The following is a 57,671-nucleotide window of genomic DNA, read 5'->3' on the forward strand; positions in this document are numbered from 1 at the left end:
TACTGACTAGTTATTTTTTGAATATGCCTTATATCAGACAAGGCGTCAGGTTCTGTTCATAGTGGTGCTATGAGCAAGTTCTGACAACGCAGTATGATGAAAAATAGGATAACATACTGGTCTATTATTTTTTTGAAGATGCCTTATTAACATATCTAACACTAACTGATTATATACAATTTAATGGAATAAGTATAATAGATTTATTTTATAGACGGCACACCTTTAATTGAATTATTAAATGATTAAACTTCATTGTAAAACATACTACTTAAAAACTTAGCGTGTATCTTCTTTATATTTTTAAGATTAATATAGAAAATATTTTTGTATATAACTTTAATTTTAAATACAAATATATAAATTTACTACATTATTCGTTCTTTTTATGCATATATTTTATTATAATAAGTTACTAATTGTAAAGATTTTAAATAATATTAAATTTATTTGTATAATAATTGCAATTTTATGTGTGAAACTAATTAGCTATAAAAAACCTTATAATTATCTTCAATCCAAGTAGCTTATAATATAAAAGGACTAAATGTAAGTATATATTTCGTTGATTCCTATAGTTGATAGTAACATGGTACTAATGAAGTTAATAATTGATTTTTCAACTATAATTTAAGAAGAAGTTATAGCTAAGAAAATATCTTAAATGATAAATCACAAAAATATCTTGAATATGAGACATAGTTATAAGATTTTAATGAAAAACAAGCTAAGTGTACACTTAGCTTGACAGTTTCTCTTTTATAAAATATATGCTCATTAAGTATTATGATTCTCCACATTTATTATTCAAAATATAATTTTGTATTAATAGGTAAATATTCACTTATAAAAAAGGCATAAAATATCCCCTATAGAAAATGGCGCTTTTTGCTGCATGCTAATCATCACCTAATATAAATTATATTGCCCAGTTTTTAGCTTTTTCCATTTCATTATACATATTATAATATCTTTTTTTATTTTCCATTAACTGTTTGTGATTCCCTCTTTCCTCTAAAGAACCTTCATTTAAAACTATAATCTGCTCAGCATCCTTTATAGTATTTAATCTATGAGCTATTACTATAACTGTTTTATTCGTTGTAAGTTTCTTTATGGCTTTTCTTATTTCGAATTCATTATCTGCATCTAAAGATGCTGTAGCCTCATCTAATAATATTATAGGTGCATCCTTTAGTATAGCTCTAGCTATTGATATTCTTTGTTTTTCTCCTCCTGATAGAGTAGATCCACCTTCTCCAACTAAGCTATCATATTTATTATCCAGTTTTTCTATAAACTCATGACAATTTGCAATTTTAGCTGCTCTTATTACATCTTCTTTAGTAGCTTTTGGATTCCCTAATTTTATATTATTGTATATTGTATCATTTAAAAGATAGACCTCTTGAAAAACCATGCTTATATGCTTTAATAATAAATCTGGTTTTATATCCTTTATATCTCTTCCGCCAATTCTTATACTTCCATTATTAACATCCCAAAACCTAGCTATAAGGCTTATAACTGTAGTTTTTCCTGAGCCAGAAGGGCCAATTAAAGCTGTCATAGTCCCTTCCTTCGCTTTAAAACTTAAATTGTCTATAGTATTTTCTCCTTTTTCATATTTAAAGTCTACATTTTCAAATTCAATATCATAATTATCAAAATCTAAATTTTCATATTTATAGCTCATTTCAGGTTGATTATATGTATCTATCAACTTTTGTGATGCTAATTTAAAATATCTAAATACTCCATATTGTGCTCCAAACCCTCGTAATACGTTTGTAAGCGCTATATTTATTATAATAAATGTTAAAAATTCTATTTTTCCAATACTTCCTGCTCCAAATTTTGTTGTTGCCATAAGTAGTAATATTGGAAAGCTTAAATCAACTATGATTTGAAAGATTAGTACAAAAGGTACAATTGCAACCTCTGTTCTTATACTTTCTTTCTTAAAGTCACTAAAAGATTTTTCTAATCTCTGAAATTTTTCTCCTACTAAATTATAGGATTTAAATACTTGTATCCCATTAATATATTCGACTAATCTTGATATAACTTCATTCATTACCTTTTTCTTTTGATTTCCTATAGTTGTAACTTTCTTTCCTCCCACATAAATAATCGGCATAGCAATAAATACTACTATTAATTGAATAAGCCCTAATTGTAAATCGATAAAGAAAGTCATTATAAGAAGATATACACTAAGAAATACTGTTTTTATTAGGTCACTAGTACTGTGGGTTATTACATTCTCAAAATCTTGTAAATCATTGGTCATTATATTAGATAAGCTTCCTATACTATTTTTATTAAAAAATCCTAAATTTATATTTCTAATATGATCCCCCAGTGAAATACGCATATTTTCTATAGCACGAGCTCCTTTTGCTTGTATGCCAGTATATCCTTTTACATTAACTAAAGCTCTAGTAATAAAAGCGACCACCATCATTATTGAATATTTTTTAATTTTTAAGAAGTTTAAATCCTCTTTGATTAAATCAAGCAATACAAAATATAACATTGAATAAAAAAACATATGAAATAAAGTATCTATAGTCAATAGAATTATAGGCTTTCTAAGTTTTTTACTCTCTTCACCTAATAATTTCTTTATATCAGTAAGCATATCAAGCTCCCCTTTCTGATTCTATAGCTTCATAGTCATACATATCCCAGAGATGCCTGTATAGTCCATTTTTCTTCATAAGAGAACTATGAGTTCCTTGCTCTAAAATTTTTCCCTCTTCTAAAACTATAATTTTATCTGCATTCTTTATTGTATATAATCTATGAGCTATTATTATAGCTGTTTTATCTTTTAATAATGTTCTAAGAGCTTCTTGTATTTTCCCCTCATTCTCTACATCTGAATATGAAGTTACTTCATCAAGAACTACAATAGGGCTATCTTTTAATATTGCCCTAGCAATAGATATTCTTTGTTTTTCGCCTCCGCTAAGCTTAACTCCATCTTCTCCAAGAGACGTATTATATCCTTTAGGTAATGTCATTATAAAATCATGAATTTGTGCCTTTTTAGCAGCTTCAACAACTTCTTCATCATTTTTATTTAGCCCCATCTTAATATTTTCTAATATAGTATCTTGTAACATAAAGACATTTTGAAATACAAAAGATATTTTATCCATCAGCTCTTCCATCTTAACTTCTCTTATGTCTATACCATCAATTGTAATACTCCCTTTTTGTATATCCCAAAATCTTCCTAATAATTGAGCTAATGTAGTCTTTCCTGAACCGGAAGGTCCGACCAGTGCAACTACATTTTTAGATTCTATAGTTAAGGATAAGTTCTTTATAATCTCTTTTTTATCATATTTAAATGTAACATTATTAAATTCTATCTTTCCCTTAGAATTTTTATCTATAATCTTACTTCCTGACATCTGAGGTGCTTGTTCAATAATACTTCTTACCCTTCCTGCTCCCTCTAAAAGCATTGAAAAAGTTCCTCCAAATTCTAGTAACTGCTTAAAAGAAGCAAGAAAGTTTGCACTTAAAATTAAGAATAATATATAGGTAGAAGCATTTATACTTCCATTTAAAAACATAATTCCACCTATAGGTATCATAAATAAGAGTCCTGAATCTATAAGAACTAAAAATATTCCGTAGAGTGGAGCACTTTTCATGGTTACATCAATCCAATAATCTGCATATTCCTCTGTAACATCTTTATAATTTTTAAAAGACTTTGCAGATAGATTAAATGCTTTCATTACATTTATTCCATTTATATATTGTATTATGGTAGAATTGAGTTTTTGAAGTAAATGATGATACTTCACCATTCTTTTCTTCATACCTTTAAACATAGCCATTTGACTTATAAAAGCTAGGATAATTGGAATAAATAAAACCAATGCTAATCTCCAATTTAAATACATAAGATAAGAGATGACTATAATTGGCGTAACAATTGCTGAAGCTAAATCTGGAATTTGATGTGCTATGAAATTTTCTAGCTTCTCTATATCTTCATTTATAATTTTTTTTACTTCTCCAATAGTATGTTCTGTAAAGAATCCCATGTTTAATTTTGATATATGATTTACAGCTTTCATTCTAAGTTCGTAAAGTATTGTAAATGCTGCTACATGAGAAAATACTCCTGATGCTAAAAATATTATCATTCTAACCACCACAACAATTCCCACAACTATAGCTAAATATCTAATTTTTTCATAATTCATTTCTACTTTAAAAAATTCTAGTATTATATTATACATTAGAATATACGGTGCTATTGCAAGAAGAGAACTTATTACACTAAATATAGCAGATATATATAGCTTATTTTTTTCTTTGCCAGATACCTCAAGAAGAAATGCAAAGTTTGATTTCTTTCTCATTTTTCCTCCTCCTAAAATATAATTTTATTTTAAATATTGTTTTAAACTTGGCTAAATAATCTCATATACATCCCTTCTTTCTATAAAGTTTTAAAACATATCCAACATATTTACAATATAATTATAATTGATAATCATTATCAATATCTGCTCCAAAAAAATAAAAAATGCTCCAAAAACAAAAATCAAACATATGATTTTTGTTAAACTTGAAACATTTCTACTATATTATTTAAGAAAATACGAGAACTACTTATCTAACGTTTTTATTATAATTTTCTATATTTCGATGGAGTTATATTATTATAGCGTTTAAATAGATTTGCAAATTTACTTGGATTTTCATATCCTACTTCGTTTGCAATTTCTATAATAGACATATTGGTATTTTTTAATAAATATTTTGCTTTTTCAATTTTTAATTTTTGTATATATTCATAAACAGTATACCCTGTAACATTTTTAAATCCTTCTTGCAATTTATATAAGCTTATGTTTAAACTATCAGCTAATTCTTTAACAGATGGTGAATTCTGAAGATTTTTATTTATTATCTCTTTAGCCATAGTTACAATCTCCGTTTCTCGATCTTTTGAATTTTCTAAAACTCTTTTATTAGATTTCTCTTCAAGAACAGTAGCTAAAAACTCTATTGTTTTCAATTTAAGATTCATATAGCTCATTATATCTTTAATTGAAATAAATTCTATTTGTTCTGCTATTTTTTTTATATCATAGCTAGCTTTTTCAATTACTAATATATTTTCTTTAAATATATTATTTATATTCTCTTCCCAATCTATTATTACTTTATCTTCCCATATTGGATTTATAGCACTTTTAATGGTGTTAAAATTCATTTGAATAGATATAATCTTGCACTTATTATGTCTAAACTTAAAATAGTCCACATCATTTAATGCCTTATAAATAAACATATTTCCCGCTTCCAGTGTATACTTTTTATTATCAGGCATTGAAAAAATTTTCATGTTACCATTATAACAATATCCCAATTCTAAAATATCTCCATCAAATTCCCTGTTATTAAAAGCCATCTCCATTTTATAATCAATGTCGATTTTTGATATTTCCAATCCATCTTCTATTCTCATCCTTGAAAAATTTCCTACACCAAATTGTTTTCCTATAACATATTTCTTTCCTAATAATTCATCTGAAGTTTTACAACAATATTTTGCTTCAACATGTTTATAATATATGTCTACTATATCTTTTTTAATCTCCAAAATTATCACCTCCTATTCTCATAAAATATATTGCTATAAAGAAATTTAACAATTAATTAACATTCCTTATAAAATTTCTAAAATACTTAAATTAATTATATATTTTTAAGAATATCTTGTTATTTATTAATAAAATTAAGATTTTCTAATAGTGATATTGTAATTCATTTTCATTTATTTAAATTATATTTCTTTTTATTTTCAGAATCAATTCATTTTAATGAATTCCTTATCTAAAACAATATATTATTTAGTTTAATGTGAGCTTAATAATATATATCAAGCTCCTGTTTTTAAATAATTTATTAACAAATACATAGAAAAATTAAGATTGAAACAAATAAAAACCTAAAAATCTATATAGATTTTTAGGTTTTTATTTGTTTATTTTTCGGAATCAATTATAAATAAGCATTACATGCTTTTTGCCTACATCATTATTTTACATATATTATTTGTAAATTCTACAGGATCAGCTATAGTTAATCCTTCTATAAGTAATGCTTGATTATATAATAAATCTGTATATAATTTAAGCTTGTCTTTATCACTCTCATAAGCTTCTTTTAATGACTTAAACACATCATGATTTGTATTTATTTCTAAAATTTTATCTGCTTTTATATTTTCATTGTTAGGCATAGCATTTAAAATTTTCTCCATTTCAATTGAAAGCTCACCATCGTTTGATAGACATACTGGATGATTCTTTAATCTTTTCGATTCTCTAACATCTTTCACTTTATCTGATAAAATATCTTTCATATGTTCAAAGAGTTCTTTATTGTCCTTATCATCTGAACTAGCTGATTTTTCGTTTTCTTCCATTTCTATACCCAAATCACCACTTGATACAGATTTAAATTCTTTATCATTATATTTCATCAGCATTCTTATAGCAAACTCGTCTACATCCTCTGTAAAGTATAATATTTCATATCCTTTATCTAATACAATTTCTGTTTGTGGTAGTTTCTCAATTCTTTCATTTGATTCACCAGCAGCATAGTAAATATATTTCTGATCTTCTGGCATTCTAGAAACATATTCAGCTAAAGTTACCATCTTTTTCTCTTTTGAAGAATAGAACATTAATAGATCTTGCAGGACATCTTTATTGCTTCCAAAATCACTATAAACGCCATATTTTAATTGTGTTCCAAAAGATTTGTAGAATTCTTCATATTTATCTCTCTCATTTTTTAGTATGTTTTCTAACTCATTTTTTATTTTAGTTTTTATATTTTTAGCAATAAGTTTTAATTGCCTATCATGTTGTAATATCTCTCTAGATATGTTAAGAGATAAATCTTCTGAATCTACTATACCTTTAACAAATCCAAAATAATCAGGTAATAAATCGCCACACTTATTCATGATTAGAACACCATTTGAATATAGCTCTAAACCTTTTTCATATTCTTTTGTATAGAAATCATATGGTGTTTTTTCTGGAATAAACAAAATTGCATTATAACTTACAGCACCATCAACACTGGTATGAATATGTTTTATTGGTTTATCAAACCCGTAGTGCTTTTCAGAATAAAAGTTATCATAATCTTCCTTAGTAAGCTCGTTTTTATTCTTTCTCCATATAGGAACCATACTATTTACAATCTGTTCCTCTAGATACTCTTCATATTCATTCTCAGTACCTTCTTTAAGTTTCTCTCTAGTTATGTCCATTTTTATTGGATATCTAATAAAATCAGAATACTTCTTAATTATAGACTGTAGTTTATATTCCTCTAAATACTCATCAAAGTTCTCATCTTCTGTGTTTTCTTTTATCTTAAGTATGATTTCTGTACCAATAGAATCTTTTTCACATGGTTCAATGGTATATCCATCGATACCTTTAGATTCCCACTTGTAAGCTTCATCGCTACCAAAAGCTTTACTTATAACAGTAACAGTATCAGCTACTAAAAATGCAGAATAGAATCCTACTCCAAACTGCCCGATTATGTCATATCCATCTTTTAATTCATTTTCTTTTTTAAATTGTAAAGACCCACTTTTTGCTATAACCCCAAGATTATCATCAAGTTCTTCTTTTGTCATTCCAATACCAGTATCAGAAATTCTTACTGTTCTAGTTGTTTTATCAGAAGCTACCTTAATATAATAATCATCTTTTTCAAAAGTCAAAGACTCGTCCATTAATGCCTTATAATAAATTTTATCAATTGCATCGCTGGCGTTAGAAATAAGTTCTCTTAAAAAAATTTCCCTATGAGTATAAATTGAGTTAATCATAAGATCTAGAAGTCTCTTAGACTCTGCCTTAAATTGTTTTGTTTCCAAATTTAATCTCTCCCTTCACAATAAAAAATATATACAAATAAAAGTCTTTCATCCCGTTTTTAAAGAATGTGACCTTTCAGCTAACTATTATAAAATTTTGAAAACAAGTTATATTATCATTTAAATTACTTTTTAAAAATTAATTTAACTATTATTAAGCACTCTACTGTTTTCATATAGCATGATTATTAGCACTCTTTTCCCTTGAGTGCTAACAGCTATTATTTTTATAACATATTTTACATGTTATGTCAATATTACTTATAAAACTAATAAATACTTTTCATATAACTAACATCAAATTAATTTATCTAGCCTATCACTACTTATTTAAGTTTTAAAAATCTATATTACATATTCATTTATTTTAAACTAATAGCTATCACTATGCCCCATGCCAGCAATACTAAAAAAAGCGTCACTAATTTGTGACGCTTTTTAAATTTATTTTTGTTAATGATACTTATATTTAATAACTAAAAAGTTTTGCTTTATTATTTTATATCAGTTCCTTTTATAGGCAATTTACCATACTTTGTGTCTACAATAGCATTTAATATATCTCCTTCAACAGAACCTTTTGCTATATATGGTATTTTTTAATAAGTTTTTTGATTTTTCCTGAGAATTCAAATTCATTTCCATTTAATTTTCCATTGGAAAAATCATTTTTTCACCCATAATGTTTAATGAACCACTTAATACGTCACCATCAACTACAAAAGTAGTTGTATCTTTTTCTACTCCATTGGAGTTTGTATTGTGATGTTATAATTTTCATTCATAAAATAATATAAACATATCTTCTTTAGTTGTTATTTGGTAACAAGTGTTAACTATGATGACTAAATGAAAAACATAAAGTCATTATCTTCTCTTTGTTTTTCATATTCATTTGCTAATTCATATAATGTAATTTTTTTTAAACTTGTTTCAATTGCACTATCAAGTGGTTCAAAGACGAATGACTGCATAGCAGATTCTAGTGCTGATACTTTATTCTCAACAGTTTCTTCTGTTTTTTCAAATAAAGAAGTTTCGATCGCTGACAAAACCTCAAATACGCTTATATATCTGGGCATTCGTGTCAATCTATATCCTCCTTGTGCACCCTTGATAGATGTAACTATTTCTGCTCTTTTTAATAATGAAAATGTCTGCTCTAAATAAATTTTTGATAAACCAAGTGCTTCCGATATTTTCACAATTGTAATGTACTCTCCATTTTGATGAAGTTGTGCCATATAAATCACTGCTGCCAAACCATAACGTCCTTTTGCTGATATTCTCACTATATTCACCCATTTCATAGTTGTTTAATATTATTTATATGTTACCTATAAATAATATTAAAGTCAATATCATACTAATCATATATGTATTATAAAAATGAATTTTGAAAACCTATTGACTTTTCATCTTTACAGAGCTACAATCTTATTCATACTAAACATATATGTATTATACATTTTAACCTTAGGAGGTGAGTTATATGGATATTGATTTTATTTTAAAAAACATTCCCCTTTACATAAAAGCTACACAACTAACCCTTACTCTAGCTTTTTGGGGTGTTGCGTTATCAGTACTTATCGGATTTATCTGTAGTTTAATCATTTATTATAAAGTAAAAGTTTTAAGGCATATTGTTAGCGGTTATATTGAACTTTCACGAAATACCCCTCTTTTAATCCAACTGTTCTTCCTTTATTATGGATTGCCTAAGATGGGTATAAAACTTGAAGCCTATACCTGTGCTGTCATTAGCCTTGCCTTTCTAGGGGGAAGCTATATGGCTGAGGCATTTCGCAGTGGATTTGAAGCAGTAAACAAAATTCAAATTGAATCTGGTCTTAGCATTGGACTTACTAAAGCACAACTGATTAGATATGTAATATTACCACAAGCTTTTACAGTTGCAATACCTGCCCTAGGTGCTAATGCAATCTTTATATTAAAAGAAACATCAATTGTCAGTGCTATTGCCCTTGGGGATTTAATGTTTGTAACTAAAGATCTAATTGGAATGTATTATAAAACAACGGAAGCCCTAGTTATGCTTGTAGGAGCTTATTTGATTATTTTATTGCCATTATCACTCCTACTTACCCTAATTGAAAGGAGAGTACGTTATGCAGAGCTTGGGAATTAATGTTTTCTTTCAGGGAACTAATTTATCTAGACTTTTTGGAGGACTATGGGTAACTGCACGAATTGCACTTATTTCTATTTCTATTTCCTTAATACTTGGTGTTATTTTGGGTATTCTTATGACATCTAATAATAAACTCATAAGATTTATACTAAGAATTTATCTAGAAGCAGTAAGAATTATTCCTACACTAGTATGGTTGTTTCTTTTTTACTTTGGACTTACTAAGGCATTGAACATCCATTTAGATGGTGAGCTTGTTTCTATACTTGTGTTCACCCTATGGGGAAGTGCTGAGATGGGTGATATTGTACGTGGGGCCATTACCTCACTTCCAAAACATCAAAAAGAAAGTGGTAAAGCAATTGGGCTTACTGATGCTCAAATTTACTTTTATATTATTATTCCACAAGCATTACGTCGTCTAATTCCTGCAGCTATCAATCTTGCTACCCGTATGATAAAGACAACATCTTTAGTGGTGCTTATTGGAGTTGTTGAAGTCCTAAAAGTAGGTCAGCAAATAATAGAAGCATCAATTATTAAAAATCCATCAGCATCATTTTGGGTTTATGGATTTATATTTTTTCTATATTTTATAATTTGCTATCCTATATCTCTTTTCTCAAAAACATTAGAAAAAAAGTGGCAGAACTAAGGAGGTGTTGTTATGACATCGCAAAATAGATTATTGGAAATCCAGAATTTAAATAAACAATATGATGGTACAAAGGCATTATCTGACATTTCTTTTAATGTCCATAAAGGAGAAGTTGTTGTTATTTTAGGCCCATCTGGTTGTGGTAAGAGTACTCTATTAAGATGCATTAATGGACTAGAAGAAATTCAATCAGGTCAAATTAAATTAGATGGTCAAGTAATTAATAAAGATAGTACAAAATGGCATTCAATTAGGGAGAGAATTGGAATGGTCTTTCAAAATTACGACCTATTCCCTCATATGACTATAATGGAGAATATTTTGCTTGGCCCCTTAAAGGTGCAAAAAAGGGACAAGTCTGAGGTAACTAATCAAGCATTAAAATTATTAGAGAGATTTGGATTGCTAGATAAAAAAGATACATACCCAAGGCAGCTNNTTGTAAGATCTCTTTGTATGAATCCAGAAATCATGCTATTTGATGAAGTAACTGCATCATTAGATCCAGAAATGGTCCGCGAGATACTTGATGTCATGCTAGAACTTGCTGAAGAAGGCATGACAATGATTATCGTTACCCATGAAATGGAGTTTGCAAAAGCTGTAGCTAATCGGATTATATTTATCGATAAAGGAAAAATTACAGAAGAATCCACTGCAGAAGAATTCTTTAATAATCCTAAAACAGAACGTGCAAAAGGATTCTTGAATATATTTAATTTTGAAAGAGGTGCTTTATAATGAAAAAATCTAATAAAATATTATACATATTATCTACTCTTATTCTTGTAATGGGTATATTGGCTGGTTGCTCAAACTCTAATACTGCAACTGGAATTGAGCAAATTAAGAAAAATGATAAAGTCAGAATTGGTGTATTTAGTGACAAACCACCCTTTGGTTATGTAGATTCTAATGGAAAAAATCAAGGTTTTGATGTGTACATTGCAAAACAATTTGCAAAAGATTTACTTGGTGATGAAAATAAAGTTGAATTTGTATTAGTTGAAGCTGCAAGCAGAGTTGAATATCTTGAATCTAACAAAGTTGATATTCTTCTTGCTAACTTTACTGTAACTGATGAAAGAAAAGAAAAAGTTGATTTTGCTAATCCTTACATGAAAGTATCACTAGGTGTTGTTTCTCCTGATGGAGCACCTATAACTAATGTAGATCAATTAAAGGGTAAAAAACTTATTGTAAATAAAGGTACAACTGCTGAAGCATATTTCACAAAAAATTATCCAGATATTGAATTATTAAAATACGAACAAAATACAGAAGCATTCCAAGCTTTAAAAGATGGTCGTGGCGCTGCACTTGCTCATGACAACACACTACTATTTTCTTGGGCAAAAGAAAATAAAGGCTATACAACAAGCATTACTAGCCTTGGAAATCAAGATACAATTGCACCTGCTGTAAAAAAAGGAAATACAGAACTTCTTAATTGGATTAACGATGAATTAACAGAACTTGGTAAAGAAAACTTTATTCAAAAAGCTTATGACGAAACTTTACTTCCTTCCTATGGAAAAGACGTTGATCCTAAAGAAGTTATTATTGAAGGCGGTAAGCTTCAATAATTTACTTAGTAAAAAATAAGATGCTCCACACTTCTAAGGAGCATCTTATGCAATTGAGAATTGAGAATGGATAATTTACAATTATGGTTGAAATTAATTCTTTATAAATTAATTTCTTTAAATAGATTTTTCAATAAAAGTGACTCTGTCACTTTTAAAATAAATGAATTTAAAACTTCTCTTGTAAAAGAGAAGTATCCATAATTCTCCATTGTCAATAGTCAATTTTCAATTGTATAAAGTTTATCTATATTATGCCTCCCACAAACTCCCTTTGCGAATATTCCATATATCATTTTCATATAAGATTATACTATTATCGTATCCAGCCGCCCCTTTTGGACCGTGCCATCTAGTAATAGAATATTTAAACCCCTTATCACCTGATTCATTGCTCACTTTATCAATTTTAATTAAAACTCCATCTTTAAATCCTTTTTCGTTTATATATCCCTCTTCTTTTAATTGTTTTTTGTTTTTTAGCTTTATTTCACTTGAATAATCTTTTGAAAGCTGTTCCAATAATATCTTCTTATCTTCTTCACTAAGGTTTGTAGCTTGCTCTAAATCTAAGGCAATTACTTTCAAGACATCATCTTTCGCTGGATAAATATCATGAATAATTGTAATATATCCTTCTACAATATCTCCTTCTATAACATCATTCTCTCACTGTTTTGAGGTACATGAAACTAAAAATAATATGGAAAATATACAAAGTAGCAGTAAAAAAGAAGTCCCTCTTCTTTGACATTTTTTATTTTTACTCATAGCATTTCTTAACCATTCTTTCATCATCTACACCTCTTTCATATCTTCTGTAAGGGACAGTTCATAATTATGTTTTATAAAATTATATTGTTTAATGAAAATGAACCGTCCCTTAAATTTACTACTTCAACGAAGTAACTAGTAGCAGTTCACGTAGCTTTAAATGAAATAAATAGATAAATTATTTGTCGAATTTTTTTCAAGATTTATTCATTAAAATTGTACCATCCTCCTTACAAACGAATACTATGATATTAGAAAGGGGTTGGTAAAAAATGGTACCAGAAAACAATAATTATTACAGAGACATGCAAAGTTTACGCGATAGATGTAACATGTATTTAGGCTTTCACGTTATTATAACAATGACAGATGGAAGTATGTTTGACGGAATTATTGACGATGTAGATATGGATGGCGTTACTATGTTGGTTGGCGAAGATATGATGGAAGACGGTCCAGATCCAGATCCAGATCAATATCGACAATTCAGACCTCGCCGTCGTAGAAGAATGTTCAGACGATTTAGACGTAGAAGATTTCCATTTGCTTCTATAGTTGCATTATCTTTATTACCATTTCCATTCATTTTTTAATTAGTGAGGAATACTTAAACAAATGGAAATATCAGAAAACTTAAAAACTGTTCCTTAAAATTTAAGATACATTCTAAAAAATAAGATTGATTTACATATTCGTAAGTCAATCTTATCTTAAAAGCTTCTACATTCTATTTTATATAGGTAATAGTATTTTCCCTTCTTGCAGGTGCATTAGCTAAAGCATTTCTCTTATATCCAAATGATACTGCATGTATCTGTCTAAATCCTTCTGGTATTTTAAGTTCATTAATAAAATCTTTTCCTTCATCACTATTTAATAAGTATTCAATGAATCCAATCCAACATGAACCAATTCCTAAAGACTCTCCTGCTATTAACATATTCTCTACTGCTGCTGCAGAGTCAATTGAAGCATATTTATTACCTATTTCTCCAGAAACTAATATTACTGTTGGCGAGTTATAAAACACATGAAACTTCTCATTACTTCCAAATTTTCTCATATAATCGTTATCAGATTTTTTAGCAAATTCTTTAAAGCTATAATTTAATCTATCTATTAGATCTTTATTCTGAACTACTGTAAAATGCCAAGGTTGCTTATTTGTAGCACTAGGTGCATAAATCCCAGCTTCTAATATAGCATTTAGTTCTGATTCTTTTATTTGCTCTGGTAAAAAAACTCTAGTACTTCTTCTATTTCTTATAGTTTTTAAAATTTCGTTCATAATTAAGCCTCCCTACTTAATATACTTTTATTTAATTCCACTTTTTAACATATATTATACTATATATTTATTATAATTGATATGACATAAGCTTTAAAGTATGCACTTTTAAGTAAGATACTATACAAAAGAAGAGAAATAGAATCTATGCCTATTCAAGATAAAAATAATCATATATGCCCAATAGAATATACCTTAAGTACCATTGGAGGTAAGTGGAAAATACTTATACTATATCACATAAGTATAGGTAAGATTATGAGATATGGAGAGTTTAAAAAAAGACTTAATAGAATTACTCATAAAATGTTAAGCCAGCAACTAAAAGAATTAGAAAAGGATGGTTTAATTAATCGTAAAGAATATCATGAAATTCCTCCTAAAGTTGAATATTTCTTAACAAAGAAGGGTAAAACCTTATTCCTTGTTTTAGAAGTTATGAATAAATGGGGAGAGGAAAACTTATAGATAATTATAAAGTTCTTTAAGTTGATATTATAATTTCTTAATTGCTATAACCTTTAATACTCTCCTAATAGATCTTTAATAATCCAATATCTCAACAGTTAGCATATACATATGTTTAAGGGACAGTTCATAATTATATTTATATATTTATAACATTATATTATTTAATGAGAATAAAAATGAACCTTCCCAAATAAAGTTAAATTTGACGTAAAGTAATATTTTTAATAAAATGTAAAATATATGTATAAACTACTTATATTTTAAGCAAAATATTTTATTATTGGTGGGGGAGAATTATGAGAAAATTAGAAGGTAAAGTTGCACTTATAACTGGTGCTTCTAAAGGAATTGGTGAAGGAATTGCAAAGGTATATGCAAAACATGGTGCAAAAGTTGTTTTAATTGCAAGGTCTTCTTCAGTAGAAACCTTAGCAGAAACATTAAATAAAGAAGGATTTGAAGCGTTAGCCATAAAAGCTGACGTATCAGATATGGACAGCATTAATAAGGCAGTAAAAGAATCTACTGATAAGTTTGGAAAAATAGATATACTTGTAAATAATGCTGGTGTATGTAAACTTGGTAAATTTTTAGATATGTCAGATGAAGATAGGGATTTTCATATAGATGTAAATATTAAAGGAGTGTGGAATGTTACAAAGGTTGTTCTACCATTAATGATAAAGGAAAAATACGGCAAGATAGTCATAATGTCCTCTGTTACAGGAGACATAGTAGCTGATCCTTTAGAAACTGCTTATGCTACTACCAAAGCAGCCTTAATTGGATTCACTAAATCTTTAGCAAGAGAAGTGGCAGAGCATAATATAACTGTTAATGCTATTTGTCCAGGATATGTTAGCACTCCAATGGCTCAAAGTATCGCAGTTCAATCTAATTCTGAAAATCCTGATGCTGTTATTAATGGAATTGCAGATGCTGTTCCATTAAAAAGATTAGCAGAGCCTGAAGAAGTAGGAGAACTTGCTGCCTTTTTAGGATCTGATGAATCTTCTTACATTACAGGGACACAGATAGTTATAGATGGTGGAAGCACTCTTCCTGAGACAGTTAGTGTTGGAGTATAAAAATTTTAATTTTATTATAGAAAGTTTTGGAAGAAAAATTTAAGATTTAATAGTTTAAAACTAGATTCCTATATTTTTATATAATATTAAATATCAAACACTAAAATATGTGCTTGACCTTTATAAGCATGTTATTAAAATTAGCATTTAAATAGTACTTAATTTTAATGTATTGTAGCTTTTTACGTCAAGCACATATTTTTATAGCATTTGCAATTTGTATTTTATATAAAAGTTAGTTTTAAAAATATCTACAAAATGGATCATTTAACTTTAAAATCTCTGTACCAGTTTCAAATTATGAATTATAGCTTTACCATCATCCATATTAACTAATAAATATTTTTACTGAAATACCGATCTCCTCTATCAGGGAGAACAGTAATTATATTACCTCTATCAATTTGATTAGCCAGTTTTAAGGAAGCAGCAACAGCAGCCCCAGAGGAACCTCCAACAATAAGCCCTTCTTTTAGAGCTAAAACCTTAACCATTTCATAAGCTTCCTCATCAGTAACTTTTATAACCTGATCCACTAAGCTCATATCCATAGTGTTAGGTATGAAGTTATTACCAATACCTTCAATATCGTAGCAACCTTCCCTTCCACCACCCATAGTAGATCCCTGAGGGTCAGCTAAAATTCCTTTAATATTTAAATTTTTTTTCTTAAGAAATTTAGTAACTCCTGAAAAAGTTCCTCCACTACCAGCTCCACAGACAAAATAATCTATTTTCCCATCCATAGCCTCATATATTTCTGGACCAGTGGTTTCATAATGAGCAAATGGATTCGATTTATTTTCAAATTGCCTTAAACTTATTGAATTTTCTATAGTCTTCAGCAATTCCTCGGCTTTTCCAACGGCACCTAGCATACCAGCTTTTCTAGATGTATTTATTATGGTAGCTCCTAGTGCTCTCATCAATGCCTGTTTTTCAACTGAAAATTTTTCTGGAACTACAAAGATTATATTATAACCACTATTTATTGCAGCGAGAGCCACACCAATTCCAGTGTTACCAGCAGTAGCTTCAACTATTGTATACCCTGGTCTTAGCCTTCCTTCTTTTTCAGCCTGCTTAATCATGTACACTCCTATTCTATCCTTAACACTTCCACCTGGATTATAATTTTCAAGCTTTGCAAAAATGCTAACTCTAGGCTTAATGCCTAAATTGTTAAGTTTTATAATAGGGGTATTACCTATAAGCTCCTTAACACTATCTAAATATTTCACCGCTAATACCCTTCTTTAAAACATGTTTTGCATACTCTTTTGCTGAAAATAGAGAGTGATCTCTATAATTTCCACATTGTACTGCATTAGTTGCAGGAACTTCTTCTGTTTCTATAACTTTATTTAATGCATAATTTAATGCTTCAATAACAGTATTAACTTCAACTTCTCCCCAAGCTATCATATAAAATCCTGTCCTGCAGCCCATTGGAGAAATGTCAATGATATTATCCATCTTTTCTCTCATATATCCTGCTAGTAGATGCTCTAGGGTATGCACTGCTGCTGTTGGCAGTTCTTCCTCATTAGGTTGTAAAAATCTTAAATCAAACTTAGAGATTGTATCTCCCTTTTGTCCTTGTTGAGTTCCACATTTTCTTACGAAAGGTGCCTTAACTTTTGTGTGATCTAATAAAAAGCTTTCTACTTTAACCATTTTATCTACTCTCCTTTAATGCATTTTCTAAATCTTTTATTAAATCTTCAGGATTTTCTATTCCTATAGATAATCTTATTAAATTATCTACAATACCAATCTTTTGTCTTAGTTCATAAGGTATGGAACCATGAGTCATAGAAGCAGGGTGGCAAACTAAAGACTCAACCCCTCCTAAACTTTCTCCAAAGGTTATCATTTCAAGGCTTTCAAGGAATTTTTTATAATCATAACCTTCTTTCAGAACAAAGGATAACATTCCGCCATAACCCTTAGCCTGTCTTGATTGAATTTCATAACCTGGATTATCCTCAAAACCAGGATAATATATCTTTTCTATTTCTTCTCTATCTCTTAGAAATTCAGCAACAAGTTTTGCATTTAAGTTATGTCTATCCATTCTTACTGCCAAGGTTTTAATTCCTCTTATTAAAAGGAAAGAATCAAAAGGAGCTAGAATTCCACCAGTAGAATTCTGAACGAAATGAAGCCTTTCTGCTAGTTCCTTGCTATTTACAACAACAACACCTGAAACTATGTCGCTGTGACCTCCAAGATATTTAGTTGCACTGTGAATAACTATATCTGTTCCAAGAGTTATTGGCTTTTGTAGATACGGAGTCATGAAAGTGTTATCAACGATTGTATATATACCCTTTTCCTTAGCTATCTTTGAAACTGCTTCGATATCTGTTACATCCATAAGAGGATTTGTAGGACTTTCTATATATATGGCCTTTACCTTTTCATCAATGCTGTTTCTTACCTCATCTAAATCTGAAGTATTAACTATAGAGTATTCAATACCAAAGTTGTTAAATACCTTATCTAAAACTCTGAAGGTTCCACCATATACATTATTCGAAATTGCTATCTTATCTCCTGATTTAAATAGTGAAAGTACTGCAGTTGTAGCAGCCATTCCTGAAGCAAAGGCAAAACCTGCATATCCTTCTTCAAGGTCTGCAACAAGCTTTTCTAATGCTTCTCTTGTTGGATTGCCTGTTCTAGAATATTCATATCCTTTATTTACACCAAATTGAGGTTGTTTATAAGTTGAAGTCTGATAAATAGGCACATTTACCGCTCCTGTATGCTTATCTCCATCTATTCCACCGTGAATTAATAATGATTCAAATTTCATTTTTTATTCCTCCTAAATTAAATATAATTATAATTTTACTGCGCTAGCTAAGAAAATTCCTGTTTCAGTGTATTCACCTTTACTTGAATATCCTTTGCAGCTTAAATCTGTATTTTCTATTTTTATATTCTTAAAGCCAGCATCTTCTAGCCATTTTGTCATTTGCTCATTTGAAAAGCCAAGCCATTCATCGAACATTTCTTCTCTTGCCCATTCTCCTTTATGCTCCATGACATCTGAAATAACAACTACTCCATCTTTTTTTAGAACTCTATACATCTCTTCAATTGCCTTTTTAGCATCTTTTATATGATGAAGTGCCATATTTATAAACACTGTGTTTAGTGACTCATCAAATAGTGCTAAGTTATCAAGTGAAGATTTTATAGGGTAGACATTTTTATAACCTTTTTTTGAAATAGTAGTTGATAATTCCTTAAGCATGTTTCTAGAACTATCAACAGAAAATATTATGCCTGCTTCATTAGCCAATGCCAGAGAAACAAAACCTGTACCGCAGCCTAAGTCAGCCACAACTTTGTCTTTTACATTTGTTATTGATAAAATTTTATACTTTAATCTTTCTTCAAAGTATTCGCTTCGTATAACGTTCCAACTTTCAGCTATGGAATCAAAGTATTGTAAAGAATTCATAATAATCCTCCTATATATTATTTTAAAAAATAAAAAAACCCCTGCCTCTAAAAATTTAGAGGCAGAAGTTATCTTCCGCGGTTCCACTCTAATTATCATGTGTATAACAAAAATATACAATGACATCTCATTTTTGGTACAATCATACCTCAACGCTGTAACGGGCGTACACGCTGTCGTCTACTATATTTCGAGACAGTGCTCAAAGATGCATTCACACAAGTTACACTTAAAATCCCTTTCAGCTATGAGGACTTCTCTCTGTTAGTTTACCTTATGCTACTATTTCTTATCATAGCATTTATTAAATCATAGTATTTTACTCTGAATAATAATTTAGNNAAAATATACTCTGGAAAATAATTTTTCTAAAAAATAGCTTAAATCCTTAGAAATTAAGGATTAACAATTAATAATGAAGAATTCAGGAAAAAATTCACTAGAGGTGAATTTCTTAAAATAGAATTTATTTTTAGAAAACTCCAAAGGCTTTAGCAGTGGAGTTTTAACCATAATTCTTCATTTTTCATTCTTAATTTTTCATTCATAGAAAAGAATTTTTGTTATGGAAATTAAAATCATGTATAAATTAATTTTTTATTGTGAAACCCTATATTAAGTGCTATTGTGAAAAACATAAAAACTCAAAACAAAAAGTATAAAAATAAACTCATTATAATTAACTTATGCTAAAATATAACCACTATAGAAACATTAAATAATGATAAAACAACAGAAAGGGATGAATATATTGAAAAAGCATCGTTTTATTTTAGTTTATCTACTGCTAATTTTTTCTCTTTTATTTACCAGTTGTCGTTCTACCCCTCAACATCCAGCTTCCGAAAGAGGCCTGTCAGCCACATTTTATCCAGTAGGCAAAGGTGACTGTATTCTCTTGCAATGTGAAGGCGAGGCTATGTTAATTGATGCAGGCTATTCTAAAAATACTGATGATATACTTTCTTATCTTTCCGAGCAAAATATAAGAAGCCTTTCTGCCATTATCGCAACTCATCCTGATAAAGATCATATCGGTGGGATATCAGGGATTATTTCCAGTGGAATGGATATAGGCACTCTATATAAAACGGACGTAGTAAAAAATAATTCCGATGACTATTCTGCAATGCTTTCAGCTATAGAAAATTACAATATTCATGTGGAAAATCCTAAACCTGGAAGCCATTTTTTACTGGGCAGTGCCACAGTTACCTTTCTTGCACCTTTATCAAATGATTATAATGATGTAAACAATACGTCAATTGTAGTAAAGGTAGACTATGCCGGAAAATCAATGCTGTTTACCGGTGATATTTTAAATGATGCAGAGAATGATTTATTAGATACAACAACAGATTTATCCTCCAACATACTAAAAATAGCATATCATGGCCGTTCCGGTTCTTCATCTAAAAAGTTTCTTGAAATGGTACATCCTAAGTATGCTGTTATTACCTGTGATGAAAATAATGACAATGCTCCTTCAACAAAAGTTCTAGATAGGCTAAAAAAATTAAATGCAACTGTCTTACGAACCGATAAGGATGGCATCATTATTATTACTGTTAATCCTAACGGTGAAATTGATCTAGCAAATGATGTATAAAAGATAATATAGATATACCGGTGCTAATATTAACATATAAGTAAAAATAGCTGCTATTTTTTAGTAGCTATTTTAAATTTTAAATTCGCAATTCACAATTGTTGATAGTTGTTTAATTGTATCCATTATACTGTAATTAATGCTATAATTAGTATATTAGTAGACTATAATTTAGATATAATTATAATAAAGAATGATGTAAAAATTATTTATATTAGTTTTACGGAGGAATTTCTCATGGAGAAAGAATATAGAGCCAAATCATATAAACTTTTAATAATGTGGACAATTGGCGCTTTAGTATTGATGATATCAACAAGTATTGTAGTGACAAAATATTTTTCAGAATTTTCAACATTAGTTATATCGAAAATACTCCTGCTACTAACCCTCATTGTTCTTCTTATCTTATTTTATATCATATATAAAACAGAGAATATTTACTGGATTAATGGAACAAGCTATGAGGCTGCAAAATCTGCAACAAGTGAAAGGCGTAAAAAATTTGCTATAATCCACTTAAGAATTTTTTTCAAGGCAACAGCTATTTATAGTGTTTATTGCATAATAGGTATTCTAATTAATACTTCTGTAATTATAGATACTATCATTTTTTTGATTCTCACTATTACAGCAGCTGTAAGGACAATACCTATCAGATTATGAGTATGATTATAATGTACAATTGAATACAAATTTAAATTAATAAATAAAAATATATTTTGTGTAAGGGGGAACAATGTTCTCCCCTAAAGTATAAATGATAATAATCATATGAGAAATATTAAAATAGTACTAGCATTAATATTATTTACAAAATAAAAGGCATAAAATTAAGATATAAATCTAAATTTCACGCCTTTTTTTTATTTTCTATTTATCTATCATCTAGCAGGAATATCCTCTTTTAGTGTGAAGTTCTGCACTTAATATTTCTTCTTTTCTATCAAGAATCTTATTCTCTAATATAGCTTTTGAAACTTCTTCAAAGCCAATTCTATCTACCATGTCTCCAAATCTTTCTCCAGTTTTACCCTTTTCTCTATAATATAAAATTGATTTTTCTATTATGTTCATAGCTTCATCATAGGAATAAATTTCTTCAATCATTTGTCCTCTTTTTGGAACTTTTCCCCATTTTCCACCTATAAACAATTTAACTCCTTCTTTTCCACATTCTATTGAATCAAAGTGGCATTTATCTATACATAATCCACAGTTATTACATTTTTCTATGTCTATATGAAGCTTTCCATCAATAACTTTAGCTGCACCTTTTCTACAGGCTTCTTCCACTGAACATTTTTTGCATCCTGAGCATAAATCTTCATCATACGCTGGAACTCTTTGTCCCATTATACCAAAGTCATTTAAGTCAGGTTTTATACAATTATTTGGACATCCTCCTATACCTATTTTAAACTTATGTGGTAAAAGTACATTATAATATCCTTTGTAGAATCTCTCATGTATTTTTCTTGCTAACTCTTGCGTATCTAAAAGTCCAAATACACATACGGTCCCTTTACAAGAAACTACCGGTCTAACTCTTGGTCCTGTTCCTCCTGCTTCAAGCCCAGCATCTTTCAATTCACCTTTTATCTTTGGAATATCTTCATAGTTTAACCATGGTATCTCTACTGTAAGTCTTGTAGTATAGCTCATATATCCTCTTCCATATTTTTCAGCTATATCAGAAAGGACCCTTGTTTCATTAGAATTTAAATTTCCATCTTCTGTGATTACTCTACAAGCAAAATGTTTTCCATCCCTTTGAGGAATAAATCCCTGTCCCTTTAATTTTGATTTTTCTTCTGCCGAAACTTTTATTGCCATTCCCTTCACTACCCTTCCCTATATTTGTGGTATTGTCATTCCACCTTCTAATATTTTTATATCTTTATATCCTAAAGCCTTAAGCTTTTTATAAGCTATATACGCTATTTTACCGACCCTACAAACTAAAATTAAATTTTCATTCTTTTCAATATGGTTTATATGCTCATTAATATTATCAAAAGGAATATTGATTGCACCTTCAATATGTTTTTCTTCAAACTCATCTTCACTTCTTAAATCAATTACCCTATACTTATCTTTATCCTGCCTGAATTCTATAGGAGTTACTGTATCAACTTTTCCATTCATTTTATTTAAAAGCACATTTGCAGCCACTATAGTTGATGCCATTGCCATGGAAAATGGTGGTGCATATGCAAGGTCTAAATTTTCTATATCTTCAACTTTTGCTTTAAAGGTTATGGCTGTAGCCAATATATCAATAGGTTTATCTATCACTCCTGGACCTATAATTTGTGCTCCTAATATTCTTCTAGAGTCTTTATCTGCAATAAGCTTTGTAACAATATTTTTAGCTCCTGGATAATAATGAGCCCTATCATTAGTTGGAACTAATATACTTATGGTATTGAATCCTGAAGATTTCGCATCCTGCTCTGATAATCCAGTTTTGCCTGTATTTATATCAAATATTTTTACTACAGTAGTACCTAAAACCCCATCCAAAGCCGCTCTCTCTCCTGATATATTAAGAGCTGCAATACGTCCCATCTTATTTGAGGTTGAACCCATTGGATACCACACTTTGCTTTCTGTAATAATATTTATATTCTCTGCACAGTCTCCTACTGCATATATATCCTTCTCACTGGTTTCCATATATTCATTGACCCTTATGGCATTTCTTTCTCCAAGGGTTATTCCTGCTCTTTGTGCAATCTCCGTATTAGCCCTTACTCCTATTGCCATAACTACCATGTCTGCCTTTATTTTTCTTTTATCTGTTATTACTTTCTCTACTCTATTTGCTCCTTCAATGGAAATTACTTGTTCTTCCATAAGAGGCATTATTCCTTTGTCTAAAAGATGTTCCTGTGCAATATGAGCTATCTCTATATCAAACCCTGGTAATATTTGTGGTGCCATTTCTATTAGTGTAACTTTTACCCCTTGTTCTATAAGATTTTCTGCTACCTCTATTCCAATAAAACCTCCACCTATTACAACTGCTCTTTTCACATCACCTTGTTCTACAGCTTCTCTTATCTTCACTGCATCTTCAGGAGTCCTAATAGTAAAAACTCCCTCTAAATCTTTTCCTTCCATTGCTGGCACAAAGGGAGATGCCCCAGTAGCAATAACTAATTTATCATAGTTTAACTTTTTTATTTCTCCACTGCTTAAATCCTGTACTTCTACCTCTTTTGAATTCTTTGATATTTCCTTTGCTTCCAATTGTGTAAATACCTGAACTCCGGTAAATTTCTCAAATTCTTCAGGTGTTTTAACTATAAGATCTTTTTTATCTTCAATGACTCCACCAATATAATAAGGAAGTCCACATCCTGCATAGGATATATGCTTGTCTCTTGTTATTAAAGTTACATCATAATTTTTGTCTTCTCTCTTAAGCTTCGCAGCAGTCTTGGTCCCTGCAGCAACCCCTCCTATAACCAGTATTTTCACATTACCCCCACCTTCAACTTAATTTGTTAATTTATAAACATAATAGGTTAAATTGAATTTTTTGTAACATCATCATATTTATTATATCGCCTCTATGATACAAACTGAACTTAAGAATAGTTATAGTAGAATAAAAATTCTTTATATTAAAATTAATTAAAGCAGCATAAAATCTTCATAAGAAAAGGCTGAACTAGAGGATTTCTTTCCCTAGTTCAGCCTTATTACATTCCTTTTTACAAAAATCAATAAAATTATTTATGAATTCCATATTTGAATTCTTTAAATATATAAAATTAAATTCTCTTTTTATTGTTAAATTTTTAATTGGTAATATCTTAATCTTTCTACTTATCACTGAAGGCTTTAAGGCTTCACAAGATACTACCGTAGCCCCTAATCCCGATTCTACAAGAGATATGATTGCAGTTATATCCCCAATTTCCATGTAGGGAATAATTTTCTTAGGATCATATCCCTGCTCAGCTATATAATCTTCAAAAACCTTTCTCGTACCAGATCCTCTTTCTCTCAATATAAGCTTTTCCATAAGAACCTCTTCAATAGTTATACTTCTTCTTTTAGCCAATTGATGTTTTCTTGAAATTGCAAATACAAGTTCATCATCTTTGAGCTTTTCATAAATAACTTTATTCTTATCAAAAGGTCCTTCGATAACTCCTAAAATAATCTCTCCACTAAAAAGCTTTTGAATTATAGTTTCCGTATTTTCCACTTGAAGTATTATATCTATATTTTTATTACTCATTTTATAATTGCCTATAATAGGAGGTAGTACGTATCCTCCAATGGTAAGAGTAGCACCTACATCATATCTTTTTATAGTGCAAGCCTCATTAGTTATTTGATTTTTAACCAACTTACTTATTTTATCTACCTCTAAGGCATATTTATACAATATATTCCCTGCCCTAGTAAGTTCCATAGTCTTATGCTTTTTTTCTATTAACTTTACATTGTAATATTCCTCTAAAAGCTTTATATGGTGAGAAATTGCAGGCTGAGTCATATTTAATATATTAGCAGCTCTTGTAAAGTTTTTTGTATTAGCCACAGTTATAAATGTTTCAAGTTTTATATCAATCACAACTTACATTCATTCCTTCCTATTTCATAAAGTAAGCATTAAAAACCTCTAATTTTTCTAATTTCATATTTCTTCTTTGCCGCTGCATTGAAAGTATATAAAATAATTTTAGGTACATGAAACTAAATAATAAGTCAAAGATGCGCTGAATATTTACATCAAGCAGGAGGCCAGTTCAGCTGGTAGTATATCTATCAGTGGGTTCTTCCGGCGCAGCATGACGCAAAATATACTAGCATACTGACTTGTTTATTTTTTCATGTACCTTATATCTACTATAACATTAATCAATTCTCCTGCTTTCTTTTGAATTTATATAAAAAATAATTTATATTTTCCATTAATTATTTGACATAAAAATGTTTATATAAAATCAAAACTTATAGTAGAATTATTTTTCATTCTCTCTCTTCATCATGGTGTATGCACCACTAAATGCTCCGAAAAGCACACCAGTAATAGGAAATACAATCCAGCAAATGTTCCATGCCCCAAATACAACCCCGCCAATCAAGAATATTGCAGTAGTAAGTGGCCATACAACCGCTCCAACAGCACCAATTACTCTATTATTCTCTTTACTTTTCTTAGAATATTCTTCAATTTGTAAAAGTATGCTATAACTACTGTTTATATTTCCAACTCTTACAAACATAAATACAGCAATTGCTACCATTACTAATAATATAACTACTCCATAACTGGATAATTTATATTCATTTCCTTTTATTGAAGACAAAATAATTGATGGCGCAGGTGATAATACACAAAGAATAACACCAATAATAATATTCATAGTGAAAGTTGATGAGAATTCTTCTTTTCTTTGTTGAACTTTGTTTTTCACATATGATGGAATATTAAAATCTCTTTCTAAATACTTGTACTTTTCAAGCTTAGTACCAGAATAGATAAACAGACCAACAGCAGCAGCAATTAAAAGAAGTAGTGATACAATACTAATTGCATTGAAAATTCCCTCATAAATTCCTATTATAGACATATTGTTTGTTACAAGCCCTTCAATAAAGATTAATGCTGCTGGAGCTAAAATACATAAAAATACTCCAATAGCAATCATATTTCCATACTTCTCTTTATCAACCATAAAGCTTTCTGCTTCTTCCATAGAAATTGTTCTAATATTATTTGCTTCCTTTGTAGTATCAATGCCAAATTCCTCAATCAGTTCATCAATATTACCAAATTCTGAGATAACAATACCAATGGCTTCATTTTCTGTCTTTCCACTTTTTTTAAGCTCATTATATTTATCTTCCATATTGTATAATAACTCTTTTTTTAACTTCATAGTTTCAGCATTCTTCGGCAAACTTGCAAAGATGTTATCTAAATAATTTTTAATTGTCTCCACTTTCATTCATCTCCTTAATAAATTTACTCATTACTTCTTTTATAACTTTCCACTCTTCACATTTATCCTTATAATACTCACGACCTTTTGAGGTGATTCTGTAATAGGTTCTCCTCTTTCCAAAAGTCTCATCTCCATAAAAAGACTCTATATATCCATTGTTTTCTAATCTAGTAAATGCAGAGTATAATGTTGTTTCCTTGATGACATACTTTTCTTCTGAAAGCTTTTTTATTGTTTTAGATATCTCATATCCATAGGATTCTTTATCTAAGAGTGTAAAAAGAATAATTGTATCATTATAACCTCTAATGACATCACTACTTATCAAATGTTATTCTCCCTCCTATTCAATAACTATGCTAATTTATTTTATTAGATAACTATTATTCCTACTATATTAAGGCACATTCAATAAAATAACCAACTAGTATGGGTCATATATTTTCTTCATATGCTTTGTGCGATTACTACGTCTAACGTACTTCATCTGTCGTAGTAATTATACTATACCATAATTACTACGACAGATAAAGTACTTTTTCATATTTTCTAAATTTATTTTTTATAATATCTTTTGTATGCTTTTACTTTAAAAATAAAAAAACTAAGAGTTTCCCCTTAGTTTTTTTATGATTTAAATATTGTCTGTTATTTTTATCAAATAATAAATTTGCTCTATTTAATTATTCCATATTGGCCTGTTATACCATCTCTAAAAATTGGTAGATGAGGTGGATAAAATGTAAATACCATAAAAATCAAGATTAAAAATATAAAAATATACATAGAAATATGCGAATTTATACCTTTAGAATATTTATAAAAATGAAATGCTAGTAATTGGCCAAATAAAATACTTACAAATAATATAATAATATCCACAATTAATACCTCAATTCCAAATGCCTGAGTGTAAAAATAATATAGCATTGGAGTTGTTATAATAGATGTTACTAAAGCTATCAAAGCACTAGTAAACCATTTGTTTTTATCAATATTATGTTTTTTACCCTTTATTAGATAATAAATTCCCCACCAACAGATTACAGGTAAAAGTATCATTTTCAAGTGTTCCCAAATACTTTCATTTATAGGAGAGATGAGGCCAATTATTACATTTTTCCCACTAAAATCATAAAAAAAGTGCATAAAGCTACCAATTAAGAAAAGAATGGGGATACCTTTTAGAATCCATTTTTGTGCTGCTGATAATGACTTATATTCCATAAAATACCTCTATATACAATAATATTTCATTAATTTATATGATAGAAGTATTTTATTTATTCCTTTATTTCCTTAAAATTCATATAATATTTGCTTACATCCATTTAAAATAATTACATAAATAGTAAAAATAGATATAAAACAATAATATTAAGATCTTATTTAATATTTATTTATGATTTGCGTATTTTATATACTTAAAGAAAACCCAAAGGATATCTAATATAGCTATTATTATTATAATGATAATACATACATCTAACATATTACCCCAGTTCATTATAGGTAAGTTTTGTATATCAAATAATGTTGATATCTCAGTTATAAAATTTGAGTTCCAAATCTTTGGATTTAATAAGAATATAATTAATACCGCTGTAGATGTCACACTTAAAATTGAATAAATTACAGCTGATTTTATGGTCCATTTACCAGCAATAAGTTTTGTGAGTTCCTTAGATATTCCTAATATAAATAGGATGATTATAATAAAACCTAAACTTTTTATTGCATCTAAATTAAAAATAGGAATCATTCTTGTCTCATTATTAACAGTTATATATGCTACTAAGTGTTGTGGCATAAAATAAACTACAATAAAAAATATAGTTGTAAATATAATACCCACTATAGATTCCGATGTCTTAATTCTAATTTTTTCATTTGGTACTTCTGGCAAGCTGGACGGATCCCAAGTTTTTTTATCTTTACCATTCCCATCTATATTTACACCTTTATATTCAATAATTGCAAAAATTCCTGTTACCCAAGCTGCACCTTGAATAGCTCCAGAGAAAAGTGAGGTAATATACACTGTAATTACGTTAGCTATCTGAGATACATTTGCAGGTTCATTAAATATTCGACCAACTATGGTCGCTACTGTTATTCCTAAAAATACCGCTAAAAATACTATTTTTAAAACATAAATATACCTATCAAAATATTTTGGCCCAATTAAATATCGTTTCTCTCCTCTATAATTATCTGCAAGCACTTCAGGATCTCCTAATTCTTTAAGAGCTTTATATGCCTTTTCTTCATAGGTTAAATTTTCGTCATAACCGTTGATTATATCATCGATAAGCCCCCTAATTTCTTCCTCTACTTCTTTTCTTTCCTTTTCTGGTAGTTTGCAAACTACAGCATATACATATCTATCAATAACATTCATAAAACCCCTCCTACTATTCAATAAAACTATTGGTTGTTTTCACGATATCTTTCCACACATCACAAAGTCTTTTAAAAACAATTTCCCCTATTTTACTCATCACATAATATTTTCTAGGTTTCGTTCCATCAGTATCCCATGAACTTTCCAGAATTCCCTGCCTTTCTAATCTTCTAAGTAGAGGATAAAGCGTACTTGCATCTATAGTCATTCCTTTATCTTGAAGACTTGTAACAAGAGAATAGCCATATTGTGGTGTCTTTAATTGACTTAATACACTTAAGACCAACGTTCCTCTTCTAAGCTCTAGAGTTAAACCTTCTATTAACTCATCTTCTGTAATCTTATCCACAATATCACCTCCTATTATGATTATACTGTATAACGTACACTATTGTAAATAATATATTATATGTTATTTTATAATATTTTGTTCATACAAAAAAAGCCCTGATTAATCAAGGCTTTAAAAACTTATTTGTTCTTTTCATAAAAAAATATAAACTTATCATAAGGCTCACTTATTCTAATGTATTCAATCTATTTTTCCTTGTTGTGCAGTAACCTTAAATGGTTGAGTAAAGCTTACTCCGCCTTCTCCTACTATTACTGCACGTACATATGGAGTAGGTGATGTAACTTCATTTAAATTTAGAGAATTTCCTCTCCCTAGCTGTCTACTATTTGAACCTATCCATTCAATATATTGTATATTTTCCCCTTCTATTGTTATGGTATCCTTATCATTATCAACTATAATATTAGTAATAGTTGGAGCTGGAATGTTAGGATTATTTTTTCTATTATTCTCTGCACTTATATTAGCTGTAAAATAAAACTCTCCATTTTCCATAGCTCTTCTAAATTTTTCTTCAGTATACTCTCCATCTATTAACATTCTATTATAACTTGTATTAACCTCATTAAGGCGATGTGAATCAGCATTTGCAAATCCCCATACATTTCTCTCTTCTATTATATCTGTTAGTATATCGTCCCATAACTTCCTATCATTAGGATATCTATCATCTTTATTTATAACTTCTAATCCAACTAAATTTGGAAATTGTTTATATAAATTTATATACCATGTATGTGGCTTATCATACCTTCCTGGATGATTTAAATGTGCTAAAGCATTTTGACTTTCTATATATTTTAACGCTTCTTCTTCTGTTGATAATTTCTCAATTTCTTTTAAGAAAAAACCATTTATATGATGATGTTTAGATGAAAACTCAGCGCCTGGTATACCATTTAACCCTTTTGGTATGATTACATTTTTATCACCTTTTTTAGGATCATTCCAAGGATAGGTTAAGCGATCGTGATCAGTTATTGCTAATACGCCATATCCAAGCTCTGAGTACTTATTTAATACTTCTTGTATTGTATCTTTTCCATCACTCTTTTTTGTATGAGCATGGAGATTAGATTTTAATTGATTTGCTGTACGCCAATCTATATTCTTATAAGGATTGTCTATTGTATAATCTGTCTTCTCTACAACTTTAACTTCTATAGAAGATTGAAGTTCTCCATCCTTAGATGTAGGTATTACTCTGGCTCTACCAATACCCTTAGCAGCTATAAATCTACTACCTTTTGAGGGCAATGTTTCTATTACATTTCCTTCTTTTAACCCTATTAAACTCTCCTCATAATTTGTAGTTTCTATGCTTTCATTAGACATTGAGCATAATGTAGATATGCTTGTATCTTGTTCACTTACTATTCCTAAAGCTTTTGATCCAATAGTTGATACTACTATAGTTGCCATCAAAATACATTCCACTATTTTCTTATACTTCATAATCATATCACCTATACTTTCACATGAATTTAATATTTTATTGTAAAGGTCAAACTTATTATAAAACTTCAAGCAGATATCTTATAAAAGTATTTTAAAATTCTTAAAGTTATAAAATCTATATATAATTATTTTGTCCAAAAAATTAAAATATATTTTTTAGTTTTAAAAATAAAAGCAGCTATCTCAAAACAAATTTTTAAGATAACCACTTTTTTAAATTGCTTAATTTTATAAAAATTATAATGTCTAAATTGATATTAATTATCTAACTTTTCCGCTATGTGAAATAATTCCTATAATACCACTTTAGTATTAATTTTTTATGTCGTTGTTTTTTGCCTAGATAAGACAATAGATGCTCCAACAATGAGTATTCCGCCTATAATAGAATACATAGATAAGGATTCTCCAAATAAAATAAATCCCCAAGCCGTATTGAAAAATATTCCTATATATCTTACTACTTCCACAATTACAGCATTGGTATTTCCAAAAGCACCTGTTAAGAATATTTGTGCTAACAATGATACAGCTCCTAAAATAAATAACAAAACAAATTCTCTTACTGTTGGTACTACAAAATTATTTCTCATTAGTATAGCAGCTACTATAGTAGATGCTGCTAAGAAATAAAACACAATTTCATAATGATGATGTTTCTTAGATTTGGCCAATTTTCTTATAGTAATTGAAGCACTCGCTGATAAAATTGCACTTAATAATCCAAAGATAGCATAACAAGAATAAGTAGAATATCTAAAAGGATTTATAATGAGTGCCGCACCAAATAGAATAATAATTATAAATATCCATCCATTTTTCGGTAATTTTTCTTTTAGAAAAATAGATGCAAATATCATTACAAAAAATCCAGATAAGTGGACAAGTATTGCTGCATCTCCTAACTTCATTGTGGAAATAGCAAAAAAGTAAGTTACCATATAAAGTCCTCCAAGCATACCTCTAAGTAACAATAATGGTTTTTGCTCTTTAGAAAACTTTACATTAGAAATTTTCATTAAAATTAATATTAATATTGTTCCAATTATACCTCTAAAAAATGCTATTTCATTAGATGGTATTCGAGAACTTACAGACTTCACCAAAACATTCATTATACTAAATGTAAAAGAAGACAGTATTGCTAACATAACACCTTTATTTACTTTCATTAAATCGCTCCTCAACTATAATTTTTGCATTATTTAAGATATCATCTTTAAATATATGATTATTCATATTTTCTTTGCCTTTATCATTAATAAATCTATTCAAATGCATATCAAACACATCTATTAGGTCTTTTGTATTTTTCATCTCTATATCTAGCATAGCCCCAATATTATATAAAAGTTTAATCTTTCTATAGTCCTCGAAGGGCATTCTAGGTATATTCCATTTACTTAAGTTATCTTTGTAAATTTTAGGATAGGGAACCTTTGAAAACTCAAAATATTTGCCCTCCCTATCAGGAATAGAAAAAGGATCTATTAATATTGAAGAATATCTAACATAGAGTAAATACTCCTGTTTTATTTTACTGTATTGAGTAAAGTTATCTATATCATCTCTGGATATAGATTCTTCCATCACAGGATAATTATCATCATTTAAAAACTTAAGAAGATTCATAGGTTTAATTTTTAAATGGCTATATACATTAGATATTTCTTTCCATAGAGAGCACATTGTGGCAATAGTTTTCATTGTTATTGGACCCTCTGGATACAGCTTGTACACATATTTATTTGTTTTATCATAATCAAATATTTGATTTAGACTAATATTATTAATCAAGAAAGCTGGATGTACAAATACAGTTATGTTCTTACTTTCTACTTCCAATGGTTCATCTAATATTTCACAAATAACTCCAATTTCTTTTAAAAAGTTTTTAAGAGCTAGTAGCTTAGAACTATTTTTAAAAGTTGAACCTATATATATCTTTTTCTTTAAAGCTTTTGTTGTTATTTCTAATAAAGATTCTTTTGAAATATATTTTGTAGCTCCAAAATAATTTGATAAACTAATTATTTCAATATCTCTTTCATATAACTTTAAATAATTAGAAACCAAGATGCTTGACCCAAATTCTGGTGACACTAAAATGATAGTTTTGATTTTTTTTAGTTTGTTAAAATCTAATTTTTTTAACACTTCTATATAACAGTCACAAGGAACACATAATATAATAGTTTCCCAGATATCTTCTATGTTAAAATAATCTATATATAAGTTTTGTAGTTTATACCTTCCTTCCATCATAGCTAATTCTTTTTTAGCTACATTTCCTTTTAATATGAAATTGTTGTTTTTTAATTGTTCTACAAAACATATAGACTTATTACTATTTCTAATAACTATTCCAATTTCATCTGAAAATCCCTTGGATAAATTAATTATCATATTAATTGCCACTGGTCCAGAACCTATTATTAGTGTGTTTTCTAAACTATTATGCATATTCTTATTTATCATAAAGTTTTCTCCAAAACTACGCTTTCATAAATATACTTATTATCTTTTATTATTGTTTTTTGGCAGTTCTTTATTTCTTTTATATCTAAAGGATAATTAAATATACTTTTTAATTTATTTCCATATCTCAAAATAACCTTTGTATCACCATCAATATTTTCTAATAAATATTTTGCCATATCTAATTTGGGTTCAACTAAAGAAGCTATTATAATATGGCTAAAACTATTTAAATCAAAATTACTTATATCTTCTGATGAAAATGATATATTTTTAATGCCATACTTATCAGATAACTTCTCTGATAGCTCAAGCGCTTCATTATCAACATCTAAACAAACTACTTCAGAGTTAACTTCATCATTTATAGTGAATGCTGTTATAGGCATAGCCCCAGAACCTATAAATAAAATTTTTGATTTATTATTTATATCAAATTCTAATATTTCATTTTCTACTGCTAGCCTTAGTTCATCAGAATACTTAAATGAATCTAAGTTATTATTTAATATACTGCGTGCTTGACATTTTTCAACCCATCCTAAAGCCTTTGAATTAGCCTCTCTCACTTCTTTCACTAAAGTATCATAGTCTTCTTTTGATACATATTTGCTCCATTTTAAATTATTAGAACTATCTAATATAAAATCGCATACGTAATCAAGCTTATCTTTCAAAACTATAAAACATTCACTATGTTCCTTACATAAACTCATAATTTCATTAATATCCACGTTTATTAATTTTAAATCTAATAAAAATTTATGTTTTTCCATATACATTAACCTCTCAACCTCTTTATACTTTTAATATTTAAACATTAATAAAATAATGTTATATCAATACTAACTGCAATTAATTGGTGTCACACTAAGATAACCTTTCTTTGTACAACAAACCTCTACTTCTACTTTATATACCTCTTTTAATAGTAATGGATCTAACACTTCTTCCGGCTTTCCTTCTTTAGCCACATATCCTTCGCTAAGTAGTATAAACTTATCACTGTATCTCGTAGATAACGCTAAATCATGGATTACTATAATAGTAATAGCATTGTTTTCTGTGGTGTATTCTCTTGCTAGATCTAAAACCTGTAATTGATGCCTTATATCTAACGCACTGGTTGGTTCATCTAGTAGTAATATCTTTGGCTTTGAAACTAAAGCTTGTGCCATAATCACAAGTTGTTTTTCTCCACCACTTAAACTAGAAAACTTATTATAGCTTAGATGACTTAAATTTATTTTCTTTAATATTTTATTTGTTTCTTCTAGCTTATCTTTAGAAATCTTCCATCTTAGATCCTTCATATGTCCAAGCAATACCATTTCAAATACAGTTAAATTAGAGTTACTATTACTCATCTGTGGAACATAGGCCATTTTCTCTATAGGAATTTTTTCCTTTGGATTTCTGTCCATATGTATAGTCCCTTCATAATTGATCATTTTTGACATAGCTTTTATAAATGTAGTCTTTCCTGTACCATTTGGACCGATGATAGAAGTTATCTCTCCCTCATGAAAGGTAGCGGTAATATCTTTTAAGACTTCTTTATTCTTAAACTTAACTGAAACTCTTTCTGCTGTAATAAAACTCATTATTCTGCTCCTTTCGATAGTAATAAAAATAATAAGAATGGTACCCCGACAATAGATGTAACAATCCCTATTGGTATTAATGCACCTGGTTTTATTATTTTAGATATTATAGAAGCAACCACCATAATAAGAGCTCCAAACATGGCAGAGACAGGAGATAAATACCTTTGATCTTCTCCAACTGATAATCTAGCAAAGTGAGGAGAAATCAATCCTATAAATCCAATAGGCCCTATAAAAGAAACTGCCCCAGTTGTTAGCAAGGTTGCAATTGTAAATACTTTTAGTTTTAGCTTGTCTACATCTATTCCAAGACTTCTTGCTCTTTCTTCACCAGCAGATAATGCTGTTATTTTCCACACTACTGTTGTAGTTAATAAAAGGCATATAATAAAAATTGACATTGTAACAAAAACACCAACCCAAGTAGATTTTAGTAAGCTTCCAAACATCCAAAATACAATTTGTTGAGATACTTCTGGTGCAGACATATATTGAACTAAGGATTGCAGTGCCTGAAATAAAAAATGAATAACAATCCCTGTTAATATCATTGTTATAGATTTCATTCCTTTATTTTTTCCTATAAAATAAATACACATGCTAGATATAAATGAAAATAAAAACGCCATTAGCGGTATAGAAATCCAACCTATATTTCCAATAGTAAACCCTGTTAAGATAGCAAGTGAAGCTCCAAACCCTGCTGCTGAAGAAATACCAAGAGTATATGGACTTGCTAAAGGATTATTAAGTATTGTCTGCATATGAGACCCTGCAAGACCTAATGAAGCTCCGACAAATACACATGTTAGAGTCATCGGCAGTCTTATAGACCACATTACAGCTGAATGTACACTTTTATTCTTTGGTCCTTGCAACAATGTACTTATTACATCAGATAAAGACATACCAGATGGTCCAACAGCTAAATCTATGATACAAAATACAGCTAATAATGAAATTACAATAACAAATAAAAGAAGTCTTTTTTGATTGATATTCTTGTATATATGTTCTCCATTACTTAACTCTTCTAGTGCTTCTTTTTTATTTGTCATTATCTATTCCTCCTTTATCATAAAAGTACCCTCTGGCTTTACAGGTAAATACTTTGTATAGAACTCATTTAGATTTACTAGTGGATCTACATCTGTAAACTTTTCTGGGTGAATAGCTTTTGCAATATATTGAAGATATACGTAATCATAAAGTGTTCTAAGTCCACTGTGATCAACCCCATATATTTCTTTATCCTTCACTGCATTTAAATTCTCCCAACCCGGCCTTTTCAAATACATATTCATTGTTTCTAAAGCTCTTTCACTTTTAACATCAAATCCCATTTCAAATCTTTGTTTGCCTTGATCTTTAGAATTAGTTTGTCCAGAAAAAATTATAAGCTGTGGATTGCTAGATATAACATACTCAGGATTTAATGGTCCATAATCTGTAACTTTTCCCTGTGCTATGTTACTGCATTTTGCAGTTTTAAGTATATTTCCCCATAGGGAATCTCCATAAGAATTTCCATAGGTTTCTGGTCCTTGGCTTGCAAGCTCAAAATAAACAGATTTAAATTCACTTTCTGGCATTTCTTTTAATTTATTTTCAACATCTTCTGTCTGCTTTTTATAGTTTTCTATAAGTTCTTTTGCTCTCTCTTCTGTGCCAAGAAGCTTACCGAGTATTTCTGTACTCTTTATATGCTTTTCTAAAGTGAATGAATTGTAATCAACTACTGCTATAGGAATTCCAAGATTTTTAATTGTATTAATACCATCTCCTAATTTTTTTGCTTGATAAGGTGCAAGAATTACTAAATCTGGTTTGGCATCAATTAGCTTTTCCATACTGAAACTATCTAAATAAATTGAACCTGTGTCTATACATCCTTCTAAGTTTGGAATTACTTCTGCATATTTAGTCCACATTGCATTCATTAAATCCTTTGTTTCCCCTTTTGACATTGCAACGATTCTATCTAACTTAAAATCTCCAGATACAGCAATATAATTTTCTATATAAAATCCTAAGAATATTTTTTCTGCTGGTTTTTCTAAAACAATTTTATCTCCGTTAATATCTTCTACTTCAATAACCTTACTTTCTGCAGACTCACTTTTCCCATCTCCTTGTGAGCACCCCCCTAAACTTATAATCATTAATAAAGTTAATATAATACTAAATACTTTTTTCATAAGTATTCCTCCTAAAGTAGTTCGGTAATTTGAAATTTTCCGATAATTGTAATGTAATTAAGATTATTTTTCAAAATTTTATCATTCTTATATAATTTTATGAGCATTTTAAAATGCATATTATTAATTGATAATGCACATTATTTGCATTATACAAACCTTTTTCTCTAATAAAACCTTTCACCTCCTATAAAATAAATTATTTTTTCATAAATAATAGCCCTTTAACAACAGTTAAAGGGCTATCTATCAAAAAAAATATTTTTCAAATATTTATACCCCCCATCGCTCGTAGAGTTATTAGTATACTAAAATAGGCAGGTCTTCTGGCTTAAGCATCAACATTCCTACAGCCTTCCCAGTTTCCCAGTGGCATAATTGCAGGAACTCATCTATTACAGTGGCGGGACCGCGTGGGATTCAACCCACTTCCCTTTTAATTAATAGATATTAAAATATCTATTAAACCTATTTTCAATATATTCAATTTTCCAAAATCATTTTATCACATTATGGTTATATTTAGCAAATACTTTTTAATATTCTATGATAAAAATCATACAATTTAAATTCTCAAGAATCTAAATTGTATGGTTTTTTGTTTATTTAATTAAGCTTTTTATAAAAATCTAATCAAATGGATAAATTAATTATTACTTAAACTAAATATTCTTAATCAAATTAACCATTTCAATTGCTGTACAAGCAGCATCATATCCCTTATTTCCAGCTTTTGTACCTGCTCTTTCAATAGCTTGTTCAATATTATCTGTTGTAAGTACTCCAAAAATCGTAGGAACTCCTGTTGATAAACCTATAGAAGCAACTCCTTTTGATACTTCTGCACATACATAATCATAATGGGTAGTAGAACCTTTAATAACTGCTCCAAGACAAATAACTGTATCATATTTTCCGGATGACGCCATTTTTTGTGCCACTAATGGAATTTCAAAAGCTCCTGGAACCCATGCAATGGTAATATCATCATCATTAACTCCATGACGTATTAATGCATCCTGAGCTCCAGATACTAATTTTGATACAATAAATTCATTGAATCTTGCTGCTACAACTCCTACTTTTATATTGCTTGCTACTACATTTCCTTCCAATCTTCTCATTTCTTTTCCTCCAATTATTCTTTATAAATCTCTTCTATTAACCTCGGATACTTTCACCATATCACACTAATAAGTTGTCATATGTTCCATCTTTATCTGTTTAGTCATAAGATAAAATCTATCATCTTTGTTAGGATTAATTTGAATAGGAACACGGTTTTTTATAGTAATACCGTAATCAGCTAGTCCTGTTATCTTTTTAGGATTATTTGTTAAAAGTAAAAGTTCTGTTGCTCCTAAATCATATAATATTTGAGCGCTAACTCCATAATCCCTTAAATCTTCTGGAAAACCAAGCTTGATATTAGCTTCTACCGTATCATATCCCTGTTCTTGAAGTTCATAAGCCTTTAACTTATTGATAAGTCCTATTCCTCTTCCCTCTTGACGCATATACAGAATAATCCCTCTTCCTTCTTCTGCAATAGCTTTCATAGCAGCATCAAGTTGTTCACCACAGTCACAGCGACGTGAGCCTAATATGTCACCAGTTAAACATTCAGAATGGAGGCGACATAAAACAGGATCTCCATCAGCTACATCTCCCATTGCTAAAGCTACATGCTCCTCTCCATTTAATGTGTTTTCATAACCATAAATGGTAAATTCGCCGTACTTCGTAGGCAGCTTTGCTTTTGCACTCTTCTTTATAAAACTTTCTTCTTTTAATCGATAAGATACTAAATCTGCAATAGTTATCACCGTTAATTTATGTACCTTTGCAAATTCCAAAAGCTCTGTGGTACGCATCATCATCCCATCTTCTCTCATAATTTCACAACATAATCCACATTCTTTAAGTCCTGCAAGCTTTACCAAATCAACAGTTGCCTCCGTATGCCCCCTTCTTTCAATTACACCGCCTTCTTTTGACTCTAAAGGAAACATATGACCAGGACGTCTAAAATCTTCCGGATTAGCATCATCTTCTACTGCCTTTATAGCAGTAATGGATCTTTCATAAGCAGAAATCCCTGTAGTGGTATCTACATGGTCGATAGAAACAGTAAAAGCTGTAGAATGATTATCTGTATTATTTTTTACCATCTGTTCTAGTCCAAGCTTCTTAGTCAACTTGGCACTCATAGGCATACATATTAACCCTTTTCCATAACATGCCATAAAATTTACATTTTCCTGTGTTGCAAATTCTGCTGCACATACTAAATCTCCTTCATTCTCTCTGTCAGGGTCATCGATAATTAGAACGATTTTTCCACTTCTGATATCTTCTATTGCTTCTTCTATTGTGTTTATTTTTTTCATAATATCCTCCTCCTAAAAACCATGTTCGATTAAAAACTGTTCCGTAATCTTACTATTATTTTCTGATTCCTTTGATTTTAAAAGCTTTTCAATATATTTTCCTACCATATCACATTCCAAATTTACCTTATCACCAATTTTCTTATAAGATAAAATAGTTTCTTTTTGCGTATGAGGTATAATTGATACTTTAAATCCCTCTTCATCTACACAGGCAATGGTCAGACTGATTCCATCTATTGCAATAGATCCCTTTTCCACAATATAGCAAAGCTGTTTTTTATCTGTGGTAATGGTGTACCAAACAGCATTGTCATCTCTTCTTATGTGCGATATGCATCCTATCCCATCAATATGTCCAGATACCATATGTCCTCCAAATCTTCCATTGGCAAGCATAGCTCTTTCTAGATTTACTTTTGAACCGCTTCCAATATTCCCAAGAGTGCTTCTGTTCATTGTTTCAGACATGACATCTGCAGTAAATCCATCCTTTGCCATATCAGTTACGGTAAGACATACTCCATTAACTGCAATGCTATCTCCGATTTTTGTATCCTCTAGAATCTCCTTGCATTCAATAGTTAAAATAGATGATTTGCTTCCATTTCTAACTGACTTTATAGTTCCTATCTCCTCAATAATTCCAGTAAACATAATTTCAACTCCTCAAATATCCTTCTATGCAGAAATCATTTTCAAACTTTGCTATTGTGGTATCTTCTAGTTGAAAAGCATCACTCATCTGTTTCCGCCCCTTACCTTCAATAGGCGTAAGGGCTTCTTTTCCTCCAATTATCTTAGGCGCTATGTAAACATATGCCTTTTTTATAATTCCTGCCTCTAGAGCTGCCTCGTTTAAGGTTCCTCCCCCTTCAAGCAAAATGCTATCGACGCCTTTTTCACCAAGCCTTTCCATGAGCTTCTTTAAATTAATTCTTTCATCATCTTGAAATTCCATAAGAGTTACCCCTGCCTTGCTAAGCTTATACTTTTTTTCTTCATCTCCTTTGCAGAAAGCAATTATTGTCTCAATTTCATGAGATGATTTTACAATTTTGCTCTCTAGTGGAATTCTTAAGTTTGAATCACATATGATTCGAATAGGATTTACTCCATGGTCTATTCTGCAGTCTAACATTGGATCGTCTGCTAATACTGTTCCTATTCCTACCATAATTCCTGTGTATTTTTTTCGTAGATAATGCACATGTCCTCTAGTATCTTCTCCTGTTATCCATTTGGAATTCCCTGTACAAGATGCAATCTTTCCATCTAAGGTCATTGCGTATTTTAATACGACAAAAGGTTCTTTCGTGGAAATGTAATGAAAGAATACTTCATTTAGTTTCCTACATTCCTCTTCCAATACTCCCATTGTTACTTCAATGCCATGTTCTCTTAAAAATTCAATTCCTTTTCCACCAACTAGAGGATTAGGATCAGTACAACCTACAATCACCCTCTTTATTCCATGTTCCACAATGGCTTCCGTACAGGGTGGTGTCTTCCCATGGTGACAGCATGGTTCCAAAGTCACATACAGTTCTGCCCCTTTCGTGTCTTCTATGCAGCTTAAAAATGCATTTCTCTCTGCATGAAGACCACCGTATTTCATATGCCATCCCTCACCTATGATACGTCCATCCTTTACGATGACGCATCCTACCATTGGATTTGGAGATGTATATCCAGTCCCCAGTTTTGCAAGTTCTAAAGCTCTTGCCATATAATTTTCATCCAAGCAATCCTCTCCTTTTTACTTCAGGCAATAGTTAGGAGAATTTTTCTTTATTTTAAAACACAAAAAGCCCTGAATATAAAAATATTCAGGGCATAAAATTCGATAGCTAATTAAATTTAAATTGCATAATAAAAACATCCGCAAAATAAATATAACGACTGCATCAAAATAAGTAGAGATATTCTCTCTGCTTCTTCTCCCATCCAGACTTTACTGTCGGCTTTGGAATTGCCAGATAATCAATTATCAGCTTCACCAAATCAGCAGTCCATGTACATGAACCGCTCGCGGGCTTTACCGCCGGTAGGGAATTTCACCCTGCCCTGAAGAACTTATTTTCTTATTAACTTTTACATTATTTAATATAACATTAAAAAAATACTTTGTACAGTACTTTTCTTAATTTTCTGAAAGAGAAATTTCCTCTCAATTATTAAAGTAAGTAGCAGTTATACTAAAAAATTTTTATTACTACTAAAGAATTATTAAATTAATTACTCAAAAAAACCTTTATGAGAAATCTTTATATCATTATTTGCATTTATTTTTATATTTAAATTGCCACTTGCATTTTTTCCAACAATTCTAATAATATATTTCCCACTTTTAGGTGTAGTAAAATTTATATCTCCACCTTCATTTGATTCATCTTTTTTAGCTATTATATTATAATCTGAATCTAACACTACAATATAAAACTTACCTTTGTTAATTTTTGTATTATCATTTATAGTTATTTTATTATCTTTGTCTGAAGTAAACTCTATTATTGACCATTTACCTGTAAATCTATCAAACTCAAAGCTTTTTCCATCTTCAGTGTCTTTTTCATTTTTCGTAGAATAAACACTTTTTTTTGCTTCTTCACTTGATAGATAGCTATCTGAACTAATATAAAGTGAGCTATTTTTATATAACATACTCCCTATTAGTAAGATTAATATTATAAATGTTACACAAATATTTATTGACCTACTTCTCTTTTTCATTCCATTTTTCCTCCATTTTTATGTTATCAAACTATAAATAAGTTATTGTTATATATAATGCTACTGGATAAATATATATAATATACTTATATTATCCAATACTTATTGTATATAATATTACATATACTTTCAATGTATGAAAATTATAATAATAAAAATATACCCCTTTGAATTAAGGGGTATATTTTTATATATTAATATTATTTAACTTAGCTTTCTTTTTAACCATTTAGTAACAATCGCTATTAAAATTAAAACAATACTACCGCCCAGCAGCCAATGTTTTTCATCAAAACTGCCATTCTTCATAGACAATATATAAAAATTGCCTACATACTTATTTTTTGTCGCCATATTTAAAATTAGATAACCAATAGAAGCCATATAACCAAGTATAGTACTACCTGATATAGCAGATGAGCAAAGCCCAACACTTCCTAAAAATACAGCAGATAAAAAAGCCCCTAACATATATTTTATAAGTGGAAAATCACAGCCCTTATACTTTAGTATCAATGTAAAAGAACCTACTAAAACAAAAATAATTACTAAGTTTAGAATTATTCTAACTGCGTAAGGTATAAATTGTGACATTGGTTTTGATTCCACTATTTCATCAATTTCTCTTTCTTCCTCAGGAGCAAATATTGGCACAAGAAGTATGATGCCAATGATAGCCACATAGTTTTCGAGACAAATTGCACTGGACACTGCATTAAGGTTTGATGTTCCTTGAATGAAGGGCAGAGCAAATAAAAATACAACTGAAAATGCTAAATTAGCTAGTGTACTTAACTTTAGATTTATTTTTATTAAAGCTAAACCATTTTCCCATTTTTCTCCTAATGTCAAGCTTCCCCCTCCTTTTCTGTTCATATATAAATACAGTTACTATAACTATTAGAAGTGCAAGCCCTGCTATTACAAGTCGATTTGTCATAATTTTACTAAAATTTTCTACAATCAACATACCCTTGCCACGATTATTGTGACGAATAAACAATCCTAAAAGTGGATAGTCACCTGTAAGTTGTATATTGTTTATGCTGAAAAACCATATAAATAACTCTACTGCAATAGCCATTGGTGTATCTGTCAGTGTAGTTAGAAACATTCCTATAGCTGTAACAATCATAAGTGTAGGCAATATCCACCACACTATATATTTTACAAAGGCAAATAAATCAATACTCAAATTCTCACTTTTTGCAAAGGACATAAAAGTTATAGTTTCTTTAATTCCTAATATTATAATTGGCAACATCATCATAAAAACAAGTGAAAAATACCGTGATAAACCAAGCTTTAAGGAAGAAGTTTCCCTAAAATAAACAAGCTCCTCCATTTTACTACGTCTATCCTTAATTGATGTAAATACCACTACAAATATAGGAAATATCCCCATAACAATGCCCATATAGTCACAGAATAATCGTGCATATCCGTTGGTTAATTTATCATTTTGTATCATATATTCATGTTCTTCAACTGCTTCCTCATAGGTAACAGGTATACGAGTAAACCTACCGATAAAATCTTCTCCATAGGCAGAGCCTCCTCCTAAAAGCTTATCAATACTTGCCATTAACTCCTTAAATCTCTCGAGTGTTATATCTTCACTAACTGGTAAAGAAGCGGAATTAGTATTCTCCCATAGTAAGTTTAATTCTTCTATAGTTTTCCCAGTTATCTCTTCCAAAAAAAGTTCTATTTTTTTTGTTTCACTATCGTCTAACTTAACAATTTTATAAAATCCCAGTGGATAAGCCACATATGAATTTTCTTTATATTCACGATATAAGTTATCTACTGTCTTTGGTATCATTTCCTTTGACGGTATAGACTCTTTTTCACCATAAGGAGCATAATGTGTTTCCATATCTATTTTAGGTGGTGGAGAAAGTAATGTTTTTAAATCCTCCGAAGTAGTAATTCCCATTTGTGAAATATAAAATAATACTGCAACTACAATAAAAATATAATATATATATGTTTTCAATATATTTCTGCACTCTTTAAAAAATAAACTCATTTTGATTGTCCTCCCATCAGTAGCATATAACCATCTTCAATGGTAGAGTCGCATGGTATAGCAGTATCAAAAGGCTTACTATCTGCTAGAATTCTAAGAGTGACATTGCTACCTTGTGAAAGCATAGAGGTTATCATATGTTTATCTTTAATATTATTTAAATCCTTTTGTGGTACAGTAATTGTATAAACTTTACCACTTGCAAACTCAGCAAGTTTTCCAGTTGTGCCTTTGTAAATAACTTTGCCATTATTTAAAACTGCAATATTTTCGCAAGTTGCTTCAATATCTCCTACAATATGAGTAGAGAGTATAACAATTCGATCCTTTGCAATTTCACAAAGTAAATTTCTAAAACGTATCCGTTCCTCAGGATCAAGCCCTGCTGTTGGCTCATCAACAATTAAAATCTTAGGTGCATGCATAATGGCTTGAGCAATTCCCAGTCGTCGTTTCATACCTCCAGATAGTGCCTTTACTCGTACCTTTTGACAATCATATAAATTAACCTTATCGAGTAGCTTTAAGATAATTTTTTTCCGTTGCTGTTTTGGTATTTCAGACAGTACACCTAAATAATCCATAGCTTCATATACTGTCATATTAGGATACATAGAGAAATCTTGTGGTAAATATCCTACCATTTTACGAATATCTTTTGTATTTTCAATAGGAATACCACATATCGTTACACTTCCTTCATTTTTAATTAGAAGTGTGGTAAGTATGCGCATTAATGTGGTTTTTCCTGCACCATTTCTACCAAGTAGTCCAAACATACCACTTGGTATTTCAAGATTTATATTATCAAGTACTGTTTTTGTGCCAAACTTTTTAGTAAGATTAGATATCATAATTTCCATAAGTTTTATCCTCCAATGTATTAGTTGATAAATATTCAATAATAAATGCAATAGACAATACCCCAATGGTTAGAGGATATATTGAATCAACAACAAATTGTGGGCACAATATAACAAATAAAAAAGCTATTATAGTGAAAATTGCAGTGCCTATGGCTTTCATAGTAAGCCTACGATTAATGGCTTTTACACGAGTTTTTTCAAGTTCTTCATACTCTAAAATATTGACTTTGCACCACATACCATTTAAAAATTCTCGTTCACTTTTCATTTTGCATATCCCCCTCAGCATATTTTTGAAGTTTGTTTCTTGCCCTATACAGGATGATTTTTATTTGTGGTAATGACTTGTCCATAATTTCTGCAATTTCCTTGTAGCTAAATCCATAAATCTCGTAAAGACAAAATGCAGTACGGTAATCAACCTTTAGACTATTAAGTAGATTTGCTGAATATTTTAACCTTTCTTGCTGTTCTATTAACTCATATAAGGTTGGTTCTGTACTTACTAAGTTTACATCTTCTAGACTTACAATATTAGAATCTTTATTTTTGCGTATAAAATCTATACACTTGTTTCTTACCACTGCAAACAGAAATGTTTTAAATGTATTTTTAGCCTTGTATCTATGACGATTTATGTATATAGCTGCAAAACTTTCTTGTACAATATCTTCTGCCATATATGCATCTGTCAAAAAGCTAAATGCAAAGCCAATTGCTTTTTCCCTATGTCTTAGAACAAGTTGTTCAAAAGCTTTTGTATCACCATTTTTAGTTTGCTCCATTAGCATGTTGTCATCACAAATATAAATCACCACCATTCAATAAAAAAGTTAATCCCTAACTCTTCCTTCATAAGCTTACACGAAAAAAACTTGAAGAAGTTACACTTAAATTAAAAATGATGAAATTAATTTAAAACAAATTAATTTTTTTAGATATTTACTAAAAAAAACAGTAAAGATTTCAATTTAAAATCCCTGCTGACTTATATATTCAACTTATTATTTAATTCTATATTCAACTTCAGTTCCATTTAACAAACTTACAATCCTCTTAAAATATACGTCTATATTACATTCCTAAATTTCCATCTCACTCTTCTAACAAATAGTTTATCTTCATTTTTTCCATATAAAGTAAAAGAACTATAAAATAAAAACCTTGCAAGATAACTACGTATTCGCAAAGTTTTTACTTATTATTTCATCATGAATATATACAATACTTAAATGTCAATCGCCAACTTTTGTAAAAATTTCTCTCTCTTCACTTGAGCACCCTTAGAGACATCCCCACAATGAATCCACTTGGCATTTTTAATTCCAACACCTTTTAGTGTAGCATTGATAAATGTTTTCTGAATCATATTACCAGCAAAATATTTTACATACCAACGTTGAGCTTGACCTGTTGTTATCACTTTCGCAGATTTAATATGGGTTAATTTACCCTTTAAACCTGTACTTGATTCTGTATATGAGAAATTTTTCAACATAACTTTATCAATGAAACCTTTAAGGATAGCAGGAGTATTGTACCACCAAAGGGGAAATAGAAAAATAATTTCATCTGTTTTTTTTAGCATATTTTGATATTTTGTTACCAAAGGGTCCTTATGTTGTCCTTTTGAATACAAAGCCAATTCCTCTTCAGTCATAACAGGGTTAAAGTTATCTTTATTTAAGTCAATTATCTGGTATTCCTTTTTCTTTTTTTCTAAAGCAGTTGTTATCGTATCCAGTATAGCCTTATTAAAACTTCCGTGCCATGGATGAGAAAATATAATTGTTACCATCTTGAATCACCTCTCAATAAATATTATAAATATTTTAAAATGTCTGCTCCCAATGCATAGGCAGCCTTTTTATATTGATCATTTTCATAAACCTGCACTTCATATGTGCTTACATTAAGGTTTTGTATAAACTCCATACCAAGATAATTGGAAAGCATATCGATGGATTTAACGATGTTTTGAACCCCTGCATTGGCTTCATTGATATCACCATAGGTAGTTAATAATACAATTTTTTTATTTAATAAAATATTATGATCTACTGCATATAACCGATCTAAAAAAGTTTTTAACTGTCCACTCATATTAAAAACATAGACAGGAGTGGCAAAAACCAAAACATCTGCTTTTTCTACACTTTTATAAATATCCTGCATATCATCCTTTAATACACATTGACTTTGACTACTTTTTTGACAGGTGTTGCAACCTGTACAATATTGTATATTTTTTGACTGGAGATAAATTGTTTCTATTTGGGCTGATGGTGTTAAATCTTCTACACCTTTTAAATACTCTTTTAATAAAATAGCTGTATTTCCTTGCTTTCGTGGACTTGCTAAAACAGATAATATATTCATATTTATTCTTTCCTTTCAATTAATTCGGTGAATGAATACTCTTATGCACATACATGCATATTATGATGTTTTTAAAAAGGCATACCTGCCTTTTTAAATTTTACTGCTGCATTAATTTTTTTAAATTGATTGCTGTTAACTCAAATTTTTCAAGAATATATTTATCGTTCAATTCATAAAAAACACTTCTATTTTCTTTTGTTTTATTAACTATTCCATATCTATGCATTAATTCTAAATGTCTTGAAATAACTGAACGGTCCTGTGTAAAATTTTCAGAAATATCTTTGATATTCTTAATGCCGTTAACAGCAAGATATTTCATAATATCACATCGTACTGGATCAAATAAAGTCTTAAAAAATTCAAAATCAATACTTTCTTCTATTTCTTTGGCGCAGTCTAAAATTAAATCATTTTCATTCATATATATCACCTAATTAAGATTATATATGCACATTCATGCACATGTCAATAATAATTTATAAATATTATTATGAACCGTCCCTTAAATATATATAATCATATAGAGTTGACAAGATGTAAATATCATGTTACGATATCAAAAATTAAAATTTCATAAAAATCCTCATCCTTAAGGGTGGGGTAGAGGCGCGATTGCTAATATTAACTATACCGAGGTCGGAAACCTATGACATATAGTGAAAGGAGCCGTCGCCGANNGTCTGTATTTAATAGGTACAGGACTGTCATCATCGTATTTGCTCGATACTTTGATGTTGCGCTATCTCACATTGAGCCAGAAAGGAGAGAGGAATGTCTTTAGCTTTGCTATACGCATATATGCACCTGACAGACCTGTTAGGTGTTTTTATTTTTACTATTAATTTTAATTTTTTTACAATATTGTAAATTTAATGAACGCATATTGTGATTAATTGCTTAAAAAGGAGGATGAATATATGACTAATAATTCAAATGATTTAGCTCAAGTAAAGAATTCAGGTTTTAAAAAAGAAATTAGTCTGTTTGGTGGGGTCAGTATTTTAGGAGGTATAATGGTAGGATCAGGGATTTTTTATCTAGGCTCATATGTATTAATGAGAACTGGAATGAGTCCTGGCTTGGCTTTATTAAGCTGGATTTTGGGAGGCTTAGTTTCCTTATTAGGTGGTATTTGTTATGCTGAGCTAGGTGCTTCAGATCCTCGTGCTGGTGGACTAGCTGTATATTTAAGTGAAGCCTATTCACCTATGGTTGGTTTTTTAGGTGGTTTTAATAGTTGGTTAATCGCTGGTCCTGGCTCTATTGCTGCCATAGCAATTGCACTACCAAGTGCTTTAACCATTATTATGCCTCTTGAAGAATGGACGATTAAAATTCTTGCTATCTTTTTAATCATAGCATTGACCATTGTAAATTATTTCGGTGTTAAATTTGGTTCTAAACTGCAAAATCTATCTATGATTGCAAAATTAATTCCTATCGGAATCATAATGATCTTAGGACTTTTATTTGGAAAAGTATCACCTGATTTAAGCCTAGTTCCCAAGACAGCAGATGCAAGCTTTGGCTCAATTATTAGTATGATAGCCTTTGCTGTAGTAGCAAGCTTGTGGGCATACGAAGGCTGGACTAATTTAAATACCGTAGCTGAAGAAGTAAAAAATCCTAAGAAAAATTTACCCCTTGCTATCATTATTTCTATCCTTTCCATAACAGCACTGTATACATTATTTAATTATTCTATATATAAGGTTATACCTATTGATGAAATTGAAAGTTTAATATCTAATAATCAATATTATTTAGGAACTTATGCAGCAGAAAAATTGCTAGGAAACACTGGTAGTATTTTAGTTGTAATAGGAATGGTAGTTGCTATGTTTGGAGCTTTAAATGGTTGTATCTTAGCCTTCCCAAGAATGTATTATGCAATGAGTGAACAAGGTCATTTCTTTGAAAGTTTTAGAAAATTGCATCCTGTACACAAAGTGCCCTATGCTCCTTTAATAGTACAATGTGTAATATCTGTGATACTGGTATTACTTAGAAACTTAAATCAATTAACTTCTTTAGTTGTATTCTCTGGAATGATGTTTAATACTTTAGGTGTATACGCAGTTATGATTTACAGGAAAAAACGTCCTAATGTAGAAAGACCTTATAAAGTAATTGGCTATCCTATTACAGTAATCTTAACAACTCTTATCTTCGTAGGATTAATGATAAATACCTTTATTGAAGATCCTCAAACCTCAATTATTGGTTTATTGGTGCCAGCCATTGGTACATTATTTTACTTCTATTTTGATAGAAAAAATAAAACTTTACAAGAAAATATAAGGGGATGATATTTTGAAAACAATTTTACAAAACTGCAAAATCTATGTTGAAAAAAATAATTTTCAGGAAGCAATCTTTATTGAGAATGGTGTTATTCAGCAAGTTGGTACCAATGAGGAAATCTTAAAAAACAATGCTGATAATATCATAGACCTTCAGGGAAAAACCGTTTTACCAGGTTTTAACGACAGCCATCTTCATATTTCACATATGGGAGATGCTCTGAGTTCATGTAATTTAACATCTGCCAAATCAATTGATGAAATCATTCAATTGGGTAAAAAATTCATTGAAGAAAATAAAGATATAAGGGTTTTAAATGGTAGAGGATGGAATCAAGATTATTTCACTTCTGGTGAAAAACGTCTATTAAATCGCTTTGATTTAGATAAAATATCTACAGAAATTCCAATTGTCTTTGATAGAGTATGTGGACATGTTTCAGTAGGAAATACTAAGACCTTAGAAGTACTAGGTGTAGATGAAAACACTATTGTAGATGGCGGCGTAATTGAAGTTGGAAATGACGGAAAACCAAATGGTATATTCAACGAAAATGCGGTCCGTGTTATTCAATCGGTCATCCCCAAAAAGGATGATAAAGAGAAAGAGAATGAATTTATAAAAGCTGCAAATTATGCTTTAAGTGTTGGAATCACCTCTATTCAATCATGTGATGTCATGAGTAATAATTTTAAAACAATGTTCAATATAATTCATAATATCTATGATAATAAAAAATTGAAATTGAGATATAGTCACCAATATAATTTTCAAAATATAAATGATTTCAAAGCTTATCTTGAAACTGAGCATAAGACAGGACAATATGATGAAAATTTTTTATCAAAAGGTGCACTAAAACTATTTAAAGATGGCTCCTTAGGTGCTAGGACTGCTTTAATGTTAAAGGATTATGAGGATGCTCCCGGCACTAGAGGTGTAGCAGCATTAAGCGATGAACAGTTACAAGATTTATGCGACTTAGCAACAGAACATGGAATTACTGTAGTAACCCATGCAATTGGTGATGGTGCCATAGAAAGTGTTATTAATGCCTATGAAAAAACTATGAAGAATGAGAAAAATCCTCTTCGTCACGGCATTGTTCATTGTCAAATCACAAGTCAGGAACAATTAAAGAGAATTGCTAAATTGAATATCCCTGTTATGTACCAACCTATTTTCTTAGACTACGATATTAAAATTGTAGAGGCACGTGTTGGAAAGAAATTATCAAGTACTTCTTATGCTTTTAATACTTTATATAAATTGGGAGCTCCAATAAGTTTAGGAACAGATTCTCCAGTAGAAGACTGTAGCCCATTCCCAAATATTTATTGTGCAGTAACAAGACTAACATTAGATGGTAATCCAGTGGGAGGTTTTTATCCAAATGAAAGGATGTATCTTGAAGATGTTATTGATGCCTACACAATTGGTAGTGCTTTTAATGAGTTTAAAGAAGATTTTAAAGGAAGATTAAAACCAGGTTATGTTGCTGATTTAATCGTATTGGATAGGGACATATTCACCATAGATGAATTTGAAATCAAAGACATTAAGGTTGAAAAGACCATGATAGATGGAGAATTTGTATATGAGAAACAGGATTAAAAGTTAAGTTAAATTAGATCTATAAATTATAATATAAAATACCCTAGTAGGTAGTTCACCTGCTAGGGTTCACATATAAAAAACTACTTTAAAGATAAGAGTTCCACAAAATTCATTAATAGAAGTAATTTTCTATTTTTTTCTAACGTCCTAAGTTTTTAATCTTAATGCCTATTTTCCCTTTTTCCGCATATTTTTTTAAATATTCTGCTACTGTCTGAGTATTACAGCTATTTTTAGCTATAACAGGGTCAATTTTTCCAATTCTTTCAGCAATTTCTAATGCAAATTCATGTAGTGGCTTTATATAAATACCTGCCATTATTACAAAATTATTCATAGAATTTTGTAATCGAATTTTTTCATTATGTATATTATTTGCTATTTTATTTAAAATGTTTTTAACCTCTTCTAAATCTATTTCATTATCATCTAATATAGTAAATAAAGTACAATAAATGGCATAGCCTGCACATACTATTAGTTCCTCACTACTATTGAGCCACTTTCGTGCAATTTCAAATCCAAAGGGGGTTTTTGCTGCGACTACAGCCACACAGCGGTCACTAAGCATATCCCAATTAGCAGCTTTTATCCATTCATCCATTTGCTCAATAGAAACTTCTTTAGGATCTTCTATGAGTCCAGCAAGGTACATTGCATCACTATTGCCAGTGTTATACAATTCTAAGGCTAAATTATGATTAGTCTTAATTTTCTTTTTTAGCAATTTTAAATCACCAAGCTTTACGCCATATAGAGGTTCTTTTGCCCCATGGCTTAAATAGATTTTTTTGGTTTGTTCATTGCCATGCTCTTTTAAATATATCATTACTTCATCTTTAGTCATTTTATTCTCACCCTACCTTTTCTTAATTTTTTATTTCAATTTTACCTAATTTGCTTTTTTTCTTCTTTTTCTTTATTAAAATTTTTATTGATTCTAGGGAATAATCTATACCAGCTCTGCTAAATTTAATAGGTAGAATAATCAATTGCTGTAGCATCTCTAAATACTACCATATTCATATTTTTATCAATTAACATTTTCTAAAGTTTGTTATAGATAAATACCCTCTTAACCTTTCCCGCATTCCTCTAATGCATGTAACAACTATTAATTATTGTACATCCTAAAGTTTATCTTAAATAATTATACCTTTCTTAATATAATGTAACAATATTTTCAGTATGCATTTATGAACTTGTATTATATTTATGTATAAAAGTTTATAAGAGAAGCTGCAATAGCTCCTCTTATTTTTGTATTTATGCAGTACAAATATTTTTAAATACTCCATCCTTCTGCTGTCTTTCTTATATCTAAAAATCTTTTATAAACACCTTTTTGATTTATTAATTCTTTATGAGTTCCTCTCTGTACAATTTGCCCCTCATCCACTACAAGTATTTGATCTGCGTTTTCAATAGTAGCAAGACGATGTGCAATTATTATAATGGTTTTTCCATGTACTAAAGTACTAATAGCCTTCTGTATTGCATGTTCATTTTCTGGATCTATGCTGGCAGTTGCCTCATCTAGAATAACAATAGGAGCATTTTTTAACATTGCTCTAGCTATAGATATCCGTTGTTTTTCCCCTCCAGAAAGAGTGGAACCACCGTCGCCAATCACTGTTTCATATCCATTAGGAAGACTCATAATGAAGTCATGACAGCAAGCTTTTTTAGCTGTCTCCACTACCTCTTCAAAGGTTGCCTCTGGTTTTCCAAATCGAATATTATTAAGTACAGTATCATGAAATAAATATACCTTTTGAAATACCATACTGATGTTTTTGAGAAGGCTATCACAAGTCATTTCTCTTACATTGATACCTCCTACTGATACACTTCCTTTATCAACGTCATAGAATCTAGCAATTAGATTACATATAGTTGATTTTCCACTTCCTGAAGGACCAACAATTGCTGTAGTAGTATTTTCTGGCATAGTGAATGATATATTCTTTAATATTTCTCGCTTTTCATATGCAAAGGTAACATCTTTAAATTGAATATCATATGCGGATAATTCCATATCCTTGCTGTTTTTATCAATAAATTCTGCATTTTCTATACTATCTAATTTATCTAATGTGGCATCAATAATTTCTAATACATGAGCTGCATTATTTATAGCTTCAATATGTCCAAAGATGACAAAAGAGAAAATAGCCATCATAAGCATGGTAGGGATATCTATAGCTCCATTTGTCGCCATTATTGCTGATGCAAGAACAATGCCAACAGATGCTGCCTTAAGAGCGAATAAATGGAGACAGTTATAAGGAACATAATTCTTTTCAATTTTCATATTTATATCTTTACTCATCTTGTAGGCATTGTTAATACCTTCTATGGAAACTCCATCACGTTTAAATGCCTTAACTACAGGCATTCCTCTGATATACTCAATAGTAGCTGTAATCATGCTATCTTGTGCCTTTTGATGTATCGGTGCATTTTCACTACTCTTATTACCAAGTAATTTTAAGAATAGTGCAGATAACAATATACCTACTACTGCAATCAGAGCAATCCATAAATTATAAAATGCCAGACAAAACACCATTGTAAATGCACTAATATATCCGTTTACTACAACATCAATCATCTTCATTCCGTACATCTCAATAAAAGACAAATCTGTTGTTACTGCTGAAGCAATTTCTCCAGCACTCTTTTTGCTAAAAAAGCCCAAAGATACTCTTTTTAATATGTCACCAATTTTAATTCTTTGTTCTGTTGCTACTTCATGTCCAATACTTTCTTGAGTAGATGCACGAAGATAAGCAAACAAAAATCTACCCATCACAGTAAAAATCATAAATCCTAACATATAGAATACCCAATCTATTGTTAGCTTGCTATTCCCCTGCATGTCCTCTATAATTAGATTCAATCCATATGCAGCTCCCATAATTGGCATGGCTGTAAACATAGTATTAAAGAAGGAGTATATAAACCCTATATATAAACGCTTTTTTCGCTGTCCAGACCACTCAATAATTCTTTTTATTGATTTAAACATCTTACTTCACTACTCCTTTCTCATTGTTAGCTGCCCATTTCTTTGCACCAATATGAGCCTCCCACATTCCCTTATAAAGTTCACACTCCTTAAGAAGTTCGTCATGAGTACCTGTATTTATAATACATCCTTTTTTCATAACGATAATTTTATCTGCATTTTTGATGGTAGACAATCTATGAGCAATCACTAATAAGGTTTTACCTTTGGTAAGGGCACCAATAGATTTTTGAAGTTTATCTTCATTTTCCGGGTCAGTAAAAGCTGTTGCTTCATCCATGATAACAATAGGTGCATTTTTTAATATAGCTCTTGCTATAGCAATTCTTTGTTTTTCTCCCCCAGATAATTTTCCTCCTGCCTCTCCAGCATTGGTATCATATCCCTTATCAAGATTTTGAATAAACTCATCACAACAAGCTGCTTTTGCCGCATTAATTACTTCCTTATCTGATACCTTAGGATTACCAAGTCGTATATTCTCCATAATTGAACAGTTAAACAAGAAATTATCCTGAGTTACAAAACTCACTGTATCAGCAAGTTGTGACAGTGGAATTTTTTTTATATTAATACCTCCAATTTTCACTTCTCCACTACTCACATCCCAAAACCTTGCAATCAATCTTGCAACAGTGGACTTTCCTCCTCCTGAAGGACCAACCAGTGCTGTAAAGTTTCCTTGTGGAAGTTTTAAATTAATATTATTAAGCACATCATTTTCTTCACTATTTAAATTATCATTTTTATCAGTATCATAGGAAAAAGATACATTTTTTAGCTCAATATCATATTGATGAAGGGTTACTGGTTCTAATGAATTTTCAAGTTCTTTCAAATTTAAAAATTCATATGCATCCTTTACAGCATATTCTATAGCTTTAATCTCATTTACAAATACAGTAAAACTAGTCAATGGTGCTACAATTCCCAAGGACAATATTAAACACATTGTAAGGTCCGCTGGACTTAAAGAGCCATTGATATAAAGATACATACCAATGGGCATAGTACCAAGTAGAGTTGATGGTAAAACTGATCCACCAAAATTCATAAGTTTCCAAGTACTTTCAAACCAGTTTAGTGTATATGTTTTAAAAGATTGTACTGCTTTTTCAGATTTTTCATAAGAGGATGAAGACCGATTAAATGCCTTAATAACTTCAATTCCCTCTACATATTCTACAACCACGCTATTTACATAGTTGCTGGACTCCATGTAATCCGCATACTGTTTATTGAATGTCTTCATCATAAATGCATAAGCTACAACTGCAATTGGTACTGTAATCAATGCTGCAAGTGCCATGCGCCAGTCTATCATAATAATGTAGATAAACACCCCTATAGGCAAAAGTAGATTAGAGATTCCTTCTGGAATCAGATGAGCTAATGGAAGCTCAATAGTTTCAACACGATCTACAATAACATTCTTAAGCTTTCCTACTGGCTGATTCAGCACAGTACCAAGCGGGGCTTTCATTAATCTATCAGCAATCTTAAGCCGCATATTTTCTAATATGGTATATGCAGAAAAATGAGCTAACATAGTGGATATGGCATAGAAACTAAGCTTCACAACATACCCTGCAAGACATATTCCCGACCAAAATAATATACTCTTTATTGTTTGACTTCCATCGAAAAATGAAACTATGATTTGATAAACTCCTACATAAGGTACAATTCCACCCGCAACACTGATTATGGCACATATTACTGAAAAGATCATTTTCACCCTGCACTCTGATGCAAAAGCCAAAACTGTTCCTAACCAATTTTTTTCTTTCATTTTACACTCTCACCTCTCACAGATTTTTTAGTTTTAAAGACTATACCTTTTTCTTGTCTTTCTATTGCAGTATGAATGCATAGATTAAATCTAAAAGTTCTATGTCTATATAATTAGTCTTTTAAAACAATTATAGGGATTAGTTATAACTAACTAATCCCTATTTTAATCATTCATAAATATGCCTGCCACTCCACAAAGGTTAAACATGCTCCAATTGGACATTAGAGTTAGGATACCCTAACTCTAATGTCCAATAAAAGCGCCTTTCGGCACTTATGAACATATATATGGTAATATTATAAGAAGATAAAAGAAGAAGACCACTCCATTTATACAAAAGTTTTTCTATATTCAGAAGGTGAAATATTCATAAGTTTTTTAAATGCAGAGGCAAATTTACTTGAATTCTCGTAACCAACCTTCCCTGCAATGGTAGTAATACTTTCATTGGTTTCACGGAGCATTAACGCCGCTATTTGCATGCGATAAGATCGCATATATGCAGACATTGATGTGCCATAAACGCCTTTGAAGCAATTCTTCATAGAAGTAAGTGGTATATCAAATTGGGTGGACAATTTCTCTAAGGTAATATTCTTTTCTATATTATCAGTCATATATTCCATAATTAATTTTACTTTTTCCACTTGCTTTTTAGAAAAATATGGTCGTTCTTCAGCTTTTTCCGATACATCTACTACTGTTAAAAACAGTAGTAGCTCTAAAACCTTAATCTTAAAATAATTTATACGAATTTTATCAGGCACAGTATAGAGTTCGGAAAAGATATGTTGAATGGAGTTCTTTGCACGCATAATAAAAGGCAATTTTCCTAAACAAAATTTGCTATATAATTCTTGTAGATCAATGGAAAGACTGCCAAAAATATTTGATAATGTTTTCGATGCTTCCTCAATATATATTGCCACTGTAATTCCATGATAATGTTTTAGAGGAAGTCCAAATCCTATAGCATGATGATTTCTTGAAT

At 29.9% G+C, this 57,671-nt stretch carries 54 protein-coding genes, 3 riboswitches and 1 other annotated feature (1 of these 58 running past the window's edge); of the genes, 11 read left to right on the top strand and 43 right to left on the bottom strand.

The window, feature by feature from the left end; translation table 11 throughout:
* Positions 1–919: 919 nt before the first annotated feature.
* From B3603_RS14060 to B3603_RS14080, 5 genes are all read right to left on the bottom strand, one after another.
* The gene (locus B3603_RS14060; protein WP_291565994.1) at positions 920–2,644 is read right to left on the bottom strand and encodes an ABC transporter ATP-binding protein; all 1,725 of its coding nucleotides are present in this window, start codon (positions 2,642–2,644) and stop codon (positions 920–922) included.
* 1 nt (position 2,645) lies between these two features.
* Positions 2,646–4,391: an ABC transporter ATP-binding protein gene (locus tag B3603_RS14065; protein WP_291565996.1), complete on the bottom strand. Its 1,746-nt coding sequence runs from the start codon at positions 4,389–4,391 to the stop codon at positions 2,646–2,648.
* 269 nt (positions 4,392–4,660) lie between these two features.
* Positions 4,661–5,641: an AraC family transcriptional regulator gene (locus tag B3603_RS14070; RefSeq protein WP_291565997.1), complete on the bottom strand. Its 981-nt coding sequence runs from the start codon at positions 5,639–5,641 to the stop codon at positions 4,661–4,663.
* 429 nt (positions 5,642–6,070) lie between these two features.
* A complete protein-coding gene (gene htpG / locus B3603_RS14075) occupies positions 6,071–7,951 on the bottom strand; it encodes a molecular chaperone HtpG (RefSeq protein ID WP_291566000.1) in 1,881 nt (626 codons plus the stop codon).
* 845 nt (positions 7,952–8,796) lie between these two features.
* A complete protein-coding gene (locus B3603_RS14080) occupies positions 8,797–9,243 on the bottom strand; it encodes an RrF2 family transcriptional regulator (RefSeq protein ID WP_291566002.1) in 447 nt (148 codons plus the stop codon).
* 200 nt (positions 9,244–9,443) lie between these two features.
* On the opposite strand from B3603_RS14080, the gene B3603_RS14085 reads away from it, so the two are divergent.
* From B3603_RS14085 to B3603_RS14100, 4 genes are all read left to right on the top strand, one after another.
* Positions 9,444–10,103 (top strand): amino acid ABC transporter permease, encoded by a 660-nt coding sequence (locus B3603_RS14085; protein WP_291566004.1) that lies wholly within the window; start codon positions 9,444–9,446, stop codon positions 10,101–10,103.
* A complete protein-coding gene (locus tag B3603_RS14090; RefSeq protein ID WP_291566006.1) occupies positions 10,084–10,761 on the top strand; it encodes an amino acid ABC transporter permease in 678 nt (225 codons plus the stop codon). Before B3603_RS14085 ends, B3603_RS14090 begins: the two co-directional genes overlap by 20 nt.
* Positions 10,762–10,773: 12 nt before the next feature.
* Positions 10,774–11,505 carry an amino acid ABC transporter ATP-binding protein gene (locus tag B3603_RS14095; RefSeq protein WP_291566008.1) on the top strand — a complete coding sequence of 244 codons (732 nt, stop codon included), beginning with the start codon at positions 10,774–10,776 and terminating at the stop codon, positions 11,503–11,505.
* Positions 11,505–12,350 carry a cysteine ABC transporter substrate-binding protein gene (locus B3603_RS14100; RefSeq protein ID WP_291566010.1) on the top strand — a complete coding sequence of 282 codons (846 nt, stop codon included), beginning with the start codon at positions 11,505–11,507 and terminating at the stop codon, positions 12,348–12,350. The genes B3603_RS14095 and B3603_RS14100 overlap by 1 nt, the downstream gene beginning before the upstream one ends.
* A gap of 252 nt (positions 12,351–12,602) precedes the next feature.
* On the opposite strand, the gene B3603_RS14105 is transcribed toward B3603_RS14100, so the two are convergent.
* Positions 12,603–12,938, bottom strand: coding sequence for a hypothetical protein (locus B3603_RS14105; protein ID WP_291566012.1), 336 nt, complete (start codon positions 12,936–12,938; stop codon positions 12,603–12,605).
* A gap of 491 nt (positions 12,939–13,429) precedes the next feature.
* On the opposite strand from B3603_RS14105, the gene B3603_RS14110 reads away from it, so the two are divergent.
* Entirely contained in the window at positions 13,430–13,717 is a 288-nt protein-coding gene (locus B3603_RS14110; protein WP_291566014.1) for a hypothetical protein, read from the top strand.
* 134 nt (positions 13,718–13,851) lie between these two features.
* Here B3603_RS14110 and B3603_RS14115 read toward each other — a convergent pair whose 3' ends face one another.
* Positions 13,852–14,412, bottom strand: coding sequence for a nitroreductase family protein (locus B3603_RS14115; RefSeq protein WP_291566016.1), 561 nt, complete (start codon positions 14,410–14,412; stop codon positions 13,852–13,854).
* A gap of 147 nt (positions 14,413–14,559) precedes the next feature.
* Here B3603_RS14115 and B3603_RS14120 point away from each other — a divergent pair, with 147 nt between their 5' ends.
* Together B3603_RS14120 and ucpA are read left to right on the top strand one after the other, a co-directional pair.
* On the top strand, positions 14,560–14,880 hold the full coding sequence (locus B3603_RS14120) for a winged helix-turn-helix transcriptional regulator (RefSeq protein WP_291566018.1): 321 nt from the start codon (positions 14,560–14,562) through the stop codon (positions 14,878–14,880).
* 299 nt (positions 14,881–15,179) lie between these two features.
* Positions 15,180–15,971: an SDR family oxidoreductase UcpA gene (gene ucpA, locus B3603_RS14125; RefSeq protein WP_291566020.1), complete on the top strand. Its 792-nt coding sequence runs from the start codon at positions 15,180–15,182 to the stop codon at positions 15,969–15,971.
* 332 nt (positions 15,972–16,303) lie between these two features.
* Here ucpA and B3603_RS14130 read toward each other — a convergent pair whose 3' ends face one another.
* The 4 genes from B3603_RS14130 to B3603_RS14145 are packed head-to-tail and all read right to left on the bottom strand — an operon-like array spanning position 16,304 to position 19,446.
* Complete coding sequence (locus B3603_RS14130) at positions 16,304–17,212, bottom strand: PLP-dependent cysteine synthase family protein (RefSeq protein ID WP_291566022.1); 909 nt, start codon at positions 17,210–17,212, stop codon at positions 16,304–16,306.
* Positions 17,196–17,648: an S-ribosylhomocysteine lyase gene (locus B3603_RS14135; protein WP_291566025.1), complete on the bottom strand. Its 453-nt coding sequence runs from the start codon at positions 17,646–17,648 to the stop codon at positions 17,196–17,198. The genes B3603_RS14130 and B3603_RS14135 overlap by 17 nt, the downstream gene beginning before the upstream one ends.
* 1 nt (position 17,649) lies before the next feature.
* Positions 17,650–18,792: a trans-sulfuration enzyme family protein gene (locus B3603_RS14140; protein WP_291566026.1), complete on the bottom strand. Its 1,143-nt coding sequence runs from the start codon at positions 18,790–18,792 to the stop codon at positions 17,650–17,652.
* Between the two features lie 27 nt (positions 18,793–18,819).
* Positions 18,820–19,446 (bottom strand): class I SAM-dependent methyltransferase, encoded by a 627-nt coding sequence (locus B3603_RS14145; protein ID WP_312573312.1) that lies wholly within the window; start codon positions 19,444–19,446, stop codon positions 18,820–18,822.
* A 54-nt stretch (positions 19,447–19,500) separates the two neighbouring features.
* Positions 19,501–19,751, bottom strand: a binding site (T-box leader).
* Positions 19,752–20,197: 446 nt separating this feature from the next.
* Here B3603_RS14145 and B3603_RS14150 point away from each other — a divergent pair.
* Complete coding sequence (locus tag B3603_RS14150; protein ID WP_291566030.1) at positions 20,198–21,055, top strand: ComEC/Rec2 family competence protein; 858 nt, start codon at positions 20,198–20,200, stop codon at positions 21,053–21,055.
* A gap of 237 nt (positions 21,056–21,292) precedes the next feature.
* Positions 21,293–21,721, top strand: coding sequence for a hypothetical protein (locus B3603_RS14155; protein ID WP_291566032.1), 429 nt, complete (start codon positions 21,293–21,295; stop codon positions 21,719–21,721).
* A 222-nt stretch (positions 21,722–21,943) separates the two neighbouring features.
* Here B3603_RS14155 and B3603_RS14160 read toward each other — a convergent pair whose 3' ends face one another.
* The 28 genes from B3603_RS14160 to B3603_RS14295 all read right to left on the bottom strand — a co-directional run bounded on the left by B3603_RS14160 (position 21,944) and on the right by B3603_RS14295 (position 48,354).
* Positions 21,944–22,891 (bottom strand): (4Fe-4S)-binding protein, encoded by a 948-nt coding sequence (locus tag B3603_RS14160; protein ID WP_291566034.1) that lies wholly within the window; start codon positions 22,889–22,891, stop codon positions 21,944–21,946.
* Between the two features lie 18 nt (positions 22,892–22,909).
* Positions 22,910–24,541 (bottom strand): FAD-dependent oxidoreductase, encoded by a 1,632-nt coding sequence (locus B3603_RS14165; protein ID WP_291566036.1) that lies wholly within the window; start codon positions 24,539–24,541, stop codon positions 22,910–22,912.
* A 193-nt stretch (positions 24,542–24,734) separates the two neighbouring features.
* Entirely contained in the window at positions 24,735–25,649 is a 915-nt protein-coding gene (locus tag B3603_RS14170) for a LysR family transcriptional regulator (protein ID WP_291566038.1), read from the bottom strand.
* 391 nt (positions 25,650–26,040) lie between these two features.
* A complete protein-coding gene (locus B3603_RS14175; RefSeq protein WP_291566040.1) occupies positions 26,041–27,024 on the bottom strand; it encodes a permease prefix domain 1-containing protein in 984 nt (327 codons plus the stop codon).
* Positions 27,011–27,355, bottom strand: coding sequence for a PadR family transcriptional regulator (locus B3603_RS14180; protein WP_291566042.1), 345 nt, complete (start codon positions 27,353–27,355; stop codon positions 27,011–27,013). Before B3603_RS14180 ends, B3603_RS14175 begins: the two co-directional genes overlap by 14 nt.
* A 347-nt stretch (positions 27,356–27,702) precedes the next feature.
* Positions 27,703–28,254: a DUF6512 family protein gene (locus B3603_RS14185; RefSeq protein ID WP_291566044.1), complete on the bottom strand. Its 552-nt coding sequence runs from the start codon at positions 28,252–28,254 to the stop codon at positions 27,703–27,705.
* 169 nt (positions 28,255–28,423) lie between these two features.
* The gene (locus B3603_RS14190) at positions 28,424–29,428 is read right to left on the bottom strand and encodes a hypothetical protein (RefSeq protein WP_291566046.1); all 1,005 of its coding nucleotides are present in this window, start codon (positions 29,426–29,428) and stop codon (positions 28,424–28,426) included.
* Positions 29,429–29,441: 13 nt separating this feature from the next.
* Positions 29,442–29,780: a PadR family transcriptional regulator gene (locus B3603_RS14195; RefSeq protein WP_312573313.1), complete on the bottom strand. Its 339-nt coding sequence runs from the start codon at positions 29,778–29,780 to the stop codon at positions 29,442–29,444.
* Between the two features lie 183 nt (positions 29,781–29,963).
* Positions 29,964–31,241 carry a PHP domain-containing protein gene (locus B3603_RS14200; RefSeq protein ID WP_291566049.1) on the bottom strand — a complete coding sequence of 426 codons (1,278 nt, stop codon included), beginning with the start codon at positions 31,239–31,241 and terminating at the stop codon, positions 29,964–29,966.
* A 323-nt stretch (positions 31,242–31,564) separates the two neighbouring features.
* Positions 31,565–32,416 carry a DMT family transporter gene (locus B3603_RS14205; protein WP_291566051.1) on the bottom strand — a complete coding sequence of 284 codons (852 nt, stop codon included), beginning with the start codon at positions 32,414–32,416 and terminating at the stop codon, positions 31,565–31,567.
* A complete protein-coding gene (locus B3603_RS14210) occupies positions 32,403–33,722 on the bottom strand; it encodes an opine metallophore biosynthesis dehydrogenase (protein WP_291566053.1) in 1,320 nt (439 codons plus the stop codon). Before B3603_RS14210 ends, B3603_RS14205 begins: the two co-directional genes overlap by 14 nt.
* Positions 33,719–34,498: a nicotianamine synthase family protein gene (locus tag B3603_RS14215; protein ID WP_291566055.1), complete on the bottom strand. Its 780-nt coding sequence runs from the start codon at positions 34,496–34,498 to the stop codon at positions 33,719–33,721. Before B3603_RS14215 ends, B3603_RS14210 begins: the two co-directional genes overlap by 4 nt.
* Positions 34,499–34,567: 69 nt before the next feature.
* Positions 34,568–35,326 (bottom strand): ABC transporter ATP-binding protein, encoded by a 759-nt coding sequence (locus tag B3603_RS14220; protein ID WP_291566057.1) that lies wholly within the window; start codon positions 35,324–35,326, stop codon positions 34,568–34,570.
* Positions 35,326–36,387: a FecCD family ABC transporter permease gene (locus B3603_RS14225; protein WP_291566059.1), complete on the bottom strand. Its 1,062-nt coding sequence runs from the start codon at positions 36,385–36,387 to the stop codon at positions 35,326–35,328. The genes B3603_RS14220 and B3603_RS14225 overlap by 1 nt, the downstream gene beginning before the upstream one ends.
* Before the next feature lie 3 nt (positions 36,388–36,390).
* Positions 36,391–37,527 carry an ABC transporter substrate-binding protein gene (locus B3603_RS14230; RefSeq protein WP_291566061.1) on the bottom strand — a complete coding sequence of 379 codons (1,137 nt, stop codon included), beginning with the start codon at positions 37,525–37,527 and terminating at the stop codon, positions 36,391–36,393.
* A 299-nt stretch (positions 37,528–37,826) separates the two neighbouring features.
* A riboswitch (cobalamin riboswitch) is annotated at positions 37,827–38,014 on the bottom strand.
* A gap of 175 nt (positions 38,015–38,189) precedes the next feature.
* The gene (gene ribE / locus B3603_RS14235; RefSeq protein ID WP_291566063.1) at positions 38,190–38,651 is read right to left on the bottom strand and encodes a 6,7-dimethyl-8-ribityllumazine synthase; all 462 of its coding nucleotides are present in this window, start codon (positions 38,649–38,651) and stop codon (positions 38,190–38,192) included.
* A gap of 66 nt (positions 38,652–38,717) precedes the next feature.
* Positions 38,718–39,917 (bottom strand): bifunctional 3,4-dihydroxy-2-butanone-4-phosphate synthase/GTP cyclohydrolase II, encoded by a 1,200-nt coding sequence (locus tag B3603_RS14240; protein WP_291566065.1) that lies wholly within the window; start codon positions 39,915–39,917, stop codon positions 38,718–38,720.
* Positions 39,918–39,929: 12 nt separating this feature from the next.
* Positions 39,930–40,574 carry a riboflavin synthase gene (gene ribE, locus B3603_RS14245; RefSeq protein ID WP_291566067.1) on the bottom strand — a complete coding sequence of 215 codons (645 nt, stop codon included), beginning with the start codon at positions 40,572–40,574 and terminating at the stop codon, positions 39,930–39,932.
* 4 nt (positions 40,575–40,578) lie between these two features.
* Positions 40,579–41,646: a bifunctional diaminohydroxyphosphoribosylaminopyrimidine deaminase/5-amino-6-(5-phosphoribosylamino)uracil reductase RibD gene (gene ribD / locus B3603_RS14250; protein ID WP_291566149.1), complete on the bottom strand. Its 1,068-nt coding sequence runs from the start codon at positions 41,644–41,646 to the stop codon at positions 40,579–40,581.
* 202 nt (positions 41,647–41,848) lie between these two features.
* A riboswitch (FMN riboswitch) is annotated at positions 41,849–41,996 on the bottom strand.
* Positions 41,997–42,155: 159 nt separating this feature from the next.
* The gene (locus B3603_RS14255; protein WP_291566069.1) at positions 42,156–42,650 is read right to left on the bottom strand and encodes a hypothetical protein; all 495 of its coding nucleotides are present in this window, start codon (positions 42,648–42,650) and stop codon (positions 42,156–42,158) included.
* A gap of 204 nt (positions 42,651–42,854) precedes the next feature.
* Positions 42,855–43,502 carry an ABC transporter permease gene (locus B3603_RS14260; RefSeq protein ID WP_291566071.1) on the bottom strand — a complete coding sequence of 216 codons (648 nt, stop codon included), beginning with the start codon at positions 43,500–43,502 and terminating at the stop codon, positions 42,855–42,857.
* A complete protein-coding gene (locus B3603_RS14265) occupies positions 43,429–44,682 on the bottom strand; it encodes an ABC transporter permease (protein ID WP_291566073.1) in 1,254 nt (417 codons plus the stop codon). The genes B3603_RS14260 and B3603_RS14265 overlap by 74 nt, the downstream gene beginning before the upstream one ends.
* Complete coding sequence (locus tag B3603_RS14270) at positions 44,679–45,545, bottom strand: ABC transporter ATP-binding protein (protein WP_291566074.1); 867 nt, start codon at positions 45,543–45,545, stop codon at positions 44,679–44,681. Before B3603_RS14270 ends, B3603_RS14265 begins: the two co-directional genes overlap by 4 nt.
* Positions 45,526–45,816, bottom strand: a complete 291-nt coding sequence (locus tag B3603_RS14275) for a hypothetical protein (protein ID WP_291566076.1) — start codon at positions 45,814–45,816, stop codon at positions 45,526–45,528. Before B3603_RS14275 ends, B3603_RS14270 begins: the two co-directional genes overlap by 20 nt.
* Positions 45,806–46,369, bottom strand: coding sequence for an RNA polymerase sigma factor (locus B3603_RS14280; protein WP_291566078.1), 564 nt, complete (start codon positions 46,367–46,369; stop codon positions 45,806–45,808). Before B3603_RS14280 ends, B3603_RS14275 begins: the two co-directional genes overlap by 11 nt.
* Positions 46,370–46,776: 407 nt before the next feature.
* Entirely contained in the window at positions 46,777–47,346 is a 570-nt protein-coding gene (locus B3603_RS14285) for an NAD(P)H-dependent oxidoreductase (protein ID WP_291566080.1), read from the bottom strand.
* A gap of 23 nt (positions 47,347–47,369) precedes the next feature.
* Positions 47,370–47,927 carry a flavodoxin family protein gene (locus B3603_RS14290; RefSeq protein ID WP_291566081.1) on the bottom strand — a complete coding sequence of 186 codons (558 nt, stop codon included), beginning with the start codon at positions 47,925–47,927 and terminating at the stop codon, positions 47,370–47,372.
* 100 nt (positions 47,928–48,027) lie between these two features.
* Positions 48,028–48,354: an ArsR/SmtB family transcription factor gene (locus tag B3603_RS14295; RefSeq protein WP_291566083.1), complete on the bottom strand. Its 327-nt coding sequence runs from the start codon at positions 48,352–48,354 to the stop codon at positions 48,028–48,030.
* 172 nt (positions 48,355–48,526) lie between these two features.
* A riboswitch (Lysine riboswitch) is annotated at positions 48,527–48,683 on the top strand.
* A gap of 167 nt (positions 48,684–48,850) precedes the next feature.
* Between B3603_RS14295 and B3603_RS14300 the strand changes: the two genes are divergently transcribed.
* Together B3603_RS14300 and B3603_RS14305 are read left to right on the top strand one after the other, a co-directional pair.
* Positions 48,851–50,242, top strand: coding sequence for an APC family permease (locus tag B3603_RS14300; RefSeq protein ID WP_291566085.1), 1,392 nt, complete (start codon positions 48,851–48,853; stop codon positions 50,240–50,242).
* Between the two features lie 4 nt (positions 50,243–50,246).
* Positions 50,247–51,851 carry an amidohydrolase gene (locus B3603_RS14305; protein ID WP_291566087.1) on the top strand — a complete coding sequence of 535 codons (1,605 nt, stop codon included), beginning with the start codon at positions 50,247–50,249 and terminating at the stop codon, positions 51,849–51,851.
* Positions 51,852–51,993: 142 nt separating this feature from the next.
* Here B3603_RS14305 and B3603_RS14310 read toward each other — a convergent pair whose 3' ends face one another.
* The 4 genes from B3603_RS14310 to B3603_RS14325 all read right to left on the bottom strand — a co-directional run.
* Positions 51,994–52,701, bottom strand: coding sequence for a DNA alkylation repair protein (locus B3603_RS14310; RefSeq protein ID WP_291566089.1), 708 nt, complete (start codon positions 52,699–52,701; stop codon positions 51,994–51,996).
* Positions 52,702–53,139: 438 nt separating this feature from the next.
* Complete coding sequence (locus B3603_RS14315) at positions 53,140–54,885, bottom strand: ABC transporter ATP-binding protein (protein ID WP_291566091.1); 1,746 nt, start codon at positions 54,883–54,885, stop codon at positions 53,140–53,142.
* Between the two features lies 1 nt (position 54,886).
* The gene (locus tag B3603_RS14320; protein WP_291566093.1) at positions 54,887–56,677 is read right to left on the bottom strand and encodes an ABC transporter ATP-binding protein; all 1,791 of its coding nucleotides are present in this window, start codon (positions 56,675–56,677) and stop codon (positions 54,887–54,889) included.
* Positions 56,678–57,009: 332 nt separating this feature from the next.
* Positions 57,010–57,671 carry the 3' portion of a helix-turn-helix transcriptional regulator gene (locus tag B3603_RS14325; RefSeq protein WP_291566095.1) on the bottom strand. Its footprint extends 298 nt past the window's final position, so only the last 662 of its 960 coding nucleotides appear in the window; its start codon lies beyond the right edge, outside the window; the stop codon is at positions 57,010–57,012.

Origin of the sequence: Clostridium sp. UBA2485, from assembly GCF_002341865.1 — a bacterium.
GTDB lineage: Bacteria > Bacillota > Clostridia > Clostridiales > Clostridiaceae > Clostridium_J.

Bases quoted from the DNA above. Each gene is read 5' to 3' on its own strand.
- B3603_RS14060 (WP_291565994.1), bottom strand. From the start codon at position 2,644: ATGCTTACTGATATAAAGAAATTATTAGGTGAAGAGAGTAAAAAACTT.
- B3603_RS14065 (WP_291565996.1), bottom strand. From the start codon at position 4,391: ATGAGAAAGAAATCAAACTTTGCATTTCTTCTTGAGGTATCTGGCAAA.
- B3603_RS14085 (WP_291566004.1), top strand. From the start codon at position 9,444: ATGGATATTGATTTTATTTTAAAAAACATTCCCCTTTACATAAAAGCT.
- B3603_RS14090 (WP_291566006.1), top strand. From the start codon at position 10,084: ATGCAGAGCTTGGGAATTAATGTTTTCTTTCAGGGAACTAATTTATCT.
- B3603_RS14100 (WP_291566010.1), top strand. From the start codon at position 11,505: ATGAAAAAATCTAATAAAATATTATACATATTATCTACTCTTATTCTT.
- B3603_RS14110 (WP_291566014.1), top strand. From the start codon at position 13,430: ATGCAAAGTTTACGCGATAGATGTAACATGTATTTAGGCTTTCACGTT.
- B3603_RS14115 (WP_291566016.1), bottom strand. From the start codon at position 14,412: ATGAACGAAATTTTAAAAACTATAAGAAATAGAAGAAGTACTAGAGTT.
- B3603_RS14120 (WP_291566018.1), top strand. From the start codon at position 14,560: ATGCCTATTCAAGATAAAAATAATCATATATGCCCAATAGAATATACC.
- ucpA (WP_291566020.1), top strand. From the start codon at position 15,180: ATGAGAAAATTAGAAGGTAAAGTTGCACTTATAACTGGTGCTTCTAAA.
- B3603_RS14135 (WP_291566025.1), bottom strand. From the start codon at position 17,648: ATGGTTAAAGTAGAAAGCTTTTTATTAGATCACACAAAAGTTAAGGCA.
- B3603_RS14140 (WP_291566026.1), bottom strand. From the start codon at position 18,792: ATGAAATTTGAATCATTATTAATTCACGGTGGAATAGATGGAGATAAG.
- B3603_RS14145 (WP_312573312.1), bottom strand. From the start codon at position 19,446: ATGAATTCTTTACAATACTTTGATTCCATAGCTGAAAGTTGGAACGTT.
- B3603_RS14155 (WP_291566032.1), top strand. From the start codon at position 21,293: ATGGAGAAAGAATATAGAGCCAAATCATATAAACTTTTAATAATGTGG.
- B3603_RS14160 (WP_291566034.1), bottom strand. From the start codon at position 22,891: ATGGCAATAAAAGTTTCGGCAGAAGAAAAATCAAAATTAAAGGGACAG.
- B3603_RS14185 (WP_291566044.1), bottom strand. From the start codon at position 28,254: ATGGAATATAAGTCATTATCAGCAGCACAAAAATGGATTCTAAAAGGT.
- B3603_RS14190 (WP_291566046.1), bottom strand. From the start codon at position 29,428: ATGAATGTTATTGATAGATATGTATATGCTGTAGTTTGCAAACTACCA.
- B3603_RS14200 (WP_291566049.1), bottom strand. From the start codon at position 31,241: ATGAAGTATAAGAAAATAGTGGAATGTATTTTGATGGCAACTATAGTA.
- B3603_RS14205 (WP_291566051.1), bottom strand. From the start codon at position 32,416: ATGAAAGTAAATAAAGGTGTTATGTTAGCAATACTGTCTTCTTTTACA.
- B3603_RS14210 (WP_291566053.1), bottom strand. From the start codon at position 33,722: ATGATAAATAAGAATATGCATAATAGTTTAGAAAACACACTAATAATA.
- B3603_RS14215 (WP_291566055.1), bottom strand. From the start codon at position 34,498: ATGGAAAAACATAAATTTTTATTAGATTTAAAATTAATAAACGTGGAT.
- B3603_RS14220 (WP_291566057.1), bottom strand. From the start codon at position 35,326: ATGAGTTTTATTACAGCAGAAAGAGTTTCAGTTAAGTTTAAGAATAAA.
- B3603_RS14225 (WP_291566059.1), bottom strand. From the start codon at position 36,387: ATGACAAATAAAAAAGAAGCACTAGAAGAGTTAAGTAATGGAGAACAT.
- B3603_RS14230 (WP_291566061.1), bottom strand. From the start codon at position 37,527: ATGAAAAAAGTATTTAGTATTATATTAACTTTATTAATGATTATAAGT.
- ribE (WP_291566063.1), bottom strand. From the start codon at position 38,651: ATGAGAAGATTGGAAGGAAATGTAGTAGCAAGCAATATAAAAGTAGGA.
- B3603_RS14240 (WP_291566065.1), bottom strand. From the start codon at position 39,917: ATGAAAAAAATAAACACAATAGAAGAAGCAATAGAAGATATCAGAAGT.
- ribE (WP_291566067.1), bottom strand. From the start codon at position 40,574: ATGTTTACTGGAATTATTGAGGAGATAGGAACTATAAAGTCAGTTAGA.
- ribD (WP_291566149.1), bottom strand. From the start codon at position 41,646: ATGGCAAGAGCTTTAGAACTTGCAAAACTGGGGACTGGATATACATCT.
- B3603_RS14255 (WP_291566069.1), bottom strand. From the start codon at position 42,650: ATGAAAAAGAGAAGTAGGTCAATAAATATTTGTGTAACATTTATAATA.
- B3603_RS14265 (WP_291566073.1), bottom strand. From the start codon at position 44,682: ATGAGTTTATTTTTTAAAGAGTGCAGAAATATATTGAAAACATATATA.
- B3603_RS14270 (WP_291566074.1), bottom strand. From the start codon at position 45,545: ATGGAAATTATGATATCTAATCTTACTAAAAAGTTTGGCACAAAAACA.
- B3603_RS14275 (WP_291566076.1), bottom strand. From the start codon at position 45,816: ATGAAAAGTGAACGAGAATTTTTAAATGGTATGTGGTGCAAAGTCAAT.
- B3603_RS14280 (WP_291566078.1), bottom strand. From the start codon at position 46,369: ATGGTGGTGATTTATATTTGTGATGACAACATGCTAATGGAGCAAACT.
- B3603_RS14285 (WP_291566080.1), bottom strand. From the start codon at position 47,346: ATGGTAACAATTATATTTTCTCATCCATGGCACGGAAGTTTTAATAAG.
- B3603_RS14290 (WP_291566081.1), bottom strand. From the start codon at position 47,927: ATGAATATATTATCTGTTTTAGCAAGTCCACGAAAGCAAGGAAATACA.
- B3603_RS14295 (WP_291566083.1), bottom strand. From the start codon at position 48,354: ATGAATGAAAATGATTTAATTTTAGACTGCGCCAAAGAAATAGAAGAA.
- B3603_RS14300 (WP_291566085.1), top strand. From the start codon at position 48,851: ATGACTAATAATTCAAATGATTTAGCTCAAGTAAAGAATTCAGGTTTT.
- B3603_RS14310 (WP_291566089.1), bottom strand. From the start codon at position 52,701: ATGACTAAAGATGAAGTAATGATATATTTAAAAGAGCATGGCAATGAA.
- B3603_RS14315 (WP_291566091.1), bottom strand. From the start codon at position 54,885: ATGTTTAAATCAATAAAAAGAATTATTGAGTGGTCTGGACAGCGAAAA.
- B3603_RS14320 (WP_291566093.1), bottom strand. From the start codon at position 56,677: ATGAAAGAAAAAAATTGGTTAGGAACAGTTTTGGCTTTTGCATCAGAG.